At 38.8% G+C, this 43,548-nt stretch carries 34 protein-coding genes and 1 pseudogene; 17 read left to right on the forward strand and 18 right to left on the reverse strand.

From position 1 onward, the window contains the following. Positions 1-313: 313 nt before the first annotated feature. Complete coding sequence (locus tag ACPK8D_RS11405) at positions 314-1,114, forward strand: zeta toxin family protein (RefSeq protein ID WP_424717978.1); 801 nt, start codon at positions 314-316, stop codon at positions 1,112-1,114. Positions 1,115-1,242: 128 nt separating this feature from the next. On the opposite strand, the gene ACPK8D_RS11410 is transcribed toward ACPK8D_RS11405, so the two are convergent. Together ACPK8D_RS11410 and ACPK8D_RS11415 are read right to left on the reverse strand one after the other, a co-directional pair. Then, positions 1,243-1,626, reverse strand: coding sequence for a helix-turn-helix domain-containing protein (locus tag ACPK8D_RS11410; RefSeq protein WP_424717979.1), 384 nt, complete (start codon positions 1,624-1,626; stop codon positions 1,243-1,245). After that, positions 1,607-1,942, reverse strand: a complete 336-nt coding sequence (locus ACPK8D_RS11415; RefSeq protein WP_424717980.1) for a toxin-antitoxin system TumE family protein — start codon at positions 1,940-1,942, stop codon at positions 1,607-1,609. The genes ACPK8D_RS11410 and ACPK8D_RS11415 overlap by 20 nt, the downstream gene beginning before the upstream one ends. A gap of 614 nt (positions 1,943-2,556) precedes the next feature. On the opposite strand from ACPK8D_RS11415, the gene iorA reads away from it, so the two are divergent. Then, on the forward strand, positions 2,557-4,359 hold the full coding sequence (iorA, locus tag ACPK8D_RS11420; protein WP_424717981.1) for an indolepyruvate ferredoxin oxidoreductase subunit alpha: 1,803 nt from the start codon (positions 2,557-2,559) through the stop codon (positions 4,357-4,359). Further along, on the forward strand, positions 4,356-4,955 hold the full coding sequence (locus ACPK8D_RS11425) for an indolepyruvate oxidoreductase subunit beta (RefSeq protein ID WP_424717982.1): 600 nt from the start codon (positions 4,356-4,358) through the stop codon (positions 4,953-4,955). Before iorA ends, ACPK8D_RS11425 begins: the two co-directional genes overlap by 4 nt. Positions 4,956-5,061: 106 nt before the next feature. Here the strand turns inward: ACPK8D_RS11425 and ACPK8D_RS11430 are convergent, their stop codons facing one another. Beyond that, positions 5,062-5,574 (reverse strand): VanZ family protein, encoded by a 513-nt coding sequence (locus ACPK8D_RS11430; protein ID WP_424717983.1) that lies wholly within the window; start codon positions 5,572-5,574, stop codon positions 5,062-5,064. 331 nt (positions 5,575-5,905) lie between these two features. On the opposite strand from ACPK8D_RS11430, the gene ACPK8D_RS11435 reads away from it, so the two are divergent. Continuing rightward, positions 5,906-6,886 (forward strand): MraY family glycosyltransferase, encoded by a 981-nt coding sequence (locus ACPK8D_RS11435; RefSeq protein WP_424717984.1) that lies wholly within the window; start codon positions 5,906-5,908, stop codon positions 6,884-6,886. Positions 6,887-7,327: 441 nt separating this feature from the next. On the opposite strand, the gene ACPK8D_RS11440 is transcribed toward ACPK8D_RS11435, so the two are convergent. After that, positions 7,328-7,411 carry a PEF-CTERM sorting domain-containing protein gene (locus ACPK8D_RS11440; RefSeq protein ID WP_424718009.1) on the reverse strand — a complete coding sequence of 28 codons (84 nt, stop codon included), beginning with the start codon at positions 7,409-7,411 and terminating at the stop codon, positions 7,328-7,330. A gap of 88 nt (positions 7,412-7,499) precedes the next feature. On the opposite strand from ACPK8D_RS11440, the gene ACPK8D_RS11445 reads away from it, so the two are divergent. Then, positions 7,500-8,273, forward strand: a complete 774-nt coding sequence (locus ACPK8D_RS11445) for a hypothetical protein (RefSeq protein WP_424718011.1) — start codon at positions 7,500-7,502, stop codon at positions 8,271-8,273. A 719-nt stretch (positions 8,274-8,992) separates the two neighbouring features. Here the strand turns inward: ACPK8D_RS11445 and ACPK8D_RS11450 are convergent. After that, positions 8,993-9,442 (reverse strand): VanZ family protein, encoded by a 450-nt coding sequence (locus ACPK8D_RS11450; RefSeq protein WP_424717985.1) that lies wholly within the window; start codon positions 9,440-9,442, stop codon positions 8,993-8,995. A 375-nt stretch (positions 9,443-9,817) separates the two neighbouring features. On the opposite strand from ACPK8D_RS11450, the gene ACPK8D_RS11455 reads away from it, so the two are divergent. The 8 genes from ACPK8D_RS11455 to ACPK8D_RS11490 all read left to right on the forward strand — a co-directional run bounded on the left by ACPK8D_RS11455 (position 9,818) and on the right by ACPK8D_RS11490 (position 18,561). After that, the gene (locus ACPK8D_RS11455; protein WP_424717986.1) at positions 9,818-10,909 is read left to right on the forward strand and encodes an acyltransferase family protein; all 1,092 of its coding nucleotides are present in this window, start codon (positions 9,818-9,820) and stop codon (positions 10,907-10,909) included. 610 nt (positions 10,910-11,519) lie between these two features. After that, positions 11,520-12,002, forward strand: a complete 483-nt coding sequence (locus ACPK8D_RS11460; RefSeq protein ID WP_424717987.1) for a PEF-CTERM sorting domain-containing protein — start codon at positions 11,520-11,522, stop codon at positions 12,000-12,002. A 418-nt stretch (positions 12,003-12,420) separates the two neighbouring features. After that, the gene (gmd, locus tag ACPK8D_RS11465) at positions 12,421-13,581 is read left to right on the forward strand and encodes a GDP-mannose 4,6-dehydratase (protein WP_424717988.1); all 1,161 of its coding nucleotides are present in this window, start codon (positions 12,421-12,423) and stop codon (positions 13,579-13,581) included. Continuing rightward, entirely contained in the window at positions 13,490-14,428 is a 939-nt protein-coding gene (fcl, locus tag ACPK8D_RS11470) for a GDP-L-fucose synthase (protein ID WP_424717989.1), read from the forward strand. The genes gmd and fcl overlap by 92 nt, the downstream gene beginning before the upstream one ends. Positions 14,429-14,499: 71 nt before the next feature. Continuing rightward, positions 14,500-15,336 carry an ABC transporter permease gene (locus ACPK8D_RS11475; RefSeq protein ID WP_424717990.1) on the forward strand — a complete coding sequence of 279 codons (837 nt, stop codon included), beginning with the start codon at positions 14,500-14,502 and terminating at the stop codon, positions 15,334-15,336. 1 nt (position 15,337) lies between these two features. Next, positions 15,338-16,624 (forward strand): polysaccharide ABC transporter ATP-binding protein, encoded by a 1,287-nt coding sequence (locus tag ACPK8D_RS11480; RefSeq protein ID WP_424717991.1) that lies wholly within the window; start codon positions 15,338-15,340, stop codon positions 16,622-16,624. Between the two features lie 184 nt (positions 16,625-16,808). Further along, positions 16,809-17,558, forward strand: a complete 750-nt coding sequence (locus tag ACPK8D_RS11485; protein ID WP_424717992.1) for a glycosyltransferase family 2 protein — start codon at positions 16,809-16,811, stop codon at positions 17,556-17,558. A gap of 79 nt (positions 17,559-17,637) precedes the next feature. After that, entirely contained in the window at positions 17,638-18,561 is a 924-nt protein-coding gene (locus ACPK8D_RS11490; protein ID WP_424718010.1) for a glycosyltransferase family 2 protein, read from the forward strand. Between the two features lie 296 nt (positions 18,562-18,857). Here ACPK8D_RS11490 and ACPK8D_RS11495 read toward each other — a convergent pair whose 3' ends face one another. The 12 genes from ACPK8D_RS11495 to ACPK8D_RS11550 all read right to left on the reverse strand — a co-directional run bounded on the left by ACPK8D_RS11495 (position 18,858) and on the right by ACPK8D_RS11550 (position 36,093). Next, a complete protein-coding gene (locus ACPK8D_RS11495; RefSeq protein ID WP_424717993.1) occupies positions 18,858-23,441 on the reverse strand; it encodes a DUF7594 domain-containing protein in 4,584 nt (1,527 codons plus the stop codon). A gap of 811 nt (positions 23,442-24,252) precedes the next feature. Then, positions 24,253-25,041, reverse strand: coding sequence for a PIG-L deacetylase family protein (locus tag ACPK8D_RS11500; RefSeq protein ID WP_424717994.1), 789 nt, complete (start codon positions 25,039-25,041; stop codon positions 24,253-24,255). Positions 25,042-25,528: 487 nt separating this feature from the next. Further along, positions 25,529-26,512, reverse strand: coding sequence for a glycosyltransferase (locus tag ACPK8D_RS11505; RefSeq protein ID WP_424717995.1), 984 nt, complete (start codon positions 26,510-26,512; stop codon positions 25,529-25,531). A 129-nt stretch (positions 26,513-26,641) separates the two neighbouring features. Next, positions 26,642-27,772 (reverse strand): glycosyltransferase family 4 protein, encoded by a 1,131-nt coding sequence (locus ACPK8D_RS11510; protein ID WP_424717996.1) that lies wholly within the window; start codon positions 27,770-27,772, stop codon positions 26,642-26,644. 26 nt (positions 27,773-27,798) lie between these two features. Continuing rightward, positions 27,799-28,884: a glycosyltransferase family 4 protein gene (locus tag ACPK8D_RS11515; RefSeq protein ID WP_424717997.1), complete on the reverse strand. Its 1,086-nt coding sequence runs from the start codon at positions 28,882-28,884 to the stop codon at positions 27,799-27,801. Between the two features lie 25 nt (positions 28,885-28,909). Next, positions 28,910-30,472, reverse strand: a complete 1,563-nt coding sequence (locus ACPK8D_RS11520; RefSeq protein WP_424717998.1) for a hypothetical protein — start codon at positions 30,470-30,472, stop codon at positions 28,910-28,912. Further along, the gene (locus ACPK8D_RS11525) at positions 30,444-31,349 is read right to left on the reverse strand and encodes a glycosyltransferase (protein ID WP_424717999.1); all 906 of its coding nucleotides are present in this window, start codon (positions 31,347-31,349) and stop codon (positions 30,444-30,446) included. The genes ACPK8D_RS11520 and ACPK8D_RS11525 overlap by 29 nt, the downstream gene beginning before the upstream one ends. An 85-nt stretch (positions 31,350-31,434) precedes the next feature. Next, positions 31,435-32,472, reverse strand: a complete 1,038-nt coding sequence (locus ACPK8D_RS11530; RefSeq protein ID WP_424718000.1) for a DUF354 domain-containing protein — start codon at positions 32,470-32,472, stop codon at positions 31,435-31,437. Further along, complete coding sequence (locus ACPK8D_RS11535; protein ID WP_424718001.1) at positions 32,469-32,867, reverse strand: acyltransferase; 399 nt, start codon at positions 32,865-32,867, stop codon at positions 32,469-32,471. Before ACPK8D_RS11535 ends, ACPK8D_RS11530 begins: the two co-directional genes overlap by 4 nt. A gap of 83 nt (positions 32,868-32,950) precedes the next feature. After that, positions 32,951-34,120, reverse strand: a complete 1,170-nt coding sequence (locus ACPK8D_RS11540) for a DegT/DnrJ/EryC1/StrS family aminotransferase (protein WP_424718002.1) — start codon at positions 34,118-34,120, stop codon at positions 32,951-32,953. Between the two features lie 29 nt (positions 34,121-34,149). Beyond that, entirely contained in the window at positions 34,150-35,214 is a 1,065-nt protein-coding gene (locus ACPK8D_RS11545) for a GNAT family N-acetyltransferase (protein ID WP_424718003.1), read from the reverse strand. Between the two features lie 12 nt (positions 35,215-35,226). Then, positions 35,227-36,093, reverse strand: a complete 867-nt coding sequence (locus tag ACPK8D_RS11550) for a hypothetical protein (protein WP_424718004.1) — start codon at positions 36,091-36,093, stop codon at positions 35,227-35,229. 438 nt (positions 36,094-36,531) lie between these two features. Here ACPK8D_RS11550 and artC point away from each other — a divergent pair, with 438 nt between their 5' ends. After that, positions 36,532-37,368, forward strand: a complete 837-nt coding sequence (gene artC, locus ACPK8D_RS11555; RefSeq protein ID WP_424718005.1) for an archaeosortase C — start codon at positions 36,532-36,534, stop codon at positions 37,366-37,368. A gap of 257 nt (positions 37,369-37,625) precedes the next feature. Here the strand turns inward: artC and ACPK8D_RS11560 are convergent, their stop codons facing one another. Beyond that, the gene (locus ACPK8D_RS11560) at positions 37,626-38,852 is read right to left on the reverse strand and encodes a M48 family metalloprotease (protein ID WP_424718006.1); all 1,227 of its coding nucleotides are present in this window, start codon (positions 38,850-38,852) and stop codon (positions 37,626-37,628) included. Positions 38,853-39,277: 425 nt separating this feature from the next. On the opposite strand from ACPK8D_RS11560, the gene ACPK8D_RS11565 reads away from it, so the two are divergent. From ACPK8D_RS11565 to ACPK8D_RS11575, 3 genes and pseudogenes are all read left to right on the forward strand, one after another. Then, on the forward strand, positions 39,278-41,695 hold the full coding sequence (locus ACPK8D_RS11565) for a DUF1616 domain-containing protein (protein WP_424718007.1): 2,418 nt from the start codon (positions 39,278-39,280) through the stop codon (positions 41,693-41,695). Between the two features lie 986 nt (positions 41,696-42,681). Then, positions 42,682-43,182, forward strand: coding sequence for a PEF-CTERM sorting domain-containing protein (locus tag ACPK8D_RS11570; protein WP_424718008.1), 501 nt, complete (start codon positions 42,682-42,684; stop codon positions 43,180-43,182). A gap of 265 nt (positions 43,183-43,447) precedes the next feature. Next, positions 43,448-43,548 (forward strand): annotated as a pseudogene (locus ACPK8D_RS11575) (IS200/IS605 family transposase); the annotation flags it as partial.

The raw sequence follows: 43,548 nt of genomic DNA on the forward strand, positions 1-43,548 counted from the left end.
TACCGTTCCAAGTTTTACCTGTAGAACTTCTCTACAGAACCCTATACTCAGAGTTCAATAGCAAAGTCAAGCGACTTCTGTAGCATTCGCAGCTTCCAGAACAAAACTTGACAATAGAGTACAGGTTGAAAAGTAGAAAAACGTTAGAAAATAACGAAAGTTGATACAGATGACGGCTGTATCCCGCCACTAAAGTGATTGGGATTAGCCTAAACGCTCCTAAAAGCCTTCTCTTGCCAGTCTAAATAGGAAGTCACTTAAAGGAAGTGTTTTTAATTTAGCAGGATAAATTACTGGGATAGGTGAACAGGATATGAGAATAGCAGTGTGCGGGAAAGGAGGAAGCGGAAAAAGTACGATTTCGGCTCTCCTGGCAAAGGAAATGGCAAAAACAAAAAACGTGCTTGTGCTTGATATTGACGAGTCCAATTACGGGCTGCACAGCCAGTTAGGGATGGCAGCTCCAAGGGATCTTATGGAATATTTCGGGGGAAAGAAGGGCTTTAAAGAAAAACAGAAAGCTCCGAAAACCACTCAGTTCTGGGGGCTTGCAGCCAATGGAAGTGCTGAAGGGCAGCCCGCGCAGCCGCAGTCCCGGTTTTTTAAAAGCAGGTGGAGTTTTTCCGACCTCCCTCCGGAATTTATGGAGGAAAAGGACGGAGTCAGGCTGATGGCTGTTGGCAAAATCCATGATTTCGGGGAAGGCTGCGCCTGTCCAATGGGAGTGCTGACAAGGGAGTTTCTCGAAAATCTTGACCTGGAAAAGGATGATATCGTAATCGTGGATACGGAAGCCGGCACTGAACATTTCGGACGCGGGGTCGATAAGGACTTTGACCTTATCCTCGTGGTTGTCGATCCTTCCCACGAATCCCTCAAGCTCTCAAAGAAGTTTGATGAATTTGGCGCTCAGTGCGGGTGCAGGGTTTATTTTGTACTTAATAAGGTTGAACCGGATATCAGGGAAGATATGCTGACTTCGGTGAACTGCGTGAATGTCGTGGCTGAAATCCCTGAAAAAAGGGAACTTTTTAAAGCGTCCCTTAAAGGCCAGGAACTTAATTTCGAGCTGGATGAAATCAAAAAGCTTGCAGCTTTCCTGGGGAAAAATTGAGTATTTCTCATGAGTTTGGGCAGTGAGCGACCCCTTTGATTTCGCCATGCCCCTTTCTTTTGTAAATTTTTGTTTTTATAAAATTCTTTCCTGGTCAGGATTGAGCCCCGATTCTTCTGTTACTTCTCTCAGCAGCTCAAATCCACTGTTATCCGAACTACATCATAATCAACTATTGGTTTCTTATGCAATATAGGGCCCTTTTTCTCCTCAAGTTCAAGGAGCCCGATTTCCTTAAGATACTTTACGTCATTTGAGACATTGGACTGGCTGCGGTCCAGCAAGCGGGCAAGCTCGCTAATGGATTCTGGTTTTTTTTCCCGGATCACCTGAAGGAGGCGGATGCGTTCGTTTGTCAGGATTTTTGCAATATCTTCAGGGGTCCGGGCTACGATATTTGGTTTTTGCTTTTCGGTTATTTTTCCGGTTTTAAGTTCTTCAAAGAGCTTGTCAAGGTGAGCCCCGTATGTCTTGTCGGACATAACCTTGATTTCAATGTCTTTTAATTTCATCTATAAGTCCCCTGTTTAGTTTTATCAGATTTAGAATTTCCTCGTAAATTTTCTTTAAAGATATGAATTCAAATTCAACTGGCTGACTGCCAAATAGGTGTTTATGGTCTCTTTTTTTATGCCCTTTAATTACATGGGCATTATCAACTCTGATGACAGATCTCCACCTTGAAGACGAAGCTCTTATTCTATAATTGAAGCTATATTTTATGCCGTGAGGAATTTGCAGGGATTCTTTAACTCTTGTGATCGAAATATCAATAATTTCATCTTCCGTTAATATTCTGGTTTCTCTTACAAGTATTTTAGAATCCAAGGCCCTGACACCTATTTTTTATTGCCGTATATGATGTATAAGCCGCCGTAATATATTATCTATATGGTACTGGCATATAGCTTTATAGTCAACGATATTTTCGCTGGTTGATATAACAACATGGGAACCCCTATTTTAGTATATAACTCTCCGAAAGAATTTAAAATTGTTTTATTCAAAAAACTTCATCTGGAAGTTTTTATTCGAAAAACTTCGTTTGAAAGTTTTTATTCGAAAAACTTCATTCTGAAGTTTTTCATTCGAAAAGGCATTTTCATCCAAAAGGCGACTTTTAATTCTATTTTCATCTTTGTCAAAAAGTACGGACTTCGATTGTATCTTGTCTTTTTCTGCATGTTAACAGATCGTGCAGGAGGAAAACTTCAGGGCACTTATCCGAAAGTATATTATTGATCATGTTATTTGAATTATGCAAAAGTTTTACCTTGGTGTCGAACAGCGAATCCGGTTTGCTGAGCTTCCCTTATTGAACTTAAAATTTGCTGGCACCAATCGAGAAAAATATTTAAATTTGCTGATGCTGATCAATGATAATATATTTTATCTGTTATCATAGCGGGATTTTTCCTGTTTAAATGCTGGAGACAATAGTTATGACAATGCGTGAGTATATGCTTGGAAACGTGGCAATCGCCCGTGGGCTTCTTGAAGGTGGCGTGCAGGTTATTGCAGGCTATCCCGGAACTCCGTCCTCGGAGATTATAGATACGCTTGCAGGCCGGGAAGAGCGGGATTACCACATAGAATGGTCGGTTAACGAAAAGGTTGCAATGGAAGTTGCAGTCGGAGCTGCCTGGGCAGGCGTCCGTTCTGTGGTGACAATGAAGCATGTCGGGCTAAATGTTGCAGCCGATCCCTTTATGACTCTTGCGTATGCAGGGACGAAAGGCGGGCTGATTGCAATTGTTGCCGACGACCCGTCGTGCCACTCCTCCCAGAATGAGCAGGATACGCGGCGTTACGCCCAGTTTGCCCTTGTGCCCTGTTTTGATCCTTCAACCCCCCAGGAAGCCAAGGATATGCTGCCCTATGCCTTCGAGTTCTCCGAAAAGTTCGAAATTCCTGTAATCTTTCGGCCCACGACCCGGATCTCACACGGGAAATCGGATATCGAACTCGGAGAGATCCCTGTAGAAAAAGCGGTTCCGCATTTTGAAAAACTTCTGGACCGCTGGGTAATGCTCCCAAAGAACGCCCGCTCACGCCATACACATCTCCTTTCTATCCAGCAGCCTATTGAGGATGCCCTTGCCGAATCCCCCTGGAACACCCTTGAGCTGAAACCCGAGGCAAAGTTAGGGGTAATAGGTGCAGGCATTGCTGCAGTGTATGCAAAAGAAGCACTTGTGGAGCTCGGAATTGAGGTTTCTTTCCTTAAAATCGGAGCGTATCCGGTTCCGAGAAGGCTGGTTCTTGAGCTGCTTGAAACCGTAGATGCCGTGCTTGTGTTCGAGGAACTTGAGCCTGTAGTGGAAGAACAGGTAAAGATGATCGCACAGGAAGCCGGGCTTGTGGTTTCGGTGCTCGGGAAAGCTAACGGGTTTGTCCCGAGGGAAGGGGAACTGGATGTAAGTGCCTTCCTTGAGGCGCTTAAGAAAACCTTCGACATCGAGATAGAGTCCGAACCTTCAGGCACAGCTCTTGAGCTTGCTCCCCGCCCGCCTGCCCTCTGTGCAGGCTGCTCTCACAGGGCAACCTTTTACTCCATGAAAAAAGTCTTTGGAAAGGATGCGATTTACCCGAGCGATATTGGCTGTTATACCCTCGGGATCCAGAGCGGCACGGTCGAGACCACGCTCTGTATGGGCTCAAGCATAAGCATCGCTTCAGGGCTTTACCATGCAGGGGAAAAGCGCCCTATCTGCTGTTCCATAGGGGACTCGACCTTTTTCCACACAGGCATGAACTCGCTCCTGAATGCGATTGTGAATAAGGCAAATATTACGGTTACAATCCTTGACAACCGCATTACAGCCATGACCGGGCACCAGCCAAATCCCGGCGTCGGGTTTACGGTAACAGGAGAGTCAACTGTCCAGGTCTCGCTTGCCGAACTCTGTACGGCAATGGGTGCAGGACTCGTATCCGTTGTCGACCCATACAGGCTTGAAGAGACCCAGGAAGCTTTCAAAGCCGCAAAAGCGTTTGAAGGCGCAGCTGTGGTTATTGCCAGGCAGCCCTGCGTGATTTCCGGAAAAAGGGCAGGTGTACGCAGGGTCCCTTATATTGTTGACCCTGAAAAATGCGAAGGCTGCAAGCAGTGTGTGAAATTCGGCTGCCCTGCAATTGAGTTTGACGAGGAAAACAAATGTGCTGTGATTACGGCGCTTTGCAGCGGGTGCGGAGTCTGTTCCCAGATCTGCAAGTTTGAAGCTATCCAGGAGGTGAAGCGATGAACCAGGCTGAACAAAAGAAATTTGACCTCCTTATTACGGGAGTAGGAGGACAGGGTGCAATCCTTGCCTCGGACATTATCGGAAAGGCTGCAGTTGCAGCAGGGCTGCCCGTCCGGGCTGCGGAAACCCACGGCATGGCCCAGCGCGGAGGCTCGGTTGTAAACCATATCCGGGTAGGGGAAGATTACGGGTCCATGATCCCGAAAAAAAGTGCAGACCTTATGCTTGCCCTTGAGCCGATGGAAGCAGTCCGGTACCTGGATTTCCTGAAAGACGGCGGAATCATTATAGTAAACACGCAGCCCGTGCTTCCTGTAACCGTTACCTCGGGCCTTGCGGAATACCCTGAGGTTTCGGATATCCTTGACACCCTTTCCGAAAAATACATAGTCAAAGCCTTCAATGCCGATGAGCTGGCGTTTGAAGCCGGGAGCAGGCTTGCAATGAATGTCGTGATGGTAGGGGCAGTCTCAGGATACCTGCCGATTCCGAAAGAAACCCTGCTTGAAAGCGTTAAAGCCCTTGTGCCGCAGAAAACTATCGAAGTGAATCTCAGGGCTTTTGAGGCGGGAAGGCAAAAAGTAGAGGAAAGCTAATAGGTTAAAAAACATACTGAGGGTAGAAGCCTGCTTTTTAACTTCTACTTTCTTTAACTTTTAATTCTTTTTTCTGGCTTTTGTAGATTTATAAGTCTCTTTAACTTCAATCTACTTCTTCCTCCACTGTTTTGCCCTGAATTGCACTTAATGCGAGTACAAATATAATTACACAGATTTGGGCAAGCACGAGCCCAAAAAGGTTTGAGAAGGCATCTTCTACGCTTGCCGTGCGGTATGGGAGGAAGGTCTGGAAGAACTCATTCAGGATGCCGTAAGTGGTGCCTGTAAGTACGGCAAAGGCGGCTGAATACTTTACCAGGGTTTTGTTTCTCGAACTTAAAAATAAAAAGTACAGTAAAACACCAAGCCCGAAGTAAATTCCTACATGTGCGGGATCCAGGGATTGCCTTTCAATGAAATGTATGGAGCCGACAAGAAACTTCAGGATAATGGATAAGTGGGCTGCGGTAAGAATCTCTATGGTTGCAGCACCCAGGGTATCATCTATTAGATGTTTGAGATTTCCTACATTTGAGCTTACCGACAGGTAAAAAACAAAGATTGCGTATAAGATTGTTGCCGGGACAATAATTCTTGACTTTTTTACTCTCAGCATTTTATCTATGGGGTTTATGACCGATACCTGATTTAAAGTATTTGTTTGAATATTGTAATTTAATATATTTGATAAGTGTTCATCAAGTTTTTATCACGTTTTATATCCACTATTTTTTATTAAAACCTAATATGGATACCTCAATATGGATGCCAAATTTTCCGAGAGATCCCATTCATCATGCACTGATCGTGACTTACAGAGCCCGGCTATACTATTGCGAAATCTTTCGATAACTATATTTATTACTTTTTTTAAAATGGGTGTGGTTGGTATGAAAAACTTATATTCGATCTGAAAGTAGCTTAAAAAATAATAAGGACAGTGAAAAATGGTATTCTCTAGTTCGGTCTCAGCACTTGAAAATTTTATGCTCGCCATTAACATCTTGTTTCCCCTGTTTGTGACTGCAGCATTCATGCCCCAATTTATCAGGGCATTGCATAGGAATAACATTGTAGCAAAGGATTACTATAAAAAAGATTTTCCGTTCGTAGCCGACCGAGGGGGAATCGCGATCCTGCTCACAGCCATGCTTTCGCTGTCGCTAAACTCGCTTTTTTTCAAGTTCACGCCGACAAACTACGTGGCCATGATTGTAATTGCACTTTTCGGGCTTTTCGGGGTCCTTGATGATATGGTCAATATCGGCAGGACTTCCAAGCTGTTAATTATGTATTACTGTTCTTATCCTCTGATCCAGTACACAGGCCATACTTCGCTTTCCATTCCGGATGTTGGATATATCTATCTCGGGATAATTTATTTTCAATTTGTTATCCCTACCTATGTGCTGGTCGCGTCGAACCTTGTCAATATGCATTCGGGATACAACGGGCTTGCGTCGGGGCTATCCATAATTGTCCTTCTTTCCCTGATTATAAAGTCCGTGCTTGCGTATGATGTTGAAAATATAATCTCTGTTGCAGCCATAACCGGCGCTACTATCGGGTTTTATATCTATGATAAAAATCCGTCGAAGGTTTTCTGGGGCAACGTCGGGTCCCTGACTGTCGGGGCTGCTATAGGCACTATTATTGTGATCCAGGGATTTGTCATAAGCGGGTTTGTTATGCTCATTCCGCACACAGTCAATTTTTTGATGTACGCCTACTGGAAAATTAAAAAATATCCCTCTGCAAAATTCGGAAAGGTCAGGGAAGACGGTATTCTGGAGGTCCCGAACCCTTTTACCCTGAAATGGGTTCTGCCTTATTACTATAAAGTGACTGAAAAACAGGCAACTTATGCAATGTATGCGCTAACTTCGTTTTTCTGTCTTGTAGGGATTTTTATGCCGGGGACGATGTAAATAGATTAAAGGAAGGATGGGAAAGTCAATATCATTCTTTTACGGGCTGTAGTTTAGCTGCATAGCTCAAAATACCTTATTCGGGTTATTTCTCGCTTTTTTCAGTTCCTTTATTCATTTCTTTATTAGTCCTTCAATAATTTCTATCTGCTGTATCCAAGTGACTACTTTAAAATTTTTTTAATTATATCTTGAGATTTTTATATCTTAATCGAGCGCTCCTAGCTCGATTTCTTTCATTATGTCAGCCCTATATGTCACTGCTTTACATTAGAAACTTTGGAATTCCATTAACATAGTCAATTTTACTAAACTTTATAATAAAGTATCTATTGATGCGGTTTTATGTAAGAAAGTCGAACTCGGGACTGAGTTGAAAAACGTAATAAGACACAATAAATACAAAAAAATTAAAAACGAACAAAAAAGAAAAGAGATTGGTTAGTTCTCTTTTCTACGCTGTGAAATGAAAAGCAATCCCAGTATTGCCACAACTGGAACAGCTACTGAAGGAAACTCTGGTATTTGTTGAACCTCCCCTGTAAGAGAATCATATCTTTCTAATGAAGGATCATATAATGAGTAATCAGTAGGAGTAGGGGAAGATTCGGTTTTGGAAGAATCAGTTGATGAAGACTCAGTTGTGGAAGATTCAGTTGATACAAAACCAGCTCGTGAAGAACTAGTTGAGGAAGATTCAGTTGGGGAAGAAGTAGCTGATAAAGAATCAGTTGATGAGGACTCAGTTGGGGAAGAACTAGTTGATACAAAACTAATTGGGAAAGATTCAGATGGGGAAGACTCAGTTGGTGAAGGACTAGTTGATGAGGATTCAGTTGGTAAAGATTCAGTTAATGAAGGACTAGTTGATGAGGACTCAGTTAGTAAAGATTCAGTTGATGAAGGACTAGTTGATGAGGACTCAGTTGGGGAAGAACTAGTTGATACAAAACCTGTTCGTGGTGAACTAGTTGATGGAGAACTGGTTGGGGAAGAAACAATTGGAGAAGACTCAATTGATGAAGGACTAGCTGATGAGGATTCAGTTGGTAAAGATTCAGTTGATGAAGGACTAGCTGATGAGGACTCAGTTAGTAAAGATTCAGTTGGTGAAGGACTAGTTGATGAGGACTCAGTTGGGGAAGAACTAGTTGATGGAGAACTGGTTGGGGAAGAAACAATTGGTGAAGACTCAGTTGATGAAGATTCAGTTGATGAGGATTCAGTTGGGGAAGACTCAGTTGGTGAAGATTCAGTTGGCGAAGATTTAGTTGGGGAAGAAACAATTGGTGAAGACTCAGTTGATGAAGAACCGGTTGAGGAAGAAATAATTAAGGAAGGCTCAGTTGATGAAGAATCAATTGATGAGGCTACGATATTGATTTGAACCGTCTGTGTTGCCATATTGTAGTTTGCAGTATCAGCGGGTGTAAACACAACCTGCAACGCCTGTGTACCTGTATTAAGTACAGTTCCATCTGCTGGAGTATATGTAAAAGTTCCCGCTACTGGAGCGTTAGTTACCGGATCTGTTACCACTGCATTTAACTGAGTACTGCTCAATGGTGTTTTGTAGACTATGTCAGCAGGGTTATTCCAGGTGATTATAGGAGTAGCTTTGAGGACATTGATTTGAACATTCTGTGTTGTTGTGTTGTAGTTTGCAATATCAGCGGGTGTAAACACAACCTGCAATGTCTGTGTACCTACATTAAGAACGGTTCCATCTGCTGGATTATATGTAAAAGTTCCCGCTACTGGAGCGTTAGTTACCGGATCTGTTGCCACTGCATTTAACTGAGTACTGTTCAATATTGTCCCATAGGTTATATTATCAGGTTTACTCCAGGTGATTGTAGGGGTCTTAAGAGGTGCTGTCACGACATTGTGAACAGTCTGTGCTGTTGCGTTGGAGTTTTCAGTACTGTTCGGCTCTTCGTAAGCTAAAACCGAAGCCGGGAATAGGGAAAACAGAAGCATTAACGCTACAATTATTGTTTTCAATTCAGTCAACCTGCCTTTTTTCTATAACTTTTAATTTGCTGCTTTTTCCATAATCTTATTCTGAACTGTACTCAGTAAGAGCATGAATATAATTTACAATGATTACACGTATCTGCCCAGGGACAAGCCCCGGCAGGTTTGGGAAAGCATCTGCCACGCTTGCCGTAAGTTGGGGAAATAATTCTGGAAGAACTCATTCATAATGTCATAAATCCCGCTAGTGAGTACTGCGCAAGCTGCTGCATATTTTCCAAGGGTCTGATTTCTGGAACTTAAAAATGCAAAGTACACTAAAATACCAAATCCAAAGTAAATCCCCATGTGTCCAAAATCCAGAGTTTGCCTTTCAACGAAATTTAAGGAACCGACAAGGAACTTAAGGAAAACGGATACGTGGGCTGCGGTAAGGCTCTCTGCGGTTGCATCACCCAGAGTTATACCTATTAGATGTTTGAGGTCCCCTATGTTTGATATTACTGACAGGTAGAAAACAAAGACTGCATATAGGACCGTTGCCGGGACAATAACTCTGGAATTTTTTACTTTTAACATTTTATCTATAATGTTTATGATAATACCTGATTTAAACATTTGTTTTGAATATTATCATTTAAATATATTTGATAAGTCCTCGTCAGGTTATTATAACGTTTTTATATTCACCATTTTTACTAAAACCTGTTATGGATACCATATTTTTCGGAAGATTCCGTTCATCACACAACGCAGATCGTAACTTATAAAGTCCAACCGTACTATTGCGAAATCTTTCGATAACTATATTAATTACTTTTCTTAAAATGGGTGTTCCTAATATGATAATTTATTTCATATTTGCAGGAACTTTAAAGAATGATAAGGGCAGTCAAAGACGGTTTCTTAAGTTAAAATAAAAATATTTAAATATAGCTAGTCTGATGAGAAATTGTGAAAGTTAAAGCACATATAGCGTATATGGATATTGTAAAAGCTTTTGCAATTATTGCTGTGGTAGTCGGGCACTCGGGATCTCCGCTTACCCAGATTGTATATATGTATCATGTGCCTTTATTTTTCTTCATAGCTGGTTACTTTTACAATGATTCTTATTCAAAAGCACCCTTTCTCTTGCTGAAGAAAAGGTTAAAAACTTTGTATCTACCCTTCGTCGGATACGAGCTACTCTTTTTAGCGTTACATAATATATTCTTCGAATTAAATATATACAGCGATAAGGCAGGGTATGGGAATACTGTCAGCCACTTATATACAACACAGGAATTTGCTATAAACGCTGTGAAAATCCTGGCTTTCATCGGGACGGAAGAATTGTTAGGACCACTCTGGTTCATTTTGAGTTTATTCACAGTAACTATATTTTTTGGGTTCATTAGCTATCTTACAACAAAATATGTGAAAGGAAATCCTGAATATTTCAGATTTTCTGTAATATTTCTTGCCTTTTTAATTGGGAACCTTACTACATATTATGGCCTTACTTTTTATTTTGTCCTGAATACTTCCCTAGTTGCCATCTTGATATATTATATTGGATATATGTTCCGAAAATATGAAGACAAAATCGCTTTTAATCCACATTTTCTCACTATATCTTTGCTGTTTTTAATTATGAGTTCTCTATATGGACCCATAGATATGGCAAGTAACAGTTATCTGAGCCCCTCATTTTTGATTGCTAATTCACTTGCAGGAGCATATATAAACATATACCTGGCTAAAAGAATTGTGTCTACGGAAATAAATTATACAATTTTAGAATACATAGGAAAAAACACATTTGCTATAATGGCTTTACACTACATTTCTTTTAAACTTATCAATTTAATTCAAGTAAGATTAAATGATTTACCTGTTTATATGGTGGCTAAGTATCCGGTCATAGACGGAACAAATGGATGGTGGATATTATATTCAGTATGCGGAGTATTTCTACCTCTGGTTGTCATATACACTATTAATAAGTTCATTCAAAAATTCGAAAACAAAAGGAAATTCAAAAACAAAAACTTTGATTTGTAATATTTATAGTTAGCTGTTCGTCAACTTCTTTTTACGCTTGTACAAAAATAAATCACAGGTTTGATATTTTTTAACTTACTTCTTGATCCTCTAATTCCACATGAGCTCATAAATGGTATATGACTTCATTATTGTATTTCTTGGTATTCCTTTTACTTTGGTTCTGGATATTTTATCATGATCTACTTTGACAAATTTTACAAAAAAATAGCTTTTAAACTAAGATCTTCTTCTTTTTTGCTCAGATGGCTCAATAGTTTTGACTCTTAAGGAACTTTATCTCGGTAACTACGACTAAGGAATTGCTGCCTGTTATTTGTTAATTCGCGTTTATAAATCTCGATGGTTGAAGATGAATGGGAGTACATTAGCATTATTAAGAGCCGTCAAAACCCTAAATAAATATGCTAATTCTGAATTTACACTGACTGAGGTTGGAATGGTTTGGGACAAGCTAAATTATAATCTAAATTATTTGGTTTTCTAATATATCGAAGATATTATAAAAAAATAGAAAAACTTATCTATATTATTTACTTAATAAGTTTTGAATTAAATTATATTCTAAATTTAGAAATCTAGTAATGTAGAGTATCGGAGTTAGGTATTCATGAGAATTAATATAAAGATGTTTTTATTGCTAACGGTCTTCATTTTCAGCTGTTGCGCTGGAAATGCGTATGCTTCGGATGTGATCGGTATAAGCATGCCCACATTTTCTCCACAACCACCGTTCTGGCCTGGTGAGCATGTACAAGTAACGACTACTGTTGGACCGGCTCAGGCTGGAGTTTACGTTCAGCTTCAAAGCGAGTTAGGAGGATATTTTGCTGAAGGGTACACTGATAGCGATGGGAAATTCACAGGTGTTTATATAGTCCCGGATTATGCTCTTGAGTGGGCTGAGAGCTCAGTCACTGGTGGTATTCGTTTTTCGGCATACTGCCCTGATAGTGGAATGCAATCAGGAGACGTCACTTGTAAAATAATAGCTAAACCTGATGGACCCCAGGTGCCCGAATTCCCCTCAATGGTATTGCCCATAGCTACCATACTCGGCCTGGTTGTTGTCATTGGGCGCAGAAAAATGTGAGCACATAGTATAGAACTAAAGCTTCGGTTCTTGCAAATGAAAGAACAGAGTAAAAGAGTAAAACACAGGAAGAATAGTGGTTTACTTTAATTTGGCTTGGTTCAGTTGCATTATTTCAATCTAAAATTACCTCTCAAAAAATGATTTTGATGCAGGTTTTTAGCCTTAACCTCACTATTAAACTTTTACACGTATTTTCAATCATTTTCCATTATTTTTATTTAATTTTTTATCTTTTTAATCTACTTGTTCACTAAAATAAGATTTTACTAGTAACTTATTGAGATTTTTATAGTTTTACTATCTAAAAATAAAGTTAAATACAAATAGTTTTAACCTATTATTCAATTTCCACTTATTACTAATTAAATAACCGTCTTGGTAACATTTATTCACATTCATAAAAAGGGGAATTAACTTGGAAAAAGTTGCGTTAATTACAGGGATTACAGGCCAGGATGGCGCATATCTTGCTGAATTCTTATTGAATAAAGGTTATCTCGTTCACGGCATAAAGAGAAGATCGTCTTCTTTTAACACCCAGCGCATAGATCATCTTTATAGAGACCCTCATGAGAGAAATGTAAATTTTTATTTACACTATGGAGATCTAACTGATTCTACAAATTTGATACGAATTATTCAAGAAGTTCAGCCTGATGAGATTTATAACCTGGCGGCTCAAAGCCACGTACAGGTTTCCTTTGAAACTCCGGAATATACAGCAAATTCCGATGGTCTGGGAACATTGCGTCTTCTTGAAGCTATTCGAATTCTTGGTCTGGAGAAAAAAACAAAGTTTTACCAGGCTTCTACAAGTGAGCTTTACGGGCAGGTCCAAGAAATTCCCCAAACAGAAACAACTCCTTTCTATCCCAGAAGCCCATATGCAGCCGCTAAACTGTATGCCTACTGGATTACGATTAACTACCGTGAAGCCTACGGAATTTTCGCATGTAATGGAATTCTCTTTAATCACGAATCTCCTATCCGGGGTGAAACTTTCGTTACCAGAAAGATCACAATGGCTGCTGCAAAAATAAAATACGGCATCCAGGAGAAACTGTATATCGGGAATCTGGATGCGAAAAGAGACTGGGGATTTGCAGGAGATTATGTTGAGTTAATGTGGTTAATGCTTCAGCAAGATAGTCCGGATGATTTTGTAATCTCTACAGGGGAAACACATTCTGTAAGAGAGTTCATAGAGCTTGCATTCAAAGAAATAGGAATCAATATTGTGTGGGAAGGAGAAGGTCCGGGCGAAGTTGGAATAAATGCCGAGACTGGAAGAATTCTAATTGAAGTGGACCCAAGGTATTACAGGCCAACGGAAGTAGAACTGTTAATCGGAGACTCTTCAAAAGCGAGAGAGAAACTTGGCTGGAAGCCAAAAGTGAAGTTTGAAGAACTTGTAAAGATGATGATGAAAAGTGATGAGGAAGCTTTATTTAAAGTCCAGGGTCATGAAGTGGAAGGTAGCTTAAATGGAGAAGGAATCCATAATTTATATAGCAGGCCATCGTGGCCTGGTGGGATCAGCCATAACAAAGAAATTGATCTCAAAAGGTTACAATAACCTTGTATTTCGTACGCATAAGGAGCTGGATCTGACTGACCAGCAGACGGTTAATGAGTTTTTTAAAAGCGAAAAGCCAGAATATGTTTTCCTGGCAGCCGCAAAAGTAGGTGGAATCCTTGCCAATAGTACTTATCCGGCTCAATTTGTTTACGAAAACCTGATGATAGAAGCAAACATTATCCATGCCTCTTATACATATGGAGTTAAAAAGTTGCTTTTCCTTGGCTCCTCCTGCATCTACCCCAAACTAGCTCCCCAACCCCTTAAAGAAGAGTATCTCCTAACTGGGCCTCTCGAAGAAACCAATGAAGCATATGCAATCGCAAAAATTGCAGGAATCAGGCTTTGCAAGCACTATAACCAGCAGTATGGAACCAACTTCATTTCAGTAATGCCTACAAATCTCTACGGGCCTAACGACAATTTCAATCTGGAAACTTCACATGTGATGCCTGCTTTGATCAGAAAATTCCATGAAGCCAGGGTAAATAAAGCACCTGAAGTAGTTGTATGGGGTACTGGAAAACCTTTAAGGGAGTTTATGCATGTGGATGATATGGCAGATGCATGCGTATTTTTGATGGAAAATTATGACTTTTCTCAAATAGGAGAGTTTGTAAACATCGGAGTTGGAGAGGATCTCCCAATCAGCGAGCTTGTGGAAATCATAAAAGAGACTGTTGGATTTGAAGGAGAGATCAGGTATGATACCTCGAAACCCGACGGAACTCCTAGAAAATTGATGGACGTAACTAAACTGAATAACCTTGGATGGAAGGCTAAAATTTCATTGAAAAACGGAATCAGAGAAACTTATGAATGGTATCAAAACCAGCTCAAATGAAAGGTTTTGAAAGTATTTAATTCTGGTAATTTTGCAAAACAAAGCCTCTAAAAAAGAAAAATGTGTTTTCTATGACCGAGCATTCAACCGATTACGAGCTTATTATCCGTCCAAAATACGGCCTTCTGGATATTAACTGGCAGGAACTCAAGGAGTACAGAGAGCTTCTCTTCTTCCTTGCCCTCAGAGAAATCAAAATTAGATACAAGCAGACCATTATGGGGGCCTCATGGGCTGTGCTTCAACCCTTCTTTACAATGATAGTTTTCACTTTGATTTTCGGCAGGCTTGCACAGATGCCTTCAGAGGGAGTTCCTTACCCTATATTTTCATACTCAGGTCTCCTTCTCTGGACTTATTTTTCAAATGCTCTTTCCCAATCAAGCAATAGTCTTGTTGACAATGCCCCCCTTCTCTCAAAGGTTTACATGCCGAGAATATTTATACCAACTGCACCATGCCTTTCAGGCCTCGTTGACTATGGGATTGCCATGAGCATCCTTGTGTTAATGATGATTTACTACCGATTTATGCCTGGGATCACAATACTCCTGTTACCGCTCATTGTATTATTGACATTTCTTCTGGCAGCAGGAATTGGTTACTGGCTCTCGTCAGTCTGTGTAAAGTACAGAGATGTAAAGTTCGTTCTTCCTTTCTTCGTTCAGTTGTTGCTGTTTGTATCCCCCGTAATCTATCCTGCAAATATTGCGGGTGAAAATCTACAGTGGTTACTCTACCTGAATCCGATGACAGGATTAATAAATGCTCACCGTGCATGCCTGCTTGGACATGCTTCAGTGGATTTTGCTGGTCTTTCAATCTCGGCACTGCTAACGATAATAATATTTTTAAGTGGAATATTTTACATCAAACGTACAGAGAAGTACTTTGCGGATTTGATCTAAAATGGTAGCGTCAAAGAAAAATGAACCGATAATTGAAGTGAAACACCTCTCCAAGAAATATGATATTGGTGTGGATAAGGCATACAAGACGCTCAGTGGTAGTCTTACTTCTTTTGTGAAAAATCCGTTAAAAACGCTGAAGGATAGTTACAGAACAAATAATATTTTCTGGGCGCTCAAAGATGTGAACTTCGAGGTTGAGAGCGGAGAAGTTCTTGGGGTTATTGGGAGAAACGGCGCGGGTAAGAGCACACTCCTTAAAGTTCTCTCACGTATCACCTACCCAACAGAGGGAGAGGTAAGGATGCGTGGTCGGGTGGGGAGTCTTCTTGAAGTCGGCACTGGATTTCATCCTGAGCTTTCTGGCCGGGAGAACATCTACTTTAACGGTGCTATTCTCGGGATGAAAAAAAAAGAAATCGATGAAAAGTTTGACGAAATTGTGAAGTTCTCAGGCGTTGAGAAGTTTCTCGATACACCTGTTAAGCGTTATTCAAGCGGTATGAATGTAAGACTTGCTTTTTCTGTTGCAGCAAACCTGGATCCTGAGATTCTTGTAGTAGACGAGGTACTTGCTGTGGGTGATGCAGCGTTTCAGAAAAAATGTCTTGGAAAAATGAGTGAAGTTGCCGAAGGCGGAAGGACTGTACTATTTGTAAGCCACAATATGAACGCTGTGGAAAAAATGTGTACAAGATGTATGGTTCTGGATAAAGGCTCTCTGATATACAATAGTGATGATGTGCATTCTTCAGTTCAGAATTATTTATGTGATAGTAATTCAGGAGTAAAAAAATCTGAGTGGATAAACAAGGGAAATGAACTTGAAAATATATGGTTTACGCCGACAAAGGTTTATTTTGTCGATGAAAACGGTTCTAAAGTTTCGGGATCTGTGGGTAGCAATACGGATATATGGATAGTTATAGAAGCTAATGTCTCTGAACTGGACAATTCACTTACAGTTGGATATTCTATATTTAATGAAGAAGATGTTTTGCTATACTGGTCCTTGCAGACAGATCAGAAAGAAGATTTATGGCCGGAAATTTCTAAGGGAGAAAATATACTGACAAGTAAAATTCCAAAACGGTTTTTGAACGAAGGATTATACAGATTTGAAATACTTGCCAGTCTGCATTACGTCAGGTGGATATGTCAGGCTGGAGTAGATGCTCCTACTGTTTATTTAGAAATAAAAGGCGATTTAAGTGATTCACCTTATTGGATATCAAGAAGACCAGGCGTAGTAGCTCCTGAGATTAATTGGACAAAAAGGATTCTATAATTGTCACCTCGCAAGTAGAGATAAAGATGCTAAGAGAAAATTTGATCTTGAGATGCAGGTGAAGAAATACCTTGAGTGGTATGAGAATCTCATAAGAAATTGGTCAGGATTGCCGAAAGTTCTAATAATAAATAATTAGAATTATGGTCATTTTATAACATTCGCTCTTAAATGAGATACGATCATGAATCCAAAAGTTTCAGTAATAACGGTTTGTTATAACGCCGAGGAATTTATCGAAAATGCAATAAATAGCGTATTGGAACAAACATATAAAAATTTAGAATATATTGTAATCGATGGGGCCTCTACAGATAGTACTGTTGCGATTGTTAATAAATACAAAGATAAGATTAACTATTTTTTAAGTGAACCTGATAATGGTATGTATGAGGCAATGAATAAGGGAATAAAAGCTTCCTCAGGTGAAATATTCTATTTCTTAAATTCAGATGACGTGTTTCACGATAAATACGTTGTCGCAAATTCTGTAAAATTACTCCAAGAAGATATGAATGTAGAACTTATTTACGGTGCCGTGATTATAATAAATCCTGACACAAAAGCTTCTTTTTTACAGGCTTATGGAGATGTGACTAGACCGTTTTTCATTAAAAGTGCCATTTGTCAACAAGCCATTTTTTATAGGAAGTCTCTTTTTGATAAAGTAGGTCTATTTGATGAAAAATACAAAATAGTTGGGGACTATGAATTTAATTTAAGGGCTTTTTATAAATACGATATAAAAAAGAAATATGTCCCTCAGGTAATGGCAATATTTAGAGATGGAGGCATAGGTTGCTCGGAAAAGCACTCAGAACTTCATAAAGAAGAGCGAAATGATGCTTTCTTTAGACACTTTAGTAAATTTGAGTATTACAAATATCAGCTGTTCCTTAGAACGCTAAGTAAAATTAGGATTCTCAGTAATTGACTGCAAAATCAGTAGCATAAAGCTCAAATGTATCTAATTATCTTTTAGAGGTGACACTCTGGTTAAATTTTCAGTTGTTATCCCCCTTTATAATAAAGAGCCACACGTTAAGAGAACGCTGGATTCTGTTCTTAACCAAACAGTTCAGGATTTTGAGGTGCTCGTAGTTGATGGAGGGTCTAATGACAAGGGTCCGGCTATTGTGAAAAATTTTGCAAACATGGACCCACGTTTTAGACTGCTTCAGCAAGAGGGTACAGGCGTTTCAGAAGCTCGTAATCAGGGGATACATGCAAGTAAATCAGAACTCGTAGCTTTCCTGGATGCGGATGACGAATGGATGCCAAATTATCTTGAAACAATTTTGATGTTGAATAAAAATTATCCTTTAGCAGGCTTATATGCGACCTCGGTCAAGACTGAATTCACTGATAATATTTTGATGGAACTGGACGAAGAGTTGAGAAGACTAGTTCCAGACGAAGGATTATTACTAAATTATTTTAAGGTATACAAGAAAGGGCACTCTTTATTTGGCACATCTTCAGTAACAATTCCTAGAAGGATATTTTCAGAGATTGGAGGGTTTCAGGCTGGCTTCTGGTGGGGTGAAGATGTTGATATGTGGGGTAGAATTGCTCTAAAATATCCGATTGCTTATAGCAGTCAAGCCTGCTCTATTTATTATCACAATGTTGTAAACAGTGCTACCGAAAGAAGAAAGCCTGTAGAAACTCATCCTTTCGTAAAAACAGCAAAAGAAGCTCTGAAGCTTGGTGAAGTACCACACGATATGATCTACGATTTAGACGAGTATGTAAAGTACATTGAAATGTTCACGGCAAAACACAATATAAAGGCTGGTGATAAAAGCTTAGCTTTTAATCTTCTAGTCAGAAATGATATAAAACCAGCTTACAAAAAAAAATTGCTTCGCGTTATTCTTTCATCAAGTGTTAAACGCAATTTTCCGATACTATATAAAGCTGTTATTAGAAAATAATGTACTTCAGATTAGTTCATCGAACATATTTTATAATTATTCAGCTTGGGAAAAAATCAATAACTCTTTAGTAAAATTCAATATTTGTATTTCTATAAACTAATTCTCTTTAATTTCTATCAGTTGAGCGCATTTTTTGTTCTCATTACTTACTGGAGTGACCTCTCTATCTTGTTGTGTATCAATCACCTGCCAAAAAAGTAATTCTGACGCAGGTTTTTAGCCTGCGTCAATTTTAAGTTTGTATACGTATATTTTCATTATTTTTCATTATCTTTGATTTACCTTTTAGTCTTTTACACTACTATCTCACCGAAGTGAGAGTTTACTATATCAAGATCTGCGGTATCAACTATCCCATCCTGGTTTACATCCCATTTAGGATAGGGTTCTTTTGTAATGGTTCCAAACTTCCTGGAGACCATTGTTACATCTCTGATATCTACCACCCCATCCTGATTAACATCCCAGCGCGGATAGCTGTCAGTGATAAATATAGTATTGATTTCCTTTACCTCTTCAATCCCATCGCTTACAATCAGTTCTATCGTGTGGCTCCCACTGCTTGAGTAATTTGTGTTCCAGACGCAGCCTGGGGAGCTACTGTATACGGTTCCATCGATTTTGATTACATAACTCAAAACCTGATCCTCGGAATCGGATGCGTTCACTGCAATCGTTATATTTTCCCCTTCATTAAAGACAGACCCATTCGCAGGCTTAAAGGATATAATGGAGGGTGCATTATTTGACGGTATCACAGTAATTCCTGCATTTTCTGAATCGTTCAGGTAACCGTCACTTACCTCAAAGGTAACTGTATAAGTGCCTGCCTGCCCTTTCGATGGAATCCAGGTGAATATGCCAGTTTCCGGGTCAAAATCAGCACCTTCAGGAAGGCCTGAGGCTGAGAAAGCCAGTACATCCCCATCTTCATCGTTTGCATTTACCCTGAAAGTAAGGTTTTCAGTCTCGTTAACTGATTTGGAACCAATCAAGTCCATCTCAGGCGCAGTGTCGATCAAAAAAGTAGAATTCATTATAGAGTTCGGCACGCGGCTAGAATTAGTATCACTGATTATTACATTCGAAAGGTTGAATTCTGCAACACCGGTACTGTTGCTTGCAGTCAAATTGAGTACTGCCAGTGTGCCAGGCGCAGAAACATTTAATTCGCCAAGGATTGAACCGTAAACGTGCCTGATAAGCCCGTAACTGCCGGAAACCGTCCCATTGATGAAATATATGCCGGCACCGTTCTGGCTTAAGAGGTTACCTTCGTTAATCGCATCCACTCTTACCATCGAATCCTTGAAAGACAGGTCAAACTGAGCCCCTGATATGGTTGTTCCTGGCTCAATCCGGATTTCGAGTGTAAATGGCTCTCCGGGGCTTACTACCTGATATTCGGGATCTACTCTGACGATGGACTCATTCTGAGGCTCAGGTGAGCCAGTTACATCCACGATCCAGACATGCAGAATTTGCTCTCCACCTGTGGAGCCGCTGAAAGTAACATTATATGTTCCGGGTGTGTTCCAGTTCTGAGTTATGGACGCATTTCCACTGCTGGCCAGTTCTCCATCTACGAACCAGTTTGAATCAAGAAGCTGATCCGAAATCACATTAAAGATTACTAGTTCACCGGTGTTTCTAGTAAGTGCAGTACTTTCAGGAAGGAATTCTGTGATAGATGTCTGGTTATCATCAGGAGTTTGATTATCATCTGATTCATTGCCACCGAATTTTTTTCCGATCTCCCAGACCTGGCTGACATTTCCATCTTCATTTTTGCCGCTGAATCTAATTTCGTGGTAGCCTTCAGTCACAATCCAGGTATAATTCAAAGTCCCACTAGCTAGAGGATCCCCATCAACAGTCCAGTTAATTTCTGTCAGATTCTCATCTGTCCAGACCCTGAAGATTTTCTCCTCTCCGGGTTCGAACGGGTTATCTTCACTAGGTGCAAATCCGGTTATATGTGGGACGGTTGAATTGTCAGGAATTATTGCTGTGATGGTATACTCACTTGACAAAGGATTTTCTCTATACCAATTTGAATCAGGGTCCACATCTTGAATATAGAATGGTTCTGAGTCAGGAGGACTTACTTTGAGACTGTATCGAATTGATTCCTTCGACTGTACACCCACTTCATTAGTCCAAACTTTATCAGTAAGAACTATTGTGTTATTCACATCTTCAGAAGGTAAAGATGTTCTCCCGTCCGCATTTGTTGTAGCAGCTCCAAGTGGATAAGCATTAAACCACCTGTAAAATGCGCCTCCAGAGTATTTTATATTGTAGGCAGGATATGCACCTGAACCATCTATACCTGGACCATAATCACCATCATTCACTGCAGCAGTCCAATTATATATGTTTTCAGCCCTGTAAGTCTCATTTGATGCAATGAAATTGATTGAAGCACCTTCTACAGGATATTCAGAAGAATCCTTTACTACTATGTCAGCATAATACCTGGTTTTTATTTTGGCTCTGTCAGTTTCCACGGTGAAATTTGATTCATTGAATTTACAATTGAGCAATGAGAGGCTTACATTCTCCCAAGGATCATTATACCAATTAAACTCCCAATAGGCATATGCCTTTTTAGCAGTTACATTAACGTTTGAGAAATCACAATCTTTGATGATAGTATCATTAAACTGGAATTCTCCACCTATAACTTTTAGATCAATTGGAATTTTTGGGTTTACAAACGAAATATTTCTAATTGAGTAGGCTGCAAGGTCCTCTCGAGGAACAAACCAGAAAGACTTGTTACCTACAGACTGAATCTTCTTCTGCTGAAAATGAGTTTCTGCAAATGAAGCATAATCTCCAAATTCAGAACGGCTCATATTTGAAAATATTGTATCGTTTATGCGAACTTCATGAGCTCCGTCTATGTATAAATTGCATGTATTATTGATTGTAGAATTTTCAATGATGAAACGTCCTCTAAAACTCCAAGCGGGTACACCTCCCTGCGTGAAATTATGACGGGGATCCTCCATCTCATGTTCTGGATTATCTACAGCCATGTTTGCAGAACTTGTGATGTCCCAAATTAGGGGATTATTGGCATTAGTTGTAACCGTAGAATTTTGAACTCTAAAAACTACAGCAGGATATAAATTTATAAATTTTGATCCAGTAGATGTATCGAATATCAACGTCTCATTTGTGATGTTTAACTCTGCTCCAGCTTTTACAAATAGATTCGTTTTTAGGGTTGCTGTTCTTGTATTATCGTCATAAGTCATTAAAGAGGCGTTGTTTATTCCGTCAGAAATCTGTTTAAGCGTTAACCCTCTACCAAAAACGATTACCCCATTATCCAATAGAGGAATTTCTGTATTAGTTATGGTTGTATTACATTGCCAGAGATAAGGATACTGCCCATATCTGATCTCAGTTTCAGGGTAGATATACTTATTCTTATATATCTCAACATTATCCATCCTTATCCTGCCATCTGCTTGCATATAAAGACGGTTAATCTCTTCAAGAGCATCCGGCGCATGTAATGTCGATTTTTGAAGAAGTGAATCATTTTCATAGAGATAAATCCAATCGTCAGGAGTTCTGACTATCGTGAATGAGTACCAGCAGTTCATTTTTAATCTGTGAGCGCCAGGTGCTTGACCTATACACCGCCTTGATATCGGGATATATTGCGCCTGCGTGCCATGTATCCCTTTTGTAGCCAAATAGCTATTTACAGAAAAATAATCATGACAGTTATCGTTCTGAAGCACACAATTTATGTACTGATCTTTTGCGTCCCACAATTTGAATTCTGGATTCTGTGCCCATTCTCCATAATATAGTTTATATTTAAATGTGCCGTAACTCGTATTGAGTATGGTTTGAAGTTTGGTTGTTGAATCAGTCCCGCTTAAATATCCATTTGAAATAACATTTTGAGTAGGGGAATAATAATATGGGAATTCTCTTCCCCATGGATCTTTAATATAACCAGATCTAAATCTGTTATCAATATCAATAAACGAATCGAGGAAATCAGGGGCTTGGTCAATTGTCAATCCAGATATTAGCCATTCGCGAGTTACTTTAGAACCATTTATATAGTTCCCTTCAACTCTTACTTCCCAAATTCCTGTAGATGGGTAGGATCCATCGAAAGAAGGTACAGTAAAATTAAATGAATCAATACTTTCTGGCTGCACCGTTTTGTTTACATACCAGGAATAGTTCGAAATATTTACGGAATCTGGAGCAGAAATATTGAATTTTATAATATCTCCTGTGTTCACTAGGAATGCTTTGGAGTCGTTATTTGTATAATTATTCCAGTTAATATCAGTTGGACGTGTTGAAGTACGAATTTCCAAGTATGGTCTATAGTTTGAATTTCCTTCTTTCGCTACCCAGTCATCATTATATCCCCATCCACCTCTGAGCCAGAAAGTATAATTTGCAGGATCTTTTACAACTGAGCTTACATTCAGTATAATCCACTGGTTATTTATTGGTAAAGATGCACTAGCAATGGGATCGCCTTTATCCACATGGCCTGGTTGATTACTCCATGTAATTGTATTTTCACTCCAGTCAGATGTAGCTTTACGAACCTCAACATACCCAGCATTTTTATACCCCCCGTCAGTATATATATGAAGATATGCTTCTCCGGCGTATTCTGGAACATTGAATTTTAAAAATGGATATTTATTGTTTCCATTTCCCCACATTGAGTACAGGTGCGTATCGCTACCATAATTTAGATTTGGATTTGTCTCGTCTATGTAGGCATCTTCAGATACAGTCAGGTTTTGACTAATAGCATTGACTGGACAAATTGAGAGTAGAATTATTAAAAAAGTTACACTTAAAAGTCTAAATTTTGCCACTATACCCCCCCGTTGATATTTATACTGTATTAAGGAATTCTGCAAATCCTTAATATTTTTCCACTTTTATAAATCTAAAACACTCAAGAGAGCGCGGAAAATAATTTTTATACAAATTTTAGAAGCTAGCCCTGAAAATTTGTAAAGAGAGTCCCTAAAGTTCAGTAAATTTGCAGATTTACCTCGCTAATTTACTTCAATAAGTTAGCGGCACAAGAACTTACGAGATTTAAAAAATTAAATGCAATATGCTTATAGTTTAAGAATAAACTCTAGACAGTTTAACATATTGCTATGGCTTCTCTATGAATAGTGTAAGCTCTAGGCCTTAAAGTGAAGTATTCTGGTTTAAAATAACTCCCCATTTATTAAATAGAAGACGACACATATATTAGTTTTTGAATATGTTTTATTGTTGGTATTATAACACTCTATTAATCGTAGAAAAATCGCTTCTTTTACTATTTCTCGAAGATATTTCTACCTTTCTGGGGGTAAAAATTATGGATTTCGCATTTGACAATAGCTGATCTTCTCCTGTTCAGTCATTGGAAACCGGTCCCAAAATGATGTGTAATCCTTGGTATAGGCTCTTGTTATTCAAAGTGACAGTTTAAAATCGTTTTCTAAAAGTAGCAGTGTAAAAAATAGTTACAAACTCAGTATGATTTCTCACGCAATTAATCGAAACTATCTATTTGGATTTTCAACTTGCAAGAAGCAGTGAAAACCCTTATAGATCTCTCATTCTCAGGCTGAATAATTATGAGATTCCAGCTATTAAGCAGCCTGTATAAGATAATTTCCTTGTTTACTCCCAAATCCTCTCATATACCTGTTTTTTTCGGATACATACATAATAGTAAAAACACTTTCTTAATAAATTATTATTCCAGTGAGTTTCAATAAGTCCCTTGCTATCAATACCTATACGCGCTGCATGCGTAAACACTCCTTTTGGTATTTTTCTACCAATTTGAGTTTTATAAATTTTTAAATTTGCTAATTTACCATGCAACATAGAGGTTATATCAATACTACAGGGTTTTAATCTAGGACTTATTTTAAAAGCTTTATTTTTTATCTGCTCCAGTGTTAATAATGAAGCGTAGGGTACATCTTCATAGTAGGAGATCTTTATGTTATTTTCCTGGCATATCGAGGAACAGGCTTCAAAAATAATTAAGTGGTCAATATTATTTCCTAAGGACATTGGAGAGACAACTACAGCATCAGGAGACGATTTTATGAGCTTTAACAAGCTATGATAAACATCTTCGTATATAGGATCTGAGAATGGATCTGAGTTTCCGAATATGTCTTCATAAGATGTCTTTCCTCTGAGAGGAGCTTCTGGGAAGTGAAAGCTTTCGTATCTGATTCCTATTTTTTTCGTAAATTCAATATCTTCTAAACGTCTTATTCTTGTAATCTCTTCAGGATCAATTAATTTAAGACGAGGTGAAAAACTAGATCTCATAAAAACAGTTACTAAAACAACAGGTTTTTCAAAATAGTTTTTTAGCAATGCGCCTCCAAGTGAATATGCTATATCATCCGAATGTGGGGAGATTAATATGGTCTTTATATTAGTATCCATAATTTTCACTGATAGATTTTGCATTCGTACATGTTGATAATCAATAATTAATCCAAAAGTGCTTGATTTTATGAACCTTTTCATAAATGGAGTTTGCTGATTGAACATAATACCTAGCGTTAGATCTCAAAGTGTTTAAAATAAACTAAGCACTCTCTATTTTTTTTACTTATACTCAAGTACTGCTAATCCTATATCATAATCTGTGCTTCCAGATTACTTTTTAACCTTTTAATTTTTAAACAAACCTTAGCAGATAGTGGTTAAAATCAATACACAGTCTTATGAGATAATACCTTTTAAGTAGCTTGAAAACTTATGTTATTTATTCATACAAGATTTTGTAAACTCTATTGAAGAGAAATCATATAAAAGGTATAATAAAGTCCTGTTTAACTTTGAGATTTAATCTTATTTATTTTCCACTTCAAATTCTAATTCCATAAGTACATGCTCTAAACAATAAGCTTTGTTCATTCAATTCTCCTCAGAATAAAACTAGGCATTTATATTTAATACTGGCTTTTAACGAATAAGTAAGTTTTACAATATCTGTAATAGAATAGCGGGGTAATAATATCAATCTACGTGGGTATTTCTTTAAGTTTTTGTCTACAAAGACGTGTGCCCATAGATATGTTATGAGAGTAATTATTGAAAATAATACAAATAACTTAGATTCAAGCAGGAAAGCACTAAAGCATAAAAAAGCGGAAATTATATAAATTGGGCTTTTATTGAAAAAATGGCCTAATATTAACTTATCATCTTTCATATGTTCTGGATGTTTACTATACATTAAAACCCAGTATTCTATATGCTTAAGATGGTTTAAATATGAAATTATTGATGCGCAGTGAATTTTATGATTTACATGAATAGACGGTTCAAATAGAATAGGTCCTTTCTTTTTTACTCTCCAACCTAATTCAATATCTTCCCAGTATCGCATATCTGTATCGAATAAACCAACCTCTAGTAATATATCTTTTTTATAAAATGTAGTTGATGTCACATAAGATCCAGTGTCACTTAAAATATCTACTCTACGCGCTATCGTAAATTTTTTGTTTTTACAATCTCCTACTGTTGTAACGGTTCCGGATACGCCACAAATTTCTTTATGTTTTTTGAAACAATCTACTGCAGTTTCAATCCAGTTTTTCGAAACAACACAATCATCATCAGTAAATCCTATCATCTTACCTACTGAATGATTAATACCTGCATTTCGTACTTTACCAGGTCCTTTAATTTTGCTCTTTACTTTAATATACCTTAAATTATGCTGTGAGTTCTGCATTAACCCCTTTACTACTTCTTCAGTATCATCACTGCTATTGTCATCACATACTATTATCTCAAACTTATTAGCTGAGTATGTTTGTGCAAAAAGAGACTCCAAAGTTTCTCTTAATAAATTTGATCTGTTGTAAGTTGGAATAACAACACTTACTTCAATATCTTGCATAAGGTCACAATAGCAATTAATCTATTTAGGTATTATGTAATTATATGGATATATGTGATGTTTCTCATATCAAATAGTATAAATATATAAATAATTAAATATAAAAAATTTCTGGAATACGCAGATAATTCATTTTAACAAATCTTTATACAGGTCTGTATAACTGTGCGTGCTTTTATCAATTGAAAAATTTCTGGTAACATGTTCTCTAGCAGCTTTTGTGGAACTGTCACTATTTTCCAAGCATTCTACAATTTTTTCAGACAACGCCTGAGAGCTTTCTGAAATTACGTTTGACTTGTCGTAAAGTATCTCCTTGAGAGCTCCTGAATCAAATGCAATAACAGTCGTTTCTGTTGACATTGCTTCTGCTGCAACAAAACAGAAAGCTTCATCCGCTAAAGTTGGAATTACAACGCATGAGGAAATACTGTATATTTCTTCGATACGGTCTGTATTGCCTGTAAAAATAAAATTGTTTTCCAGATTTAGTTCTTTTATGTGCTCTTCTAAAGAGCTTCTTGACCCGTCTTCACCTACTAAAACGAATTTTGTTTTTGGAGCATTCCTTATTACTGCTGGTGCTGCGTTAATCAAACATTGGACACCTTTCTCTCTTCTTAAACTCACGCAGCTTACTACAAACTCATCTTTTATATTATACTTTTCTTTTACTTTTTCAATGTCTGGCACTTTTTGGAATCTTTCTGTGTTAATCCCGTTGTATATTACACTCAATTTCTCAGAATGTATGCCATATTCTTTACGATATTTATCTTTCACAAAATTGGATACGCAGATAATACTACTGATACCATAATTAAACAGCTTTGAGTTTGTGTAATAGTAAATTCTACGAATAGCTTTTTTAGAAAAAGCATTTGCTTTTTTATGTCCCATATGGTCAGTATATATTAATTTTATTCTTAAAAAAAAAGCTAAATAATTAACAATACTGTATACAGGATAGAAGTGAAAGTGGGCGATTTCAGGTCTTATTTCTTTTATTATTTTATGTAGAGAAAAAAAGTTAAAAATAGAAAATTTTGAAGGCTTAAATATATCTATCTCTGCCCCTTTTTTTAAAAGAATTTCTTCTATACTTTTAATAGGTTTATCCCTAAAGAGAATAACATGATTTATCTCATTTTCACGTAGCTTTTCAGTTAATGAGATCAGGAACTCTTCAAACGAACCACGCTTATTTGGAGATATATCGCAGACAGAAAGAATACATTTACTGGTATTTTTTTGAGACATACATCTACCTGACCGGTTTGTGTAAATTAATCTCCAATTATATCTCTATACAGTTTTATGTAGTGATTTATTACCTTATCCCAGGTATATTTCTCAGCAAATTTCTTCTGGCTTTGGATTACTTTTCTGTTGATTTTATTCTCAAAAATATAATGGAAGATATCAGCTACATTCCTTACATTCGGATCAAACGTGTTAAGGAGATCTTTTTCAGTTACGAAATCATAAATTCCGATATTCCTTGAGAAAAATACCGGGCAATTAGCCGATGCCAGTGCTTCAATTATTGAAAGAGGGAAATTATCCCAGATTGAAGGGTAGATTGCTCCATCAACTTTCATTAAGTATTCTTTAATCTCTTTTCTGTCTATGTTTCCTAAAAAAATTATGTTATTGTCTACTTTCAACGCTTTGGACAAATGCTGTAAATATTCTTTTTGTGATCCTTCTCCTGCAATATATAAAGTGATTCTAACAGGATTTTTTTTTTCAGATAAAAACTCATGAAGGCCCTTTATAAGCAGCTCAACCCCTTTTTCAGGGGACAGTCTACCGTGATAGAATATTTCACATTTATCTTCGGCTCTGTTTACCTTTTCTTGATTTTCCGAAAACCAGTAACTTTCAACAGCATTTGGTATTACTTCAATCGATCTGGTCCCATATTGGCTTATAATGCGATTTTTTAACGAATCCGAGTTTACTACAACCCTGTTAGCACTATTGAGTAAAGAAGGAATTAGTAAATAAGTAGGTATATTTGTAAGCCCTACTTTTCTCTCGGATTTATACCTTAAATCAACTTCATTACGTAAATCTCCGTGATAATTTAAAATTAACCTGTTATTTTTCAATTTAGCAAAAGAATGGAGAATAAATTTCGCGTTAGGAAATACAAAAGGGCTGACTGGAATATGGATTACATCCTCCTTGCCAATCCTAAAGGTTTCTTTAATAGTGAAAACTTCTATATCTTTAAATTTCTCTTTAAGATTATTTCTGTGCTCTGAATCCGTGTAAATAATTACCTCTTCAAAAGGTAAATGTTTTTGTTTAGTATATAAATTATCAAAAATATTTCTGCCTACGTTAGAAGGAGCACCATCTCTCACTGGATAATAATAAATTAACCTCATTTTATACTTCCTTTATTACAGGTATTTTCCAGATTGAAATGCGAGGCCCGTCAAGTATCAAATCGGATTCACTCTCCACGGCATTATCTACTGGCAGTTCCTGTTCTTTATCCTGTATGAAATAATCAAAGCCTTTTAGGTCGCTTGTCTTACTTCCTACATACTTTAACCACTCTACCCCCCCCATAAATGTTGTGCCTTCTTTAATAGAATACGGTCCATCCATATAGTATGTGAAGCTAAAAGCAGAATTATTTACCATGACAATATCATCTTCATCAATCCAGCCATAAGCCAGATTTGCAGGGTCCTGAGAAATAGTTATCGGATGTCCTTCTGATATTGCAAAAAATCTTCCTGTCTCGAAGCCTGAATCCAGTCCACGAGTATTCTCTGGAATATGATTTTTAGCCCATTTCCCGGAAGCATAGGTGCTTTCTTGCATGTACCAGTGAGTGTCTGAGCCTCCCATTCGATAATGGTTGAAAAAGCTTGAAAACGATACAAAAACAAGAATGGCTGCTATAACCCCCAGAGTAAGTAATTTATGATTGTTATTTGTGAGAGCCTTTAATAAATTACTATATGAAACACTTATTAAAAAAATAAAAACAATTATTAGAATGAAAGTCCCGTATATCTGTGAATAAAATGTTGGTGCAAGTAAAATTGCAGTTAGGCACATAAACATCTCTTCAAAACTTCTCTTTTTTAAAAATAGATACGCTAAACCACCTGGTACGAGAAGCATTAATGGTCCACTTTGTCTTATATTAGTGGTTACTGAATTAAGCACCCACATATACCTTGATCCAGATGTTATAAATAACCCGGAAAAGAAAGGATATATCAAACCTCCAATCAGAGCTAACATAAGTATATAGTTTAGGTATGGTTTTTCGAGAATGTCCGGTTTTGCTTTCTGAACAGTTTTAAGTGCTACGTATATCATACTAATTGGTACTATAAAAAAAGCATAGTGATGAGTCGAAAAAGTAAATACAAGAAATGCAAAATAAAGGATATATCTTTTAGTTTTAATATCTTCCTTCAATAGTACAAATAATGATAACGGGAGCAGGGCTATGAATTGTCCTCTTGTGCTTACTTCCCATGTAGTAAAAAGCATAAAGCCTGGAGCCAGAGAAAAAAACAGGCTCATTACGTACTTAAATAGAAAGTTATCGTAAATGCGCCCAGCGAAGAGATATGCTGTACACATTCCGAAAAGGCCTATCATTATACAAAATACTAAAATCGTTTCTTCCATCTCAATTCCCATTACCTGGGACATTCCTGAAAGAGTAAAAGGTACAGCGCTGGAGTAAGAGTCCGGGTAAAGTCCGAACATGGATAGCCAGTGTATCCACCATTTTGCGGAACCAAATGTTGATAGCGAATTTGCTAAAGTATGTATGAAAAAAGAATCGTAACCTTTTTCATGAGGTATGCTGGGAATTCTGATTATAATATTCAGTATTACCATTAATCCGATAAGCAAAGCCCTGGTTCTTCTATCCGGGTCATACTGGATATTAAATTTTGAACTTGAATTTACCTGCATAGTACCTTCCAACTTCAAGATGTTTATTCCGATAGTATTTTCTTACTTCCGGGATGTCGAGTTTCTTTCGAATTCTTACAATTCCGTTTATATATCCCTTTAAGTAAGCAAGCCCGATATATGAGGGACTGGTTAAGCTGTATTTCATGAATTTGAAAATAATAAATATAGGATGATAGTCCCTGTAATAATCAGACTCCCCTTTAGTTTTATATCCCTTCCATAAGCCTTCAGCGCTGCTGGTTCTTCGCGTTTGGATTCCCACGATGTCATCAAATCTTTTCGTTTCCCATCCGCGTAAAATCGCCTGGACATTTGATACGGAGTCGGGGGAATAGCTTATTGGGAAACCGTCTGTTTCTATAAAACATTTCTTCCTCCAGACTCTCAAGCCGCCGATTGGAAGATTTTCCCTGCCCGTTTCACTAACCAGTTTCTCTTTATCGTAATATGCTGCAGTTCCGCTGGCAATGCCCAGGCGAGGTTCTTTTTCAAACCTGTTTATTATCTTTTCAAAAAAGTCATTCTCTAAAATCATGTCAGCGTCAATTAAGCCTATATATTCAAAAGGAATATTCTCGACAGAGCTTATCTCTAAAGCCGATGACAATCCCTGGCTGACGACTCTTGCATAGTGGAAACCAAGGTCCCTTTTAGTTCCTTGATTTGTAATTATACGAATCCAGCTATGTTTTGCTTCAAGGTCACTTAAAATTTCGGGAGATCTATCCGTACTGCTATCATCTACTATAACCCAGAGTTCTGGTGTTACTGTTTGATTGATCACAGATTCTGCAAACTTCTGCAGAGATTCCTCTTCGTTTTTACAGGGAGTTGCCATAACATAGTTATATTTTGTAGTCTTTTTTCTCCCCATTTTTCTCAAACCTTCTTTTTATGTTATTTTTTTCATAATACTAAGTGGTTTTAGAACTTTTTTCATCAAGTAAGCTGTTATATTATTAATTATATCTTTTGGCACTATTATATGCTTCAACAGTCTCAACAATAAACTCGGCTACATCTATTTTCTCACTTAGCATCTTCTTTCTTTTAAGGAACCACTCATTTCTACAGGATTCATTTCCCAGTATTTCAGCCGCCTTTTTTAAAGCTTCATTCTTTCTTTGAATTGTGTATGCAAGTCCGTATTTTTTCTCAAGTTCGTTCAAATACCCTCTTTGAGTATTTGAAACATAAATCGAAGGCACGCCCAGGATGGCTGCCTCTGAAGCCATTGTAGCGCCTTCCCCGATGCACAGGGAGGAATATGAGATTAAGTCGTGGAGGTCTTTCGGATCTATCGGTATCTGATAGTTTTTTATTGTCTGCCACTCTCGGGTCTCGGAGGAAATTATTACTCTTCCGTACTTTTCCAGCTCATTTACGTATTCAAGTAAATCTTCTTCGGTTTTGAAATTCAGTCCTGTTGCATTTATATCGTGATGGGCTGCAAGAGCTGACAGGCGAAGTATAATGTACTCATCCAGGCCATACTTTTTCGGAATTTCCGGATTTGGCTTGAAATATTTTGGATGTAAATACGCTAACTCGTAATACCCGTTAAACCGTTCCTGCTTTGGCCCGAGATCCGTATAGAAGCTTGAAGATGTATACACTTTATCCGTGAAAGGTAACATTAATTTTATAGCAAACGTTGCAATTTCAGTATCTATATATGCGAGATGTGGCTTCCCGAGTAATCGGCTAACGTGCGCTGCATAGGGAGAACCGGGACTTATGAACAGGTCCGGTTGATATTTTTTTGCGATATTGTAGAGCCATAAATCGTTGTGTGCGATTCCCAGTACTTTTCCAGCGATATTTTTATAGTATGGTCCGAATTCACAATCAAACCCATACTCCGCTAGTATCCTCTTTGTATTCTCTTTGGCTCTCCCTACAATTTTGACTTCGTGGCCTTTACTCTGGAGTGCAAAGATTACGTTTTTGAAGACGTTGATGTCTTTTGGGTGCCCTATATCTATAATTATTCTCAAGACATCAACACCTCATTTATCTTTTTAGCAGGAACTCCTGCAACAATTGTGTATGGAGCCACATCTTTTGTTACAACCGCACCTGCGCCAACAACCGAGCCCTCTCCTATCGTAATGTTTGGTAAAATAATGGCTCCCGCTCCTATCCATGCGTCGTCCTTTATCTGGATAATCCCATGTTCGGTCTTTACGTAAGGTTTAATTCTTGAAAAATTGGGCTCTGAAGAAGCTACAAGAATGACTCCAGGTGAAATGGCGACACGGGAACCTATGATTATATTGTTTTGATCTGACAGTTTGTCAACGATTATTAACTTCTCCCCAATATAGACCTCGTTTCCGATTATGTAAGATGCAGCTCGATATAATCCCACTCTGAGACCATTCACTGGCATAGAGGGTGCGAGAAGTTTCAGTACTTTTTTGGTCGCCTTTCTAAACTGATTCATTTTAAAACCTGAAGCTGTTAATCCGGTCCTCAGTCTATATAAGGACAGCACTTTACAGCGGCTGCTATTTTTTTTAGTCCCGTTTGATGAAGTGTGTAATGATTTGGTATTGTAATTATAGTATCCGAAATTGCTTCTGTAAATGGGCAGTCGCCAGCATAACCATAATTATGCTTTGCAATTTTTGGGGTTAAACTGAAAAGTTTTGTAGTATCGACACTCTGTTTTCTTAAATAAGTGCTCACCTCATCACGATTTTTTACTGTAAGAGGGAATAAATAGTAATTACAGTACACATTTTTCCCTTCAAATGGCAAAAATAAAGAACTGTCCTTCAACTCATCAAGCAAGAAAAATGAGTTCTTTCTCTGTATCTCAACTTTATCTCTAAAATCTCTTAGTTTCTTCGATGTTACACCTGTATAAGCTTTATATTCTGCTGTCATCTCTGAGCTTTTTTTAGTCATAAGGTCAACTTTGTTTTCCAGCATCAAACCAACAGGTAAACCAACAAGTCCGAACCAGGGCTTGTGGTAAAATAGTGCTCTCATATACGCTATGGAAGCGTGCTTAAATTCATCTGAAACAGGTGGCTTATTTAAAAGGCCCATTTCCTTTCTGATATTTTTTGTAAATGAACGGTTATTTACAACCAGTAAGCCTCCCCCACCTGCAGAGAGATACTTTGCAAGGCTGAAAATTGCCATATCTCCTATTGTTCCCGTAATTTTCCCTTTGTACTCGCTCAATAAGGAATGTGAGCAGTCTTCAATCAGAGGGAGCTTTCCTGCAATTTTTTTAATTTTATCCATTTCTGCAGGTCGGCCAAAGGTATGTATAACCACCAGAGCACTCAATTCGTCGACTTTATTTTTCAGATCTTCCGGATCCATTGTGTAATTGTCATTTATATCGATAAATCTGGGAGTATGCCCGGCATTGATTATAGCATCAAATACGACTGTGCAGCAATATAGAGGGACACCGATTTTTGACTTTGGAGGCAGATTCAGGGATTTAAGTATTACATACAGAGCTGTCCTTCCGTAATTCGTAAAGAAAAAGTCTTTCTGTCCAAAAGTTGAGTGTAGAGCCTCCAGATCACATTCTTCTTTAAAAATAGATTTGATGCTGGTAGAGAAGTCAGTTAAGGTATAATCAAAGTTAAATCTCGGAATTAAGAAGGGGTCTGGCCTCATATTCAGCACTCACACTAAAGCTTTCTATTTTATCCGACATGTTTTAAGAGATGCGGTCCCAATATTTTTAATACAGGAACGGGTGCTTTTTTCCAGCAGTTGGTGACAAGACTAACTTTGAAAGAATCCCTATTTTGAGAAATTAACTTAGGTTGCTTTGGATAGTAATAGTACGGAATTTTGTAGTTCTGGCAACCCCATTTGCTCTTGAATTTTAGCAAAGTCTCGTTATCAGGCTCGGTTCTCCCGAAATCAAAGTACTTGTAACCGTTTTTACATGCCCATTCTATTGCTTTCCAGTAAAGCAGGTTATTTGGCATATGGGACTTGTAGTCATCATCGGAAGCAATGTACGCAGGCATCACCGTGTCTTTAAAAGCGTAAAACATGAGAGCTGAAACTATCCTGTTATCATACTCGGCAACCCATAATTTTACCACATCCTCGGGTCCGAATTCTTCCATTATTCTTTTAAAAAACTGAAATGAAGGAGCAGGCGAACCATGCTTTTGTCGGGTTTTGACCTTTAAATCATGTAAAATCTTGATATCTTCATAACCCGTTTCTGTCCGGATTGTTACGTCATCTCTTACAGCTTTTCTTACTGCCCATTTTGTTCTTCTAGCATCCATATTGAACCAGATTACTTCAGGGTCTTCCGTGAGATTCAATACACTGGTGTAATAAAACTTACTTTCGATTAACTGACTTTGTTTGATGGATTCGTCCGGAAGAGATGCTCCCATTTTTAACTCCAGATATTCGCATTTTAGATTTTCCGCTAATTTTTTTGCCTCACTGGTCAACAAAGTGAGGGAATTGTCTGAGTTTGCAACCGGGCCGCAGTTGTAGGAGAAAGGTAGAGAGACAATTCTATTGCCAGTGATCAAGCTTTTAATCTGAAACAGTGGAAGGACCCCACAAATTTCCGATCCGTCAATTGCCAGTAAGTAGTGGGACTTGAATCCATACTCTTCTTCTATAATTTTCTTCCACTTTAAAGTGTGCCATATCCCTGCACTGTTTGGGTGAGATACAAATTCTTCCCACTTAGTCTCATTTTTGTCAGTTAAAAGTTCAACTTTAATAGTCATCAGTACCCCACATTAGTGAGCTATTCTCTTTTCTCCTTGAACGTTCCTGTACCACACAATTCCCGCCTTCCCTACATTCTTTATGTTCTGGAAAACAAGTTCCTTTGTCCAGCTCCCAAGATCCTCACACCACCGGTTCGGGTGCACGAGCAGGCAGATCTGGGGAAGTTTCTGGCTCTCAACCAGGCGGATTACGTCATCCGTAGAAGCAATGGCTCTAAGGCCGGTAGCTGCAAGGGCTGAATCTCTCAGGTCTGAGCCTGGAACAATATGTCCTGTACCTGCGTTTGTTTCCGGCCTGTCAATAGTATCCTTTACCCGGATCTTTAAGTCTGCCCAGGTTCGGCCCGTGTCGGTCAGATAAAACACCCTGCTGTAATCTATCGAAAAATAAGGTTCTCCCTCGACTCCGAAGTCCCTGAAATCGTACTTTTTCCAGAGGTCCCGGTTCGACCAGGGTTTGAGTGGGTTTCCGTGCATGCAGACCGTGCGGATTTCCGTAACGCCTCTGGTAATTAGCCTGAGGTCTTCGAGTTCACGCTTGAAGATTTCGATTGCCTTTTCCGGGTCCCCGTTTGCTTTGTCCATCACTTCGTAGTGAAAGCCTATTTCGTGTCCCATTTTTGCGATCTGGAGAATGGCCTCGGGCTTAAGTGTCTCTTCCACGTGCCTGAAGTAATAGGTTGACCTGATGCCGTACCTGTATTCAAGTTTTGCCATTTCGAGGTTCCGGTCAACCGCACGGTCCACATCGTGCCTAAGGATAATGCATTTTTTCGGGGCGGCTTTCAGGAAACCGTGCACTGTACTTACCGTATAGTCCGTGCTTTTGATCACCTGTAAAAGAGACTCGTATTTTTTTAAGGTAAAATCTCTCACACTCTGCCCCCATACTCTTGTTTTTGCAGGAAAATCCCGTTATTTTTAATTCCTTTTTTAAATCACATATCGAAGCTACTTTGCTACTACATTTGCCTCTTTATTTGCCGCTATTTTTTACTGCATACTTTGAGCTGCGATTTTTTTAAGTCCCGTTCAGTCTCGTCACCCGCCAGACAGGTTCAAAACAGACTCAGATGCCGTAAATCATCTTCCTTATGAATTTTATAAATAGCCAATAGTTAAAATTAGTATATTTAGTTTGTGTTTTTGTACTAATAAATATTATAAAAGTCCTTTTTTTGAAAAAGTTATTATCTGGCCCTTTTTATACAAAATCTCTCCTGATATTTCAGGCGTGTCTCTCGCTCTTTTTGAGGATAAAATTTAAAAGGATTACACCAAAAAAGATACATAAGTATAAAAAGAGAGTTTTTGATGGTGAACGAAAACAGAAATCTTGTGCTTATTTTGCTTGTGCTCGCAATGTTTACAGGAATGACCATTCAATTTAACGAAGGTTCAATGCCTGTAGGATTTTTGATGCTTCTGGGTTCATTGTTCTTGCTGACACGGATTAATTTTAAAGACCTGAGCGACTCTGGTTTGCCAGAAGTGTCGAAGATTCGGCTTATCCTGGGAATCTTCATAGTACTCGCTGACCTGTACTGGAATTTCAAAACAGGAAGCGGATTTGGGACTTTGGACATCATGACTATCTTTTTTGGACTATCTCTTGTGGGCACACAGTTTTCCAGTATCGACATAGTCCGTGTTTCGAGATTCGGGACGTATATCTCATCCATTTTCGTTGTGCTGTATCTCATTTTCTATACACTTTTCGCGTTCTTAGATATTGATTTCATGAGCAATTTCGATCATTATTTCATACTCCTCCCAACCGTATGGGTGCTGGGGCTTGCAGGAATTCCTCTTGAGGTAATTGCTACGGAAACCCTCCGGATAAACGGTGTTGAAGACATGATTCTCACTATTGGTGGTCCGTGCTCAGGCCTTTACTCCATGTTTCTTCTAATCGGGATCGTTTTTGGGTACAGTAGAGTAAAAAAAATGGAGTTTGATACGACCTTAAAAATGCTTGGTCTCTGCATAGCTATTGCCTACGTCTCAAACCTTTTTCGGGTAATTATTCTTTATTTGACTGCTTACCTGTATGGTCAGGAAACAATGATGATAGTGCATACCCATATAGGCTGGATAATATTCGCAGGTGTAGCTGCCTTTATAATATATTTTATAGACTGCCGGAAATGAGTCGCTTCCGAGTTGCTGCTCCAGTCTTATCCCCCCGGTTCTGCCTCTGGAGGACGTGCACCTTTCACCCCTCTACGCTTCTCTCAAGAGGACTAAGAGGACTAAGAGGACTAATTCAGGAGCAAGAAAAAAACATTTCCTGAATAGCTCATTAGAGGCACTTACAGTATTTTTTTCACGCTTCTAAGGACTCAGAACGCTGCTTTTCAGGGGGCTTTCAGGAGGCTGGGCTGATTTAAGTGAGCTGAACATTGCTGTCAGCTTTTCTTCATGAGACGTTTGAAAATCTGTTTTGGGTTCAAAGAGGTTCTCTTCCTGGCTGACCGGGTAGAGCTGACATTGTGCCCTTTTTTGGGGGTTGACCGGGTAGAGTTCAGATAGTATCTTCTTCTTGAGAGGGCGGCAGTGGAGCACATTAGAAGAAGCACGGCTCCGATATACAAGCCTGCAATGATTCCGTTAAGCACGAAATTAAAGTCTTTTATGGCAAAGGTTATCAGGACGATAATTCCGAAAAGGAGTGATATATAAGAGATAAAGCTCGTTGCCATGGCAAGTTTCCAGCTCCTTAAATCGAAAAAGCCTGGCACTCTGGAATATTTACTTCTTGAGGCTTCTTTTTCTGCCTGGTTTGAGTTTTTCAGGATCTGCACGATTCGTTCTTCAATTCCTGGGTGTGTATCGAATAATGAGACAAAGAGGGATAGGTATCCTCTCATCTGATGGGTATGGGTACTGAAAAGGAGAAAATGTCCCGGATTTATCTTTCCTGTAACCGGTTGAAGTGGAATATAATTTTCAAGGAACTCAAGTGTTTTTATCAGGGCCTGCGGGTTTCCTGTGATTTTTATAGCTGTTTTGTCAGCTTCAAACTCTCGTTTCTCAGGGTCTGTAAGGTGTATTAGCACGGCTGCAGGAGGGGCAGCAAGGGAGGTTGCTATAAACCTGAAAAACCTCGGGGCTGGGTCCTCGGGCTGCCCGAAGCCCGAAAGCATGGAGCCCCACACTGCCAGATCCGGGAAAGACATTATCAGGCTTGCCAGGAATGCTGTAATCGTATTCAGATTCACATCCCCGTTTTTTATATGGCCGATTTCGTGCGCAAGCAAAGCTTCCATCTCAACGCCGTCGAACATCTCAAGCATGGCCGTTGAAACCGTAACAAAGGATTTACTTCCGCTTGCCACGGTAAAAATTACAGGCAATTCAGACTTAAAACTGAGTATCTCAGGTGTTTTTACTCCTGCCTTTCCGGAAAGCTCTTCAAGCACCGAATATAAAGGAGCCTTCTCACTTCGTTGAATCTTCTTTGCACCATACCATTTGAGAATCCACTTGCTGCCTCTGAAATATATGTAACTGTACAGAAGGGTTATCATGAAAGATAACCCCAGTATAACGAGAATATTTTCAGTTAGTGCCTCTAAAAGAATGGCAAGAACCGGAGAAAATTCAGTAGACCCGGATGCTCCAAATATATCCATTTTTCTATCCCCAGTAATCATCTGGTTTTTAGCAGAACTAATACTATTATCCTGTCACGACTTATTACTGTCTTAATATTCTATTGCTGTATGTGTTAAACCGTAAGCCCGGAAAAGTAAATAATTTACGAATTGAAATTTCCTGGAAGTTCCCTCAACAAAATTTCAGAAATCCTGTTTCTCGAACTCTTTCTGGAAATGACAATGTTCTACTTTTCCGGGATGCATTAAGCCAGAACCAGGACAAAAGCCTGACTCCTGCAAATTTTTGTCTTAACTGAAGTTTTTGTAAAAATTCATTTTATATAAAATATAGTCTTCACATAAAATTCTTCTCTAATCGCTCGGGTTTTCAGGCCTTTACCGGTATAATCCTATTATTATTCAAAACAATTATATCTCTTAATGAATTACCTCAATACAGGATGCCAGACTTCAAAAAATGTGTTTATGTAGACGATTTACTTGCGATAACTTTTTTTGCGTGTCTCGCAGCAGTTTTCGTACTTATAGTGCCCTTCAACGAAACTTTTTTCAAAATCCCTCTAGCGCTGTCTCTCTTTTTTTTCGTTCCCGGTTACGCTTTCATATCTGCGCTCTTTCCGGGAAATAAGGAGATCAGCGGGATAGAACGTTTCACATTAAGTGTGGGTTTCAGCCTCATACTTACGGTTTTTGACGGGTTTTTGATTAGCCTTCTCCCCTCAGGATATCGGCCAATCCCGATTGTAGTATCCATTGTCGGGATGACAGCGTTTTTCAGTATAATTGCGCTTTTTACCCGCAAGCTTCTGGACGAGGATGAACAATTCTCGTTTTCAATCCGGGAGTTCATACAAAGCCTCAAATCCGATGCGCCTCCGGAAACCCCTGAAACTGCAGACCGCAGCGAATCCGGAGATGAAAACCCCCTTTCTGCCGAACAAAGGCGTTTTCACAGGTCGCGAAGCAAGGTTAAAGCAAAGGGTTTAAGGTATCAGCCGCCCGAAGCCGGGGTCAAAAAGAAACCTTTGCCCCCGCAGATTGAAAAGGCTCTTATAATTGCCCTTATCGGGTCGATAATAATTTCAAGCGGAATGCTTGCATACGCCAAAATGACCCGGGAAAAAGAGACTTTTACCATGCTCTATCTCCTGGGGCCGGACGGAAAAGCCGAGGGCTATCCTGAAGAGAGCCTGCTTTATATCCCAATCGACATCACGGTAGGGATCGAAAACCATGAGCTTCGGGATGTGGTCTATGTCCTCCAGATGAGACTTGACGGAGAGGTCATCAAGGAACTGAATGTTCCCTTAACAAACGGGGAAACCTGGCAGAAGAATCTCACATATACGCGCCAGGAATTGAAGAATGGCAAATCCAAACTCGAGTTTGCGCTGTTTAAGCAAAAGCCGGATTACTTCCCTTACAGGTCTGTCCACCTTTACATAGAAAATAATAATAGCTTTAATCACTTGAACGACGAGAAATTTAGTAAAATTCCTTCACTTGAGAACGGAGAGATGGAATTCTCAACAGGCTGGAGTTTTACTTCAAATACCGAAGAAATTACAGGCTCATATTCAGGCGGCCTGGGAGTAAATTCTTCCTCTGCATACGGAATAAACAATTCCTATAACGGAAGCCTTTTCGATTCTCCGGAGCAGTCAGGTGAGATTTCCCAGAGCATAGAATGCGATGAAGAAACCATAACCGTGCTCTCGGCATATGTAAAAGATGACTTCAATTCAAGTTCTCAGGGAGCGGATGCTCAGGTAAAATATGTTGCTGTTAATGGGGAAATTATCTGGACTGACGGGATAAGTGAATCTGAAGACTGGCAGCACATCGAGGTTCCGGTTTCCCTGCAAGCTGGCCAGAACGTTCTGGCATTCGGTTTGAACCAGACTTCAGGAGAACTCGCACCTGTGCAGGTGCTCTGGGACAGCATTTCCTTTAAACCTGTTTCCGACCTTTCCGTTTACGTTTCGAGTTCCAACACGGTCGAAACAATCCCTCCGGAATCAACCGTGCTTGAACTTCCGGCCTTTACTAACAGTGCCAGCTTCAATGTTTCCTGGAACGGGACGGATGATGTCTCGGGAATAGCTTACTATTCCATAGACTCAAGTACGGACGGGGTTAACTGGGAGCCCTGGATTTCAAGGACTGCTGACACGTCATCGGTCTTTTCCGGAGCGCATAACCAGACCTATTACTTCCGTTCAAGAGCAGTAGACAATGCGGGCAATGAAGAACCCATACACGTCGGCCCGGATACGAAGACAAAAGTTTACACCGGGACTCCTGTAGTCACACTGGATATTTCTCCCAATCCGTGTAAAGGCGCTACAAGCTTTACTGTTACCTATCCAGTTCCTCTCAGCTCAGTCGTGTGCCATGTCAGCCGGGACGGCTTTGGGCCCGAAACCGGTGAACTGACATCTACGGACGGGGTCACCTGGACAGGCGGCTACATAACAAGGTATGGAAATCACTTCTATGTGGAAGCCATCTGTACGGACATCTACGGCAATACGATACCGGTGTTTGATGAAATTTTTGTCGACAATTCCCTGCCTGACTTCGAAATCGAGGCAAACCCGGATAACATTGATACCGGAGACATGGAGATTAAAGTCACTCCTTCAACCGCATTGAAAAGGGAACCTTCGGTATCAGTATCTGCGAATGAACAGGTCAATGTAACCTATGTATCATACTCGGAAGGCGACTACTATTACACAGCGGATATAAAATCAGAAATAGACGAAGGAGATCACAAAATCTCAGTAACGGGTACTGACCTGAACTCTGAATCAGTAGAAGGAAATACCACATTTGTAGTTGACCATCCTGATTGAGTTTAACAGGTCTTTGCCCCAGCCAGTTGCAGGCAATTTAAACAGGAAGCTTTGATGGTCTTGAGGACAGGAATTTTTTCCTGTCCTTCTTTCCTTCGTCCCTTTAATTCTCTACTTATTCTAATTCTTTATTCCTTTTGATTCTTTTTTTACATTTTACTTTATTTTTTATCTTTGATCTTACTTTGTTTTTTCACATCCCTTTGAATTTCATTCTTTCTTCGATATTTTACTTTCATCCTTCTTTTTTCATTTTTAATTTCCTTCTATTGAGTTGACTTTTTGAGTATCTAAATTTATAATTTAGGTATTTTAAAAATAACTGGGCAAACTGGGTATAAATTTATGGTATGATATTGGGTAGCTTTCGAAATATTAACAAAATATTTGCTTTAGGACGTTAGAAAGTTAAGGGGGCCCAGGTAATATTATATACGCATATTTGAGCAAAAATATAACACTTTATGCTTCATAAATCTAAAAAGAAGCTGCAAAAAAATCCTTAATTAAAATACTTGCATATAAAGAGTATATAAATGATGGCTTCGTAGAGGACTTTAACCCTGACCTCTCTCAACTCTAGCATCTAAGCTTTTATTTTTATCCATTTTTATTTATATTGTTGAATTAATGAAGGTGTATCTTATATTATATATTTAGCTTGCACATCCTTATATATTTCTTGATGGATATATCGTATGACATTATAAAATGCTTAATTTCAAAATTGGCCGTGGCCCATTAATATGTTGTTCTTTCTGAATGCTCCTTGCTCTCTCGGATATCTGCTTCCCTGACATGCACGTGTACAGAAACCTGGATGTACATAATGTAAGAAATGAGAAACAGACGTGAGTGTTTTAGTTTAGTGCTCGGAAAATAAACTCTTTTAGTGGACTCCCCCGAAATTAGGCACTTATATAGGTCGAGTTTAATCAACTTCCCAGAAAGTGGAGTAAAAAATCTGGAAAGTAGGGGTATAAATTATGAAAAAAATGCTATTGATATTAGTAAGCGGTTTATTAATACTTGGTATGGCCGGATCTGCAATGGCAGCCGGTGGTAGTATAGATATAGTGGATGTCGCTCATAATTCTTTAACCAAAAGTGCAATACTAATGGAAACTGATGACACAAAGGACATCTATCTGTCTATAAATTCTATTAGCCAAACATCTGATACTTTTACTGTGGGTATAACGAGGACAGATTCCGCAGGGACTCCTCACCTTAGTGCAAATCCTACTAGTCTGACTATCGATTATTTAATCCCTGGGCAAACAGTATATTCAACAACACCGATAGTATTAACGATGTATGGGGCTTCTATAGGAGAGACATATGAAGTTTCAGTTGACGGTACGGTTCTTTCAGTTCAGGCAGCTGCGGAAGTAACAACGGTTCCCGAGTTCCCAACTGTTGCCGCCCCCATTGCAGGCATAATCGGACTTCTTTTTGTATTCGGGCGTAGGAAAGATGGGCTGTGATTTTTCCAACCCTTCTTTTTTAATTTTTATTTCTCATTTTCCATCAGCCAACTATCATTTTTTGTTGGTAGAATCCTTTCACATTAAGTAATAAATCAATTTTTTAATTTACTTTTGTAATTTCTTCAAAGTAACCGGATTTACGGGGATAAGGCAGAAAGCCCACTCGCTTTAGCGGTGGGATGAATGCCGTCAACTCTTCCGATACTATTTTAGAACATACGCGAAGATTATATACGAACGCCACATATAATATACTGGTTATATGGAAATTAAAAACCATGGTAAACAGTATAAAAATATTAAGTATCTAGTCTACAGTTGCCAATATCATGTTATCTTCTGTCCAAAATACCGGAGGAAAGT

This window comes from Methanosarcina sp. (assembly GCF_049706645.1).
GTDB lineage: Archaea > Halobacteriota > Methanosarcinia > Methanosarcinales > Methanosarcinaceae > Methanosarcina.

Bases quoted from the DNA above. Each gene is read 5' to 3' on its own strand.
- artC (WP_424718005.1), top strand. From the start codon at position 36,532: ATGGTGAACGAAAACAGAAATCTTGTGCTTATTTTGCTTGTGCTCGCA.
- ACPK8D_RS11405 (WP_424717978.1), top strand. From the start codon at position 314: ATGAGAATAGCAGTGTGCGGGAAAGGAGGAAGCGGAAAAAGTACGATT.
- ACPK8D_RS11430 (WP_424717983.1), bottom strand. From the start codon at position 5,574: ATGCTGAGAGTAAAAAAGTCAAGAATTATTGTCCCGGCAACAATCTTA.
- ACPK8D_RS11560 (WP_424718006.1), bottom strand. From the start codon at position 38,852: ATGGATATATTTGGAGCATCCGGGTCTACTGAATTTTCTCCGGTTCTT.
- fcl (WP_424717989.1), top strand. From the start codon at position 13,490: ATGGAGAAGGAATCCATAATTTATATAGCAGGCCATCGTGGCCTGGTG.
- ACPK8D_RS11460 (WP_424717987.1), top strand. From the start codon at position 11,520: ATGAGAATTAATATAAAGATGTTTTTATTGCTAACGGTCTTCATTTTC.
- ACPK8D_RS11505 (WP_424717995.1), bottom strand. From the start codon at position 26,512: ATGCAAGATATTGAAGTAAGTGTTGTTATTCCAACTTACAACAGATCA.
- ACPK8D_RS11475 (WP_424717990.1), top strand. From the start codon at position 14,500: ATGACCGAGCATTCAACCGATTACGAGCTTATTATCCGTCCAAAATAC.
- ACPK8D_RS11450 (WP_424717985.1), bottom strand. From the start codon at position 9,442: ATGTTAAAAGTAAAAAATTCCAGAGTTATTGTCCCGGCAACGGTCCTA.
- ACPK8D_RS11570 (WP_424718008.1), top strand. From the start codon at position 42,682: ATGAAAAAAATGCTATTGATATTAGTAAGCGGTTTATTAATACTTGGT.
- ACPK8D_RS11520 (WP_424717998.1), bottom strand. From the start codon at position 30,472: ATGCAGGTAAATTCAAGTTCAAAATTTAATATCCAGTATGACCCGGAT.
- ACPK8D_RS11510 (WP_424717996.1), bottom strand. From the start codon at position 27,772: ATGTCTCAAAAAAATACCAGTAAATGTATTCTTTCTGTCTGCGATATA.
- ACPK8D_RS11410 (WP_424717979.1), bottom strand. From the start codon at position 1,626: ATGAAATTAAAAGACATTGAAATCAAGGTTATGTCCGACAAGACATAC.
- ACPK8D_RS11485 (WP_424717992.1), top strand. From the start codon at position 16,809: ATGAATCCAAAAGTTTCAGTAATAACGGTTTGTTATAACGCCGAGGAA.
- ACPK8D_RS11535 (WP_424718001.1), bottom strand. From the start codon at position 32,867: ATGCCAGTGAATGGTCTCAGAGTGGGATTATATCGAGCTGCATCTTAC.
- ACPK8D_RS11565 (WP_424718007.1), top strand. From the start codon at position 39,278: ATGCCAGACTTCAAAAAATGTGTTTATGTAGACGATTTACTTGCGATA.
- ACPK8D_RS11525 (WP_424717999.1), bottom strand. From the start codon at position 31,349: ATGGGGAGAAAAAAGACTACAAAATATAACTATGTTATGGCAACTCCC.
- ACPK8D_RS11425 (WP_424717982.1), top strand. From the start codon at position 4,356: ATGAACCAGGCTGAACAAAAGAAATTTGACCTCCTTATTACGGGAGTA.
- ACPK8D_RS11540 (WP_424718002.1), bottom strand. From the start codon at position 34,120: ATGAGGCCAGACCCCTTCTTAATTCCGAGATTTAACTTTGATTATACC.
- ACPK8D_RS11480 (WP_424717991.1), top strand. From the start codon at position 15,338: ATGGTAGCGTCAAAGAAAAATGAACCGATAATTGAAGTGAAACACCTC.
- ACPK8D_RS11500 (WP_424717994.1), bottom strand. From the start codon at position 25,041: ATGGATACTAATATAAAGACCATATTAATCTCCCCACATTCGGATGAT.
- ACPK8D_RS11435 (WP_424717984.1), top strand. From the start codon at position 5,906: ATGGTATTCTCTAGTTCGGTCTCAGCACTTGAAAATTTTATGCTCGCC.
- iorA (WP_424717981.1), top strand. From the start codon at position 2,557: ATGACAATGCGTGAGTATATGCTTGGAAACGTGGCAATCGCCCGTGGG.
- ACPK8D_RS11545 (WP_424718003.1), bottom strand. From the start codon at position 35,214: ATGACTATTAAAGTTGAACTTTTAACTGACAAAAATGAGACTAAGTGG.